General features: G+C 71.4%; 50 protein-coding genes and 4 pseudogenes (2 of these 54 only partly in view). 28 read left to right on the top strand and 26 right to left on the bottom strand.

The features are described from left to right. The 12 genes from ABD811_RS15940 to ABD811_RS15885 form a co-directional block, all read right to left on the bottom strand. Positions 1-468 carry the beginning of a pyridoxal phosphate-dependent aminotransferase gene (locus ABD811_RS15940; RefSeq protein WP_344947452.1) on the bottom strand. The gene continues 678 nt to the left of window position 1, outside the view, so 468 of the gene's 1,146 nt are visible here — the first part of the coding sequence; its start codon is at positions 466-468; its stop codon lies beyond the left edge, outside the window. Then, positions 468-1,376, bottom strand: coding sequence for an amidohydrolase family protein (locus ABD811_RS15935; protein WP_344947449.1), 909 nt, complete (start codon positions 1,374-1,376; stop codon positions 468-470). The genes ABD811_RS15940 and ABD811_RS15935 overlap by 1 nt, the downstream gene beginning before the upstream one ends. Further along, positions 1,373-2,005, bottom strand: coding sequence for a bifunctional 4-hydroxy-2-oxoglutarate aldolase/2-dehydro-3-deoxy-phosphogluconate aldolase (locus ABD811_RS15930; protein ID WP_344947446.1), 633 nt, complete (start codon positions 2,003-2,005; stop codon positions 1,373-1,375). The genes ABD811_RS15935 and ABD811_RS15930 overlap by 4 nt, the downstream gene beginning before the upstream one ends. After that, positions 2,002-2,994, bottom strand: a complete 993-nt coding sequence (locus tag ABD811_RS15925) for a sugar kinase (RefSeq protein WP_344947482.1) — start codon at positions 2,992-2,994, stop codon at positions 2,002-2,004. The genes ABD811_RS15930 and ABD811_RS15925 overlap by 4 nt, the downstream gene beginning before the upstream one ends. Positions 2,995-3,022: 28 nt before the next feature. After that, positions 3,023-4,000: an ABC transporter permease gene (locus ABD811_RS15920; RefSeq protein ID WP_344947443.1), complete on the bottom strand. Its 978-nt coding sequence runs from the start codon at positions 3,998-4,000 to the stop codon at positions 3,023-3,025. Further along, positions 3,997-5,502, bottom strand: coding sequence for a sugar ABC transporter ATP-binding protein (locus ABD811_RS15915; protein WP_344947440.1), 1,506 nt, complete (start codon positions 5,500-5,502; stop codon positions 3,997-3,999). The genes ABD811_RS15920 and ABD811_RS15915 overlap by 4 nt, the downstream gene beginning before the upstream one ends. 43 nt (positions 5,503-5,545) lie before the next feature. After that, a complete protein-coding gene (locus ABD811_RS15910; protein ID WP_344947438.1) occupies positions 5,546-6,730 on the bottom strand; it encodes a substrate-binding domain-containing protein in 1,185 nt (394 codons plus the stop codon). Positions 6,731-6,801: 71 nt separating this feature from the next. After that, positions 6,802-7,764 carry an ABC transporter permease gene (locus ABD811_RS15905; RefSeq protein ID WP_344947435.1) on the bottom strand — a complete coding sequence of 321 codons (963 nt, stop codon included), beginning with the start codon at positions 7,762-7,764 and terminating at the stop codon, positions 6,802-6,804. After that, on the bottom strand, positions 7,761-8,987 hold the full coding sequence (locus ABD811_RS15900) for a M20 family metallopeptidase (protein ID WP_344947432.1): 1,227 nt from the start codon (positions 8,985-8,987) through the stop codon (positions 7,761-7,763). The genes ABD811_RS15905 and ABD811_RS15900 overlap by 4 nt, the downstream gene beginning before the upstream one ends. Continuing rightward, complete coding sequence (locus tag ABD811_RS15895) at positions 8,984-9,466, bottom strand: pyridoxamine 5'-phosphate oxidase family protein (RefSeq protein WP_344947429.1); 483 nt, start codon at positions 9,464-9,466, stop codon at positions 8,984-8,986. Before ABD811_RS15895 ends, ABD811_RS15900 begins: the two co-directional genes overlap by 4 nt. Continuing rightward, a complete protein-coding gene (locus ABD811_RS15890; protein WP_344947426.1) occupies positions 9,463-10,344 on the bottom strand; it encodes an IclR family transcriptional regulator in 882 nt (293 codons plus the stop codon). The genes ABD811_RS15895 and ABD811_RS15890 overlap by 4 nt, the downstream gene beginning before the upstream one ends. A 251-nt stretch (positions 10,345-10,595) precedes the next feature. Beyond that, positions 10,596-12,698, bottom strand: a complete 2,103-nt coding sequence (locus ABD811_RS15885; RefSeq protein ID WP_344947423.1) for an ATP-dependent DNA helicase — start codon at positions 12,696-12,698, stop codon at positions 10,596-10,598. 98 nt (positions 12,699-12,796) lie between these two features. Here ABD811_RS15885 and ABD811_RS15880 point away from each other — a divergent pair, with 98 nt between their 5' ends. From ABD811_RS15880 to ABD811_RS15870, 3 genes are all read left to right on the top strand, one after another. Further along, positions 12,797-13,294: a phosphoribosyltransferase gene (locus tag ABD811_RS15880; RefSeq protein ID WP_344947420.1), complete on the top strand. Its 498-nt coding sequence runs from the start codon at positions 12,797-12,799 to the stop codon at positions 13,292-13,294. Positions 13,295-13,363: 69 nt separating this feature from the next. Beyond that, on the top strand, positions 13,364-14,386 hold the full coding sequence (locus tag ABD811_RS15875; protein ID WP_344947417.1) for a DUF4192 domain-containing protein: 1,023 nt from the start codon (positions 13,364-13,366) through the stop codon (positions 14,384-14,386). A gap of 288 nt (positions 14,387-14,674) precedes the next feature. Then, positions 14,675-15,079 carry a nuclear transport factor 2-like protein gene (locus ABD811_RS15870; RefSeq protein ID WP_344947415.1) on the top strand — a complete coding sequence of 135 codons (405 nt, stop codon included), beginning with the start codon at positions 14,675-14,677 and terminating at the stop codon, positions 15,077-15,079. Between the two features lie 378 nt (positions 15,080-15,457). On the opposite strand, the gene ABD811_RS15865 is transcribed toward ABD811_RS15870, so the two are convergent. Further along, positions 15,458-16,288 (bottom strand): helix-turn-helix transcriptional regulator, encoded by an 831-nt coding sequence (locus ABD811_RS15865; protein ID WP_344947412.1) that lies wholly within the window; start codon positions 16,286-16,288, stop codon positions 15,458-15,460. Positions 16,289-16,390: 102 nt separating this feature from the next. On the opposite strand from ABD811_RS15865, the gene ABD811_RS15860 reads away from it, so the two are divergent. The 3 genes from ABD811_RS15860 to ABD811_RS15850 all read left to right on the top strand — a co-directional run bounded on the left by ABD811_RS15860 (position 16,391) and on the right by ABD811_RS15850 (position 18,710). Continuing rightward, positions 16,391-17,161, top strand: coding sequence for an SDR family oxidoreductase (locus ABD811_RS15860; protein WP_344947409.1), 771 nt, complete (start codon positions 16,391-16,393; stop codon positions 17,159-17,161). A gap of 27 nt (positions 17,162-17,188) precedes the next feature. Then, positions 17,189-17,968, top strand: coding sequence for an SDR family NAD(P)-dependent oxidoreductase (locus ABD811_RS15855; RefSeq protein WP_344947406.1), 780 nt, complete (start codon positions 17,189-17,191; stop codon positions 17,966-17,968). Positions 17,969-18,428: 460 nt separating this feature from the next. Beyond that, a complete protein-coding gene (locus ABD811_RS15850; RefSeq protein ID WP_344947403.1) occupies positions 18,429-18,710 on the top strand; it encodes a GlsB/YeaQ/YmgE family stress response membrane protein in 282 nt (93 codons plus the stop codon). A 982-nt stretch (positions 18,711-19,692) separates the two neighbouring features. On the opposite strand, the gene ABD811_RS15845 is transcribed toward ABD811_RS15850, so the two are convergent. Next, positions 19,693-20,550: a hypothetical protein gene (locus tag ABD811_RS15845; protein ID WP_344947400.1), complete on the bottom strand. Its 858-nt coding sequence runs from the start codon at positions 20,548-20,550 to the stop codon at positions 19,693-19,695. A 269-nt stretch (positions 20,551-20,819) separates the two neighbouring features. Here ABD811_RS15845 and ABD811_RS15840 point away from each other — a divergent pair. The 3 genes and pseudogenes from ABD811_RS15840 to ABD811_RS15830 all read left to right on the top strand — a co-directional run. Beyond that, positions 20,820-21,065, top strand: a pseudogene (locus ABD811_RS15840) (ArsR/SmtB family transcription factor); the annotation flags it as partial. Positions 21,066-21,090: 25 nt separating this feature from the next. Then, positions 21,091-21,336: pseudogene (locus ABD811_RS15835) on the top strand (SRPBCC domain-containing protein); the annotation flags it as partial. A 5-nt stretch (positions 21,337-21,341) separates the two neighbouring features. After that, positions 21,342-21,725, top strand: coding sequence for a DoxX family protein (locus tag ABD811_RS15830; protein WP_344947397.1), 384 nt, complete (start codon positions 21,342-21,344; stop codon positions 21,723-21,725). Between the two features lie 38 nt (positions 21,726-21,763). Here the strand turns inward: ABD811_RS15830 and ABD811_RS15825 are convergent, their stop codons facing one another. After that, positions 21,764-22,132 (bottom strand): hypothetical protein, encoded by a 369-nt coding sequence (locus ABD811_RS15825; RefSeq protein WP_344947394.1) that lies wholly within the window; start codon positions 22,130-22,132, stop codon positions 21,764-21,766. Between the two features lie 175 nt (positions 22,133-22,307). Here ABD811_RS15825 and ABD811_RS15820 point away from each other — a divergent pair, with 175 nt between their 5' ends. Both ABD811_RS15820 and ABD811_RS15815 read left to right on the top strand, forming a co-directional pair. Further along, the gene (locus tag ABD811_RS15820; protein ID WP_344947391.1) at positions 22,308-23,138 is read left to right on the top strand and encodes a polysaccharide deacetylase family protein; all 831 of its coding nucleotides are present in this window, start codon (positions 22,308-22,310) and stop codon (positions 23,136-23,138) included. Between the two features lie 93 nt (positions 23,139-23,231). Further along, the gene (locus tag ABD811_RS15815; protein WP_344947387.1) at positions 23,232-23,744 is read left to right on the top strand and encodes a DUF1707 and DUF4870 domain-containing protein; all 513 of its coding nucleotides are present in this window, start codon (positions 23,232-23,234) and stop codon (positions 23,742-23,744) included. On the opposite strand, the gene ABD811_RS15810 is transcribed toward ABD811_RS15815, so the two are convergent. Beyond that, positions 23,737-24,297 (bottom strand): pyridoxamine 5'-phosphate oxidase family protein, encoded by a 561-nt coding sequence (locus ABD811_RS15810; RefSeq protein WP_344947386.1) that lies wholly within the window; start codon positions 24,295-24,297, stop codon positions 23,737-23,739. The two genes, ABD811_RS15815 and ABD811_RS15810, sit on opposite strands and share 8 nt — an antisense overlap. Before the next feature lie 91 nt (positions 24,298-24,388). Between ABD811_RS15810 and ABD811_RS15805 the strand changes: the two genes are divergently transcribed. The 5 genes from ABD811_RS15805 (at position 24,389) to ABD811_RS15785 (ending at position 31,653) form a co-directional block, all read left to right on the top strand. Beyond that, a complete protein-coding gene (locus ABD811_RS15805; protein ID WP_344947384.1) occupies positions 24,389-25,756 on the top strand; it encodes an FAD-binding oxidoreductase in 1,368 nt (455 codons plus the stop codon). Positions 25,757-25,831: 75 nt separating this feature from the next. Beyond that, positions 25,832-27,097, top strand: a complete 1,266-nt coding sequence (locus ABD811_RS15800) for a class I SAM-dependent methyltransferase (protein WP_344947382.1) — start codon at positions 25,832-25,834, stop codon at positions 27,095-27,097. A gap of 187 nt (positions 27,098-27,284) precedes the next feature. Continuing rightward, entirely contained in the window at positions 27,285-28,202 is a 918-nt protein-coding gene (locus ABD811_RS15795) for an alpha/beta fold hydrolase (RefSeq protein WP_344947381.1), read from the top strand. A gap of 97 nt (positions 28,203-28,299) precedes the next feature. Beyond that, entirely contained in the window at positions 28,300-29,547 is a 1,248-nt protein-coding gene (locus ABD811_RS15790; protein ID WP_344947379.1) for a cytochrome P450, read from the top strand. Between the two features lie 114 nt (positions 29,548-29,661). Beyond that, a complete protein-coding gene (locus ABD811_RS15785; protein WP_344947377.1) occupies positions 29,662-31,653 on the top strand; it encodes a glycosyltransferase in 1,992 nt (663 codons plus the stop codon). Between the two features lie 151 nt (positions 31,654-31,804). On the opposite strand, the gene ABD811_RS15780 is transcribed toward ABD811_RS15785, so the two are convergent. Together ABD811_RS15780 and ABD811_RS15775 are read right to left on the bottom strand one after the other, a co-directional pair. Beyond that, positions 31,805-33,346: a long-chain-fatty-acid--CoA ligase gene (locus ABD811_RS15780; RefSeq protein ID WP_344947376.1), complete on the bottom strand. Its 1,542-nt coding sequence runs from the start codon at positions 33,344-33,346 to the stop codon at positions 31,805-31,807. Positions 33,347-33,572: 226 nt separating this feature from the next. Further along, a complete protein-coding gene (locus ABD811_RS15775) occupies positions 33,573-34,163 on the bottom strand; it encodes a lytic polysaccharide monooxygenase auxiliary activity family 9 protein (RefSeq protein ID WP_344947375.1) in 591 nt (196 codons plus the stop codon). Positions 34,164-34,629: 466 nt separating this feature from the next. On the opposite strand from ABD811_RS15775, the gene leuS reads away from it, so the two are divergent. Then, positions 34,630-37,092, top strand: a complete 2,463-nt coding sequence (gene leuS, locus ABD811_RS15770; protein WP_344947479.1) for a leucine--tRNA ligase — start codon at positions 34,630-34,632, stop codon at positions 37,090-37,092. Then, positions 37,089-37,430, top strand: a complete 342-nt coding sequence (locus ABD811_RS15765) for a YciI family protein (protein ID WP_344947374.1) — start codon at positions 37,089-37,091, stop codon at positions 37,428-37,430. Before leuS ends, ABD811_RS15765 begins: the two co-directional genes overlap by 4 nt. Positions 37,431-37,739: 309 nt before the next feature. Here the strand turns inward: ABD811_RS15765 and lexA are convergent, their stop codons facing one another. After that, positions 37,740-38,441: a transcriptional repressor LexA gene (gene lexA / locus ABD811_RS15760; RefSeq protein WP_344947372.1), complete on the bottom strand. Its 702-nt coding sequence runs from the start codon at positions 38,439-38,441 to the stop codon at positions 37,740-37,742. Positions 38,442-38,626: 185 nt separating this feature from the next. Between lexA and ABD811_RS15755 the strand changes: the two genes are divergently transcribed. The 3 genes from ABD811_RS15755 to ABD811_RS15745 all read left to right on the top strand — a co-directional run bounded on the left by ABD811_RS15755 (position 38,627) and on the right by ABD811_RS15745 (position 43,364). After that, on the top strand, positions 38,627-39,043 hold the full coding sequence (locus tag ABD811_RS15755) for a LysM peptidoglycan-binding domain-containing protein (RefSeq protein ID WP_344947370.1): 417 nt from the start codon (positions 38,627-38,629) through the stop codon (positions 39,041-39,043). 915 nt (positions 39,044-39,958) lie between these two features. Then, positions 39,959-40,435, top strand: a complete 477-nt coding sequence (nrdR, locus tag ABD811_RS15750) for a transcriptional regulator NrdR (protein ID WP_344947368.1) — start codon at positions 39,959-39,961, stop codon at positions 40,433-40,435. Positions 40,436-40,544: 109 nt separating this feature from the next. Next, positions 40,545-43,364 carry a vitamin B12-dependent ribonucleotide reductase gene (locus ABD811_RS15745; protein WP_344947365.1) on the top strand — a complete coding sequence of 940 codons (2,820 nt, stop codon included), beginning with the start codon at positions 40,545-40,547 and terminating at the stop codon, positions 43,362-43,364. Between the two features lie 154 nt (positions 43,365-43,518). Here the strand turns inward: ABD811_RS15745 and ABD811_RS15740 are convergent, their stop codons facing one another. Next, on the bottom strand, positions 43,519-44,232 hold the full coding sequence (locus tag ABD811_RS15740; protein WP_344947363.1) for a hypothetical protein: 714 nt from the start codon (positions 44,230-44,232) through the stop codon (positions 43,519-43,521). Positions 44,233-44,699: 467 nt separating this feature from the next. Here ABD811_RS15740 and ABD811_RS15735 point away from each other — a divergent pair, with 467 nt between their 5' ends. Beyond that, entirely contained in the window at positions 44,700-45,338 is a 639-nt protein-coding gene (locus ABD811_RS15735; RefSeq protein WP_344947360.1) for a hypothetical protein, read from the top strand. 241 nt (positions 45,339-45,579) lie between these two features. Here ABD811_RS15735 and ABD811_RS15730 read toward each other — a convergent pair whose 3' ends face one another. Next, on the bottom strand, positions 45,580-45,933 hold the full coding sequence (locus ABD811_RS15730; protein ID WP_344947357.1) for a hypothetical protein: 354 nt from the start codon (positions 45,931-45,933) through the stop codon (positions 45,580-45,582). Positions 45,934-46,116: 183 nt separating this feature from the next. Here ABD811_RS15730 and ABD811_RS44000 point away from each other — a divergent pair. From ABD811_RS44000 to ABD811_RS15720, 3 genes and pseudogenes are all read left to right on the top strand, one after another. Next, positions 46,117-46,359, top strand: a pseudogene (locus ABD811_RS44000) (IS5/IS1182 family transposase); the annotation flags it as partial. A 114-nt stretch (positions 46,360-46,473) separates the two neighbouring features. Beyond that, entirely contained in the window at positions 46,474-47,325 is an 852-nt protein-coding gene (locus ABD811_RS15725) for a phosphotransferase enzyme family protein (protein ID WP_344947355.1), read from the top strand. A gap of 95 nt (positions 47,326-47,420) precedes the next feature. After that, positions 47,421-47,813, top strand: coding sequence for a VOC family protein (locus ABD811_RS15720; RefSeq protein WP_344947352.1), 393 nt, complete (start codon positions 47,421-47,423; stop codon positions 47,811-47,813). A gap of 460 nt (positions 47,814-48,273) precedes the next feature. Here ABD811_RS15720 and ABD811_RS15715 read toward each other — a convergent pair whose 3' ends face one another. Together ABD811_RS15715 and ABD811_RS15710 are read right to left on the bottom strand one after the other, a co-directional pair. Next, positions 48,274-48,666 carry a nuclear transport factor 2 family protein gene (locus ABD811_RS15715; protein WP_344947351.1) on the bottom strand — a complete coding sequence of 131 codons (393 nt, stop codon included), beginning with the start codon at positions 48,664-48,666 and terminating at the stop codon, positions 48,274-48,276. A gap of 649 nt (positions 48,667-49,315) precedes the next feature. Continuing rightward, positions 49,316-50,449: a Gfo/Idh/MocA family protein gene (locus ABD811_RS15710; RefSeq protein WP_344947348.1), complete on the bottom strand. Its 1,134-nt coding sequence runs from the start codon at positions 50,447-50,449 to the stop codon at positions 49,316-49,318. A gap of 128 nt (positions 50,450-50,577) precedes the next feature. Here ABD811_RS15710 and ABD811_RS15705 point away from each other — a divergent pair, with 128 nt between their 5' ends. Continuing rightward, on the top strand, positions 50,578-51,195 hold the full coding sequence (locus tag ABD811_RS15705) for a TetR/AcrR family transcriptional regulator (RefSeq protein WP_344947347.1): 618 nt from the start codon (positions 50,578-50,580) through the stop codon (positions 51,193-51,195). Positions 51,196-51,277: 82 nt separating this feature from the next. Then, positions 51,278-52,327, top strand: a complete 1,050-nt coding sequence (gene lplAB / locus ABD811_RS15700) for a lipoate-protein ligase LplAB (RefSeq protein ID WP_344947476.1) — start codon at positions 51,278-51,280, stop codon at positions 52,325-52,327. Positions 52,328-52,531: 204 nt separating this feature from the next. Here the strand turns inward: lplAB and ABD811_RS15695 are convergent. Continuing rightward, positions 52,532-53,316, bottom strand: a pseudogene (locus tag ABD811_RS15695) (IS5 family transposase). 505 nt (positions 53,317-53,821) lie between these two features. Between ABD811_RS15695 and ABD811_RS15690 the strand changes: the two are divergent. Then, positions 53,822-55,108 (top strand): TerD family protein, encoded by a 1,287-nt coding sequence (locus ABD811_RS15690; RefSeq protein ID WP_344947344.1) that lies wholly within the window; start codon positions 53,822-53,824, stop codon positions 55,106-55,108. A 643-nt stretch (positions 55,109-55,751) separates the two neighbouring features. On the opposite strand, the gene ABD811_RS15685 is transcribed toward ABD811_RS15690, so the two are convergent. Then, a complete protein-coding gene (locus ABD811_RS15685) occupies positions 55,752-56,390 on the bottom strand; it encodes an HhH-GDP family DNA glycosylase (RefSeq protein ID WP_344947342.1) in 639 nt (212 codons plus the stop codon). Positions 56,391-56,563: 173 nt separating this feature from the next. Beyond that, position 56,564: a 1-nt sliver of a ribonuclease HII gene (locus ABD811_RS15680; protein WP_344947473.1), read on the bottom strand. Its footprint extends 716 nt past the window's final position; just 1 of its 717 coding nucleotides falls inside the window; its start codon lies beyond the right edge, outside the window; its stop codon straddles the right edge of the window (only 1 of its three bases is visible, at position 56,564).

Below are 56,564 nucleotides of genomic sequence, written 5' to 3'. Positions count from 1 at the left end.
CGGCGCCAGGTCGGCCACGTCGGGCTGGAACCCGTGCTCGGCGCGCAGCGCGTAGCGGACGGGCCGGGCCTGCAGCAGCTCGGTCAGCATGGCGAAGTTGGGCCAGCCCGGGTCGGGGATCAGCACCTCGTCGCCCGCGCGCAGCACCGCGGACGCCGCCAGGTGCAGCGCCTGCATGCCGCCCTGCGTCACGATGACCTGCGAGGTTTCGACGTGGATGCCGTTGCGGTCGGCGAGCTTGGCGACCAGGCGTTCGCGCAGCTCGGGGATTCCGGCGTTGGGCACGTACCGGGTTAGGCCCCGGGCGTAGGCGTCGCGGGCGGCGTCCAGGACGTGCGGCGGGGTGGCGAAGCTGGGCTCGCCGACGTGCAGGCCGATGACCGGGCCCGGCAGCTGCCACGCCAGGTCCATGATGGCGCGGATGCCGGAGCGGGGCATGCCCTCGGCGTGCGGGGCGATGGACGGCATCAGACCTCCTTGTACGGGGAGTCGACGTGCTGGGAGTCGACGGGGCGCAGGTTCGGGAACAGGGTGCGGGCGGTGCCGCCGAGCAGGGCGGCGCGCTCGCCGGGCGACAGGCCGGGCAGCATGGCGTCGGGAAGCGCGAGCAGCTCGGCGTGGCCGGGCACGTCGCGGGTCCACGGATAGTCCGAGGCCCACAGCATGCGGCCGGGGCCGTAGGCGTCGGCGAGCGACCGCACGACGCCGGTGAGGTCGTCGTACGGAGGGGCCTGCGTCGAAAGGGCGTACTGCCCGGAGAACATCAGGTACACGTGCGGCGCCCGCGCCAGGCCGAGCACCGTCTCGACGACCGGCGCGGGGAACGGGTCGTCGAAGGCGGGACGGCCGTGCGCGTCGACCCGCATGTCGTGCGGGGCGAACCCCAGGTGGTTGAGGACGATCCGCAGGTCGCCCACCACGTCCGGCAGTTCACGCAGCAACGGCAGCTGCTCGGGCGGCAGGTAACTCCACAGCGGCAGGCCGCGCGCGGCCAGCTCGCGCAGCACCGGCAGCATCGGCGACTCGGCCAGCGGCCGTCCAGGCTCGCCGAGCCACTGGGTGCGCAGGCCGCCGAAGCCGCGGCCGAGGCGTTCGCGCAGCGCCGCCACCGGGTCGGCGCCCGGCGTCCGGCCCTGGACGGCGGCGTCGGCGACGGCCACGGCGCCGAACCGTCCCGGGTGCGCGGCGAGCACCTCGGCGACGTAGTCGACCTCGGGGCCCAGCGGCACCAGCACCGCCCCGTCGATGCCGGCGGCCGCCATCACCGCCAGCAGGTCCTCGACGGGGGCGTCCCGTTCGGCGGGCGCCAGCGCGTCGACCGTCCGGGGGTGCACCGCGTGCGGCCGGAACACGTGGACGTGCGCGTCGACGATCATGAGGCCGTCCCCCGGCGGACGGCCGCGATCTGCACCGCCACCCGCGCCGCACGCGCCGCGATGCGGGAGAGGTCGTCCGGCACCGCGGGCACCAGGTCCGAACCGAGGCCGACCGCCGCCGCCCCGGCCTCCAGCCACGTGCCCACGTCCTCGTGCCCGACCCCGCCGGTGGGGACGAACGCCGTCCCGCGGAACGGGCCGAGCAGCGCGCGCATGTACGGCACGCCCAGCGGCCCGGCCGGGAACAGCTTGACCAGCCGCGCCCCCGCGTCGAGCGCCGTCGCGACCTCGGTGGCCGTCCCGGCGCCCGGCAGCGGCTCCAGGCCCGCGTCCAGCACCGCCCTGATCAGCGCGGCGTCGGTGTGCGGGCTGACGCAGTAACGCGCCCCGCAGGCCGCGGCCTGCTCCACCTGCCGCGGCGTGCGGATCGTCCCGGCGCCGAGCAGCGCGTCGCCGGGCAGCGCGGCCCGCAGGCCGCGCAGCGTGCCGGGCGCGTCGGGATGGTCGAAGGTGACCTCCATGGCGCGCAGGCCCGCCTCGTACAGGGCCGTGCCGACCGCCACGCCGTCGCGGTGGTCGGTCATGCGCAGGATCGCGACCGCTCCGGCCGCGCGGATGGCGTCGATCATCGCAGGATCCTCCTCGCCGGGGCGCCCCGCCGCGTCAGGTCGGAGGGGCGGATCAGGCAGACGTCGCCGGGCAGGGTGTGCTGGAACGCGCCCGCCCACGCCGCCTTGTCGACGGTCGTCGCCGGGTCGTCGCCGGCCAGCCGCGACGCCAGCAGCACGCCGAGGGCGGCGTCGCCCGCGCCGAACGCGTCCACCACGTCGGCCTCGTAGGCGCGGCCGGCGTACTCCGCGTCCGCGGTCACCGCGGTCACGGCGGTGGCGACGCGGCGTCCCGGAAGCTGGGACGTCTCCCGCAGGACCACCGTCTCGTGCCCGTACACCTCGATCGCGCGGCGCGCCAGCGTCACCTGGTCGGCGCCGGGGTCGGCGCCGGGCACCAGCCGCAGCAGGTCGTCGCGGCCCGCCAGCAGCAGGTCGACGTGCGGCAGCACCGCGCGCAGCACCGGGACGGCCTGCTCCCACGACCACAGCTTCGCCCGGTGGTTGACGTCGAACACCGTCAGGGACCCCGCGTCGCGTGCCGCGCCGAAGAACGCCGTGACCGCCCGCGCCGGACCCTCGCCCAGCGCGCACGTGATGCCGGTGCTCACCGCCGCCGCGGAACCCGCCACCAGGTCCTTCCAGACGAACGTGTCGGGCGACAGCAGTGTCATCGCCGTGCCGGACCGGTCGTACAGCACCTCGGCCGGACGCGGCGGAACGCCGTGCTCGACGAAGTACAGCGGGGCGCGGGCGCCGGCGTCCCAGTCGACCTGGGGGCGCACCCCGTACGCGGCGGAGTGCGCGGCGATCCGGCGGCCCAGCGGGTTGTCGGCCAGCCGGGTCGCCCAGGTCGCCGGGACGCCCAGCGCGGCGGCGGCGATGAGCGTGTTCAGCTCCGCGCCGCCGACGTGCACGGCCAGGTCGGCCGCCTGTTCCAGGCGTTGGTGGCCGGGCGCGGACAGCCGCAGCAGCGACTCGCCGAGCCCGACGACGTGGCGGGCACCCAGGTCAGTAGGGGCGGGATGGGGGGAAATGTCAGTCTCCTGTGGACCTCGGGACGAACAGGGCCGCCGCGGCGAGGATCACCACGCCGCGGATCAGGTCGGAAGCGGTGGCGGGCAGCTGCAGCAGCGTGAACGAGCTCTCCACCAGCGCCAGCAGCGTCACACCGCCGAGGGTGCCGGCCAGGCTGGCGCGGCCGCCCAGCAGTGAGGCGCCGCCGACGACCACCACGGTGATCGCCGACAGCTCCAGCCCCTGGCCCGCCGTCGGCGACCCGATGGTGGCGCGGGCGGCCAGCATCACCCCGGCCGCCGCAGCCAGCGTGCCCGCGATGGTGAACGCCAGCGTGATCGTACGCCGGACCGGGACGCCCGCCGAGCGGGCCGCGGCCGCGTCGCCGCCGACCGCGTGCACGTGCCGGCCGAACCGGGTGCGGTGCAGCAGCACGCCGACGACCAGGACCGCCGCCGCCAGCACCGCCAGCGCCAGGGGGAACGGCCCGAACCGGCGCATCCCCACCGCCGCCAGCGCCCGTGTGACCTGGCCGGCCGGCGTGGTGCTGACCAGGAACGCCACGCCCTGGATCAGGTAGAACGTCGACAGCGTCACCACGAACGCCGGGATGCGGGTGCGGGACACGATCAGCCCGTGCGCGGCGCCGATCGCCGCGCCCAGCGCCAGCATGGCGAGGATCGCCGGGATCGTCCGGATCGGATACCCGTCGATCAGCATGGCCGTCAGCAGCGCCGACAGCGTGGCGGTCGAGCCCACCGACAGGTCGATGCCGCCGGTCAGCACCACCACGTGCTGGCCGAGCGCCACCAGGCCGAGCACGACGGTCGCGGTCAGCACGTTGGCCAGGTTCGCCGCCGCCCAGAAACCGCCCGGCTCGGCGACGGTCAGCGCGGCGACCAGCAGCGCCACGATCGCCCAGGCGGCCAGGCCGGTGCGGGCCGCGGCCGACAGCGCGCCGGTGAGGTTCGGCCGCGCGGGCGCGGTGACGGCCGTCATGAGGCGGCCCTTCTCGTGCCGAGGGCCAGGTGCATGATGCGCTCCTCGTCGATCTCGTCTCCGGTCAGTTCGCCGCACACCCCGCCGTCCCGGCACACCAGCACGCGGTGCGCCAGGCCGGTCACCTCCGGCAGCTCGCTGGAGGCGAACACCACCGCCAGGCCCTCGGCGGCCAGCCCGGCGACCAGCCGGTAGATCTCCGCCTTGGCGCCCACGTCGATGCCGCGGGTCGGCTCGTCCAGCAGCAGCACCCGCGGCCGGGTGCGCAGCCACTTGGCCAGCACGATCTTCTGCTGGTTGCCGCCGGACAGCTGCCCGGCCCGCTGGTCGGGGCCCGACACCCGGATGCCGAACCGCTCGCGTTCCTCCTCGAACGCCGCCCGTTCGCGCGCCGCCGACAGCCAGCCGCCCGGCGCCACCGTCCGCAGGCTCGACAGCGTGGCGTTGGCGCGCACGGGCAGGTCCAGCACGAGCCCCTCGGTCTTGCGCTCCTCGGGCACCAGCACCATCCCGGCGGACACGGCGGCGTGCAGCGACGGACGCACCGCACGGCCGTCCACCTCCACCGTTCCCGCCGCGCGCGGCCGCACCCCCGCCAGCGTGCGCAGCAGACGGGACCGGCCCGACCCCAGCAGCCCGGCGATGCCGACGATCTCCCCGGCCCGGACGGTCAGGTCGAGCGCGGTGCCGCCCCCGGAGGGCACCAGGCCGCGCACGCGCAGCACCTCCGGCGCGCCGGCGGCGGGCACGGGAATGTCGGGGAACACCGCCTCGACGTCGCGTCCCACCATCTCCCGGACGATCCGGTCGACCGGGTAGTCGCCCACGGGCCCGCTGGACACCAGCGTCCCGTCCCGCAGGATCGTGACGTCGTCGGCCAGCGCCGCGACCTCCTCCAGGCGGTGGGTGATGTAGATGACCGCGACGCCCTCGGCGGTCAGCTCCCGCACCACGGTGTGCAGGGCGTCCAGGCCCTCGCCCGCCAGCAGCGCGGACGGCTCGTCCAGCAGCAGCACCCGGCTGCCGCGCACCAGCGCCCGCGCGATCTCCACCAGCTGCCGCGTCGCCGCCGACAGCGTCCCCGCGCGGGTGCGCGGGTCCAGGTCGCCCAGCCCGGCGCGGCGCAGCGCCGCGCGGGCGGCCGCCTGCTGCCGGTCGCGGCTGAGCAGGCCGCGCCGCGTGTGCTCCTGCCCGAGCATGACGTTGTCCAGCACCGACATGTCGGGCAGGACGGTCAGCTCCTGGTACACGGCCGTGACGCCGTGCGCCAGGGCCCGCCTCGGATCGTCGAACCGCACCGGGCGGCCGTCGATCCGCAGCTCGCCCTCGTCGGGGGGCTGGTTGCCGGTCAGGATGCGCACCAGGGTCGACTTGCCCGCCCCGTTCTCGCCGAGCAGCGCGTGCACCCGGCCCGCGCGGCACACCAGGTCCACCCCCGACAGGGCCGTCACCCCCGGGAACCGCTTGACCAGGCCGCGGGCCTCCAGCGCCGGTGCCGTCATCGCCTCTCCTCCCTGTACGCCGGCCGCCTGTACGCCGGCCGCGTCAGCACAGCTTGAGCCGCTTGAGCAGGTCCGCCGGGAGGGCGGACGGGACGGCCAGGTCGTCGCTGCACTCGGGTCGCGCGTACTGGTCGATCCGCCGGTCGGTGAACACGGCCGAGTCGACGTTGACCTGGCTGGGCACCGGCCTGCCCGCCAGCGCGTCCAGCGCCACGTCCAGGCAGCGCATGCTCTGCTCGGGCGGGAACGCGCTCAGCGCGAACGGCACGTTCTCGCCGCGCACCGCCTTGAGGAACGCGTTGGTGACGTCGCCGGTCACCGGCGGCACCGGCCGGCCCGCCTGGCTGTAGGCCTCGTACACGCCCAGATCCGTGATCGCCGAGTCCGACCAGATCGCCTTCAGGTCGGGGTGGCGGGCCAGCAGCTGCGCCGCCACGGTCTTGGACTTGGTGGCCGACCAGTCGGTGTTCTGCTTGGCGACGACCTGGATGCCCGGGTACTTGGTCGCGAAGATCTTCTCCGCCTGCGCCTTGGGCAGCTCTGCGGTCGGCACCCCGGCGATGCCGGACAGCATCGCGATCTTGCCCTGGCCGCCGATGCGCCGGGCGATCCACTCGGCCCACAGCGTGCCCTGCAGCTCGTAGTCGCGGGTCACCGTGCTCACCGCGCCCGAGCCCTCGCCCAGGCGGCCCGCGCACACCACGACCGGGATGCCCTGGCCGGCCGCCGCCCGCACCTGCCCGGTGATCGCGTCGCCCATCGGCACCACGACCAGCGCGTCCGGACGCTGCGCCACGAGCTGCTGGACGTTGTCGACCTGCCGGTTGACGTCGCCGTTGGCCGAGGCGTACAGCACCTTGGCGCCGCGCTGCCGGGCCCGGTACTTGAACGCCTCCTCGTTGGTCAGCGCCCAGGCGTTGGTCGGCCCCTGCGCGGCGAACGCGATGCGGTAGCCGCCGCCGGGCCGCTTCTTGGCGAACCGGGCGGTGTCGATCTCGCACACCTGCGACCGCCCGGGGGACAGGCCCTGCAGGCCGATCGCCTCACCGGCCTTGCGCCAGGTGTCGGCGTACTGCCGCCGCAGCGCCTGCGCCTGCGGGCCGTCGCAGTCGGCGGCGGCGCCCAGGCCGGTGCCCGGCGACTCGCGTTCGGTGCTGCACGCGGTCGCCGCGCCCAGTGTCAACGCACCGGCGGCGGTCACCGCGAGAAAGCGTCTGGTGAAATGCACGGCTCCTGCCTTCCTCGTCCACGCGCCCACGGATCACCCGAGTCGCCTGTGGGGGAACCCACACCCCGGGCTCAGTTGTCAGAGCCGCGTTGCCGCAGCCAGGTCGCCAGCAGGATCGCCGCGCCCTGCACGGCCAGTTGCCCGCCCGTCCCCGCGCCGAGCTGGATCATCCAGACGGTCAGCACGGCCAGCAGCGCCACACCGACCACCGTGTGGCCGACGTGACCGCGTCCGCCCGTCAGGGCGACGCCGCCGATCACGGACGCGGCCAGGGAGTTCAGGTCCAGGCTGCGCGACAGCTGCGCGTCCACGTGCCCGGCGTACCCGGCGCTGATCAGCCCGGCCAGCACCGCCAGCAACGCGCTGACCAGGTAGCCCGCCGCCAGCACCCGTCCGGTGCGGATGCCCGACAGGCGGGCCGCGCGCGGATTGGACCCGGTCGCGTACAGCCGTCGCCCGGCGCTCGTGCACGCCAGCACGACCGCCGCCACGGCCGCGATCGCCGCGAACAGCCACAGCGGCACCGGCACGCCGAGCCACCGGCCCGAACCCAGCGGCTGCAGCGCCTTCGGGATGTCCCCGGCGGCGGCACCCCGCGTCCACGCCGTGATCGCGCCCTGGACGAGCACGAACACCGCGAACGTCGCGACGAACGGCGGCACCCCGCGCAGCACGACCAGCCCCGCGTTCACCGCGCCGATCACCAGCCCGGCCAGCACCGCCAGCGCGATCGCGCCGGGCAGGCGGCCGCCGTCGCCGTTGGCGTTCAGCGCGACGATCACGGTCGTCAGGCCCATCACCGCGCCCACCGACAGGTCGATGCCGCGTCCCAGCAGCACCACCGTCTGGCCCACCGCCGTGACACCGATCAGCCCCGCCTGGAACAGCACCAGCCGCAGGTTGGCCTCGGAGTAGAAGCCGGGGGTCGCCACGGCCGCCGCGACCAGCACCAGCAGCAGGCCGCTCAGCGGCATCAGCGTCGCGGCCATCGCCATCGGCCGCGCCCGCCCGGCCGCGATCGTCTCGCTCGTCATGGACGCACCTCCACGGGTGTCGTGCAGAAGGCGGCGGCGATGCCCGCGTACAGGTCGACGGCCTGCCGCAGCGCGGTCACCGAGACCCACTCGTCGGCGGCGTGCGCGCGCCGGAGCAGACCGGGTCCGAACGCGGGCAGCACCGGAACGTTCCACGCCGGTTGCAGGAAGCTGGCGTCGGTCGTCCCCGGGAACATCGCGTCCGGCGGGACGTGTCCCAGCACCGCGCGGGCGGCCTCGCGGACGGCGGCGGGCAGCGGCCCGGACGGGTCCGCCACCGTGCCCGGCAGAAAGCCCTGCTCGTCGAACTCCACCCGCAGGTCGGCGCCCGTGCGCTCGGCCACGTCGGCGGCCAGCGCCTCGATCGGCCCGCGGACGTCGTCGCGCTCCATGCCCGGCAGCAGCCGCACCTCGGTGTCCACGCCCATCTGCCCGGGCAGCACGCCGTAGCCCACGCCGCCGCGGAAGGCCAGGCCGGTGTTGACCGTGGTCGTCCAGCCCTGGATGCCGTGCGGGTCCGGGGGAGAGGGCAGCGTCAGCCGCTCGGCCAGGGCGAGCGCGGCGTGCGCGGCGTCCACCCCCGCGTTGCGCGTTCCGGGCCGGCCGGACAGGCTCGAATGCCCCTGGCGGGCGTACGCGGTGACGCGCAGGCGGGCGATGCCCCGGCTGCCCAGATGCAGCAGGTCGTAGTCGGACTCCAGCCCGCCCGGCTCGCCGATCAGCACCGCGTCGGCCGGGGCGTCCCCGCCATCTCCTGGCAGGGCTTCGGCCAGGTACTGCGCGCCGTACCGGGCGCCGTCCTCCTCGTCGGCGGTGAACAGCAGCGACAGCCGGCCGGCCGCCGGGGCGCCGTCCCTGACCAGCCGGCCGGCCGCCACGATCATCGCGGCCAGGGCGCCCTTCATGTCCGCCGACCCCAGCCCGTACAGGCGGTCGCCGTCCAGGTCGGCGCCCAGCGGGTCCACCGACCACACCGCGTCCCCGACGGGCTTGGTGTCCATGTGGCCGCACAGCGCCAGATGCCGCCCGCCCGGGCCGAAGTCCAGCGTGAACAGCAGGTTGGGACGCCGCGGGTCGCGCGCCAGGACGCGCGGCGCGGGCAGCCCGTGCTCGGCCGCGAGCTCGGTGACCCTCTCGGCGACTCCGCCCTCGCCGCCCGGCGGGTTGGGGCTCGGCACCCGGATCAGCTCGCGGGCCAGCGCGACGACGTCCCCGCCGTTCACTTGTAGCGCTCCGCCCAGTCGTTGCCCTGCCAGGTCGTGATGGTCACCGGCTCCAGCCGGAACAGCCAGCGCCGCTTGTCCAGCGTCGGCTTCAGGTAGCGGGGGCCGTTCTCGCCCAGGTAACGCACGCTCATCCGCTCCGCGATCGGCAGCCAGCGGCCGTCCAGGCACGGCTCCTCCACCAGCTCCGCCCGGCACTGCGCGATGACCTTGCGCTGCGTGCCGGCCTCGTCCACGGTGATCGCGCACCGGCCGTCGCGTGCCAGGTGCCGCGCCCACGCCGACCGTTCGCGCGGCACCACCCAGAACGCCGAGCCGTCCCACTCGTGCCAGCACGGCACCACGTACGGCCAGCCGTTCTCGTCCAGGCACGCCAGCCGTGCGATGTGCCCCTCGGCCAGGAACGCGCTCACCTCGTCCTCGCCGAGCCTGCCGACCTTGCCGCGCCAGGCCTCTTCTCCGGGGTTCGGCTCGCTCATGAGATCTCCTCTGTCTGCTGCGGAGCCCGGTGTCCCAGCCGGGCCGAGAGCGTCGCGGCGGCGGCCAGCAGCCGCCGCGCCACGCCGGGCATCTCCTCGCGCGGGAACCGGTAGGCCGGCGCCGACACCGACAGCGCCGCCACCACCCTCCCGCCGTGGTCGCGGACGGGGGCGGCCACGCACCGCACCCCCTCCTCGTTCTCGATCTCGTCGATCGCGTAGCCGCGTTCGCGCACTTCCGCCAGCTCGGCGGCCAGCGCCTGCGCATCGATGATCGTGTTGGGGGTGCGACGCTCCAGCGGCCCCGCCAGGTAGTCCCGGACGACCTCATCGTCGGCGTGCGCGAGCAGCGCCTTTCCTATTCCGGTGCAGTGCAGCGGGTTCACGCTGCCCTCCACCGCCGCGGGCCGCACCGCCTGCGGGCTGTCGGTCTTGGCGATGTAGAGCACCTGCGCGCCGCGGCGCACGCCCAGGAAGCAGGTCTCCCGGGTCTGCTCGGTCAGCTCGCGCATCAGGTCCGCGGCCTGGGCGCGCACGTCCAGGCGGCCGAGGAAGCCCTGCCCCCACACCGCCAGCTGCGGGCCGAGGTCGTAGTGGCCGGACGCGTCGGCGCGCAGCACCTCGTGCGCCACCAGCACCTCCAGCAGCCGCACCACGGTGCCGCGCGGCACCCCCGTCGCCGTCACCAGGTCGGTGAGCCGGCGCGGCCCGCCGGTCGCGATCAGGTCGACCAGGGCCAGCCCCTTGACCAGAGCCTTGGCCGTCCCGGTCGCCTCGCGCGGTGTCCCGGCCGCCCCCGCCGGCGCGGCCGTGCCGGCGTGCGCGGGAAGCGCCTCGGAGACGGGTTTGGACGCCACGTCCATTTCAGGTCTGGACATGGCGTCCATTCCTACCAGAGCCGTTTTGACCTGCACAAGAGGCAGATTTGGGGCGGACATGTCACGCCCGCCGGGCGGCGCCCGTCTTCAGTGACGGCCGAAGCGACGGAAAGGAGAGATCGTGAACGTCGCGCTGTGGCTCGACCGCCCACAGGCGAGCGCGACCAGGTGCGGGCGCAGGGAGCGGCGCGACGTCCGGGGGCGGGCGGGATCGCCCGCCCACTGGACGGGCTTCCTGGCCGCGAACCGGGTCAGGCGCTGGTCACGGCGGCGTCCAGGCGCCGCAGGGCGTTGCGGACGACGTCCGGATCGGTCGTGGGCCAGAACGGCGGCAGCGACGCCTTGAGGAAGGTCCCGTAACGGGCCGTCGCCAGCCGCGGGTCGAGGATCGCCACCACCCCGCGGTCGCTCATCGACCGCAGCAGACGGCCCGCGCCCTGGGCGAGCAGCAGCGCGGCGTGCGTGGCGGCCACGGCCATGAACCCGTTGCCGCCCCGCGCCGCCACCGCCCGCTGCCGCGCCGACGTCACCGGGTCGTCCGGCCGGGGGAACGGGATCCGGTCCATGATCACCAGTTGCAGGGAGGGGCCGGGGACGTCCACGCCCTGCCACAGCGACAGGGTGCCGAACAGGCACGTCCGCTCGTCCTCGGCGAACCGCTTGACCAGCAGGGACGTGGAGTCCTCCCCCTGGCACAGCAGCGGGTGCGACAGATGGTCCTTCAGCTCGTCGGCGGCCTGCCGGGCGGCCCGCATGGACGAGAACAGCCCGAGCGTCCGCCCGCCCGCCGCCTCGATCAGCTCGGTGATCTCCGTCAGGTACGCGTCGGTCAGCCCGTCACGTCCCGGCTGGGGCAGGTGGCGCGCCACGTAGAGGATCCCGGCCTTGGCGTGATCGAACGGCGACCCCGCGTCCAGCCCGGACCAGGCCATCTTGTCGTCGTCCTTCGCGGCCTCGGCGGCCTTCCCGGCGTCGCCGGCGGCCGGGAGGGGCGCGTCCTTCTCCTCACCGCCGAGCGGAGGCAGCCCCCACTGCCGGGCCAGCGGCTCGAACGAACCGCCCAGCGTGAGCGTCGCCGACGTCAGGATCGCGGTGCGCCGGTCGAACAGCGTGGTGCGCAGCAGCCCGCCCACCCCGATCGGCGCCACGTGCAGGGAAGGCGGACGCCGCGGCCGCCCCTCCTGCGCGAACGGCTTGTCCAGCCACACCACGTCGAACCGCGCCGCGATCTCGGGGGTGAACGCGTCCAGCAGCCGTACGGCCGTGTCGTGCAGGTCTTCCAGCGACGAACGCGCGGCCTTGCGCGCCGCCATGTCCCCGGGGTCGTTCTCCTTGCGCTCAGGGCCCAGCGCCGTGAGGCAGGCGTGCGCGGCGTCCCGTACCGCGACCAGGGTGTTGCCCAGCGCCGGTGACAGGACGTCCATGCGGCCCGGCGGCATCTCCTCCAGCAGCAGGCCGAGCCCTTCGCCCGCCTCCTTGAGCCGGTCGGCGACGCCCTCCTCGACCAGCCGGCCGCAGCGCCGCGCCGCGACCTCGACGGCCGTCGCGCTCAGGTCGTCGGTGGCCACGGAGGTGACCCGGTCCACCAGCTCGTGCGCCTCGTCGACGATCACCACGTCGTGCTCGGGCAGGACCTGGAAGTCCTCCAGCGCGTCGATCGCCAGCAGCGCGTGGTTGGTCACCACGATGTGCGCCTCGCCCGCCTCGGCTCGCGCCTGCTCGGCGAAGCACTCGGTGCCCTGCGGGCAGCGCTGCGCCCCCAGGCACTCGCGCGCGGTCACCGACACCTGGCGCCACGCCTGCTCGCTCACGCCCGGCACCAGCTCGTCGCGGTCACCGGTCGTCGTCTCGTCCGCCCACTCGTTCAGCCGCTTGACCTGGCGTCCCAGCACCGACAGCTGCTGCGGGTCGAACAGCCCGCCCTCCTCCGGCTCCTCGGGCGCGCCGGTCTGCACCCGGTGCAGGCACAGGTAGTTGCGCCGCCCCTTGAGGATCGCGAACTTGGGCTCCACGCCGAGCAGCGGCGTCAGCGCCTCCGCCAGCCGCGGCAGATCCCGGTCGACGAGCTGGCGCTGCAGCGCGATCGTCGCCGTGGACACCACCACCGTCGTGTCCTTGTCGACCGCGTGGCGGATCGCCGGAACCAGGTAGGCCAGCGACTTTCCGGTACCGGTGCCCGCCTGCGCCGCCAGGTGCTCCCCGGACGCGATGGCCTTCTCCACCGCCTCGGCCATCCGCACCTGCCCCGGCCGCTCCGCCCCGCCGACGGCCTCCACGGCCGCGGCCAAGAGCGTGGCGACGTCCGGGAGCGGAGCGTCTCTGACGGCGTCGGACAGCAGATCAGGGGCAGGCACGTCGCCCAACGCTACCGTTCCCGGCGCCCCCTCGGGAGCGGGACGCTCAACGCCCCTGGGTGCACGAGCAGCCGCGGGCATCGGCCAAGATAGGGGTCGTGTCTGCTGAAAGAGAAGTCCTGACCTGGGAGTTGTTCGGGCAGGCGAGCCGTGAGCTGGCGCAGGCGGTCGCCGACAGCGGCTACCGGCCCGACCTGATCCTGTCGATCGCCCGGGGCGGCCTGTTCGTCGCGGGGTCCCTCGGTTACGCGCTGGACGTCAAGAACCTGCACGTCATGAACGTGGAGTTCTACACCGGCGTCGACCAGCGCCTCGACATGCCGGTGATGCTGCCCCCGGTGCCCAACGCCGTCGACCTGTCGGGCGCCCGCGTCCTGGTCGCCGACGACGTCGCCGACACCGGCGCCACCCTCAAGCTGGTCCGGGACTTCTGCGCCGACCACGTGGCCGACGTCCGCTGCGCCGTGATCTACGAGAAGCCCCGCACCATGGTCGAGTGCGAGTACGTGTGGCGCCGGACCGACCGCTGGATCAACTTCCCGTGGTCCACGCTGCCGCCGGTGGTCCAGCACGAACGCCAGGTGCTCGACGCCTGACGCGCGGAGTTATCCACAATCTGTGACGGGTCTGTCGCGGTGGGTGAGCGGGCTGCGAACCTCGATGGCATGACGGACACAACGACGGGGCCGCTGGTCATCCGGTCGCCCCAGGACGCCATCGCCGCCGTTCCCTACCTGCTCGGATTCCACCCCGCCGACAGCCTCGTGGTGGTCGGCTTCGACGGCCCGCACAACACGTGCGCCCTGCGGCTGGACTTACCGACCAGCCGCACGGGCTGCGAACGCACCGCCGGCGTCCTGGCCCGCAACGACTTCCGTCGCGCCCTGGTGCTCGGCTACGGCCCCGCCGACCCGGTCGCCCCCGCGGTCGCGGACGTCTGGGAGACGCTGACCGCCAAGGGCGTGGAGGTCGTCGAGGCGCTGCGCGTCGCCGAGGGGCGCTGGTGGTCCATGACCTGCGTCGACCAGCGCTGCTGCCCGCCCGAAGGCCGCCCCTACGACATCACCGCCAGCGCGGTCGCGGCCCAGGCCACCCTCGCCGGGCACGTCGCCCTCCCGGACCGGGACGAACTCGCCCGCTCGGTCGCCCCGCTGGACGGCCCCGTCCGCGCCGCGATGCGCCAGGCCACCGACCGCGCCGAACGCCGCTTCCTCGCCTGGGCCCGCGAGGGCCTGTCTCCGGCACGCATACGCTCCCGCATGGCCGAGGAAGGCGTCACCCTGCTCGCCGACCTATCGGCCCGCGACTCCCCTCCCAGCGACGACGACGTCGCCTGGCTCGGCGTCCTGCTGACCAGCATGCGCGTCCGCGACGAGGCCTGGGTCCGCATCGACGAGGACGCGGCGGGGGCCGACATCGACTTCTGGCGGTACGTGCTGCGCCGCGTCGAGGAGCCCTACGTACCCGGCCCCGCCTGCCTGCTGGCCTTCGCCGCCTTCACCGTCGGCGACGGCGGCCTGGCCAACGTCTCCCTCGACCGCGCCGCCCGCGCCGACCCCGACTACTCCATGGCCGCCCTGCTCCGCGACATCATCGCCGCGGGCATCCCACCCTCCAAGGCCCGCCTGGGCATGACCCCCGAAGAACTGGCCAGAGCCTACGCCGACCACGACACCCCCGACCCCTGACGCGATGATCGCCCGCGCCCCCGGCGGCCGAGGTCTCTCCGCCCGAATCCGCACGACCTCCGGACCCCTCTGTCCGGCGATTCCCCGCGACATGCCCGTCACGAGGACCCGCCGATCGGCGACCAGGCCGCGGCTCGAGAGGCCGCAGGCGCACCCGCCGGCGCCTGCGGCCTCGCGGCAACAGCATCGCCACGGCTTTCGGTGAACATTCGGGGTGCCGGAACCCTACGGGGGTGTAGTACGTTGGCCGAATCGTAAGCGTATGACGTACTCCTAAAAGGCGGCTTCATGGGCATCAGCTCCGAACACGACCTCGCCGACTTCCTGATCACCTACACCCGGGAGATGGCCGTCTCCGACGAGGACCCCGGCACGATCCTCGACCGCTACTTCGTCCCGGACTTCGAGTACCGCAACGACGGACTGGTGATCGACCGGCAACGGATGATCGACCACGTCCGCCCCGTACGCAGGAACGTCGACGCGGCGCACATGGCATCCGGCGACCGGCCGGCCGTCGAGATCCACGAGGCGTTGCTCTCGGGCGACCGCATAGCCGCGCGGTGGACCCTTCGCACCAGGCTGCGCAAGGGCAAGACCTTCGCCGCGGAGATCTACATGTTCGGCCACCTGGCCCCCGACGGCCGGATCCGGCGCATCGACCAGATCACCAGAGAACTCACCGAAGACTGACCCACTCCGCCAACCGCCGCCCCCCGGTCTCTCCACCACTCCCGACTGAACACCGGCATCAAGCCGACCAGCCAGAGTTCGCGGACCCGCGGCCGCGGTCGGCCGCGCGAGACCCGCCGACACGCTCCCGCCCAGCGCCGAGCCGAGCCGAGGACATCGCGGTTTCAACCGCGCATGCCAAGACGCGACATGACCAACAACCTGGGGCCTGCGACTGGACTTGACCGACCTCGGCTTCGCGGGCGCGGAGCCCGGCGCGGGCGGCGGGGCGGCGGGCACGACCTCGGCGATGCGCACGGCTCGTGAGGGGTGTCTCCAGCGCTGGGCCGGAGCCTCGCCGAACCGCGTGTCACCGGATCGACGGGGAGCCGATGAAGACTAGGTCCGCTGGCGTGAGGTGGCGGCGAGCGAGCCGAGGAGGATGAGGGCCTCACTGCTCGCCGAGGTCGGCTCCGCGTGGTAGACGACGAGTTCCTGGCCGGGGCTCGATCGGACGGCGAAGCTCTGCATGGTCAACGTCAACGCGCCGACCTGGCGGTGGTGGAAACGCTTGCGTTCGAGGGCCTTGCCGCGAGCGTCGTGACGGGCCCAGAGGTCGGCGAACTCGGGGCTCCGTTCGAGCAGCTCGGTGAGCACCTGCCGCACCCGCGGGTCGTCGGGCGCCTCGCCGTAGCCGAGGCGGAAGCCGGCCACGGAGTTGCGGGCGACGTCATGCCAGTCCCGGTAGAAGGCCCGCGCGGCCGGGTCGGTGAACACGATGTGCATCAGGTTGCGCGAGTGCGACCAGTCGTCGAAGAGCGCGTCGGCGATGGCGTTGGACGCGAGGACGTCGTAGGCACGGTTGTAGACGATGGCCGGGTTGTGCGGCCAGGCGTCCATGAGCTGAAGGAGGCTCGGGTCGACGCGGTCGCTGGCGGGGGCGGTCCGGGCGCGCGGGCTGAGCCCGGCCAGGCGGAACAAATGCTGGCGGCCGTCCTCTCCCAGGCGCAGGGCCGCCGCCAGCGCGTCGATCACCTGCGCCGACGGTGAACGTTCACGGCCCTGTTCCAGGCGGATGTAGTAGTCGACGCTGACCCCGGCCAGCGACGCCACCTCCTCGCGCCGCAGCCCCGGCACCCGCCGGTACCCGGTGCTGGGGAGGCCCGCCTCGTCCGGGGTGACCTGTGCCCGCCGGGCCCGCAGATAGGCGCCGAGATCGGAGCGTGTCATGCCCGCCATGGTAGGTCGCGGGGCGCCCGGCTTCCTGGGTGCGCTACTCCCACGAGGACGGCGCCCTCCCATACGCCGCGCGACTCCGCCAACGTCGTGGCCATGGCCACGAACCAACCGACAACACCCGACCCGTCCGACCACAAGGTCGTCCTCGTCACCGGGGCCAGCAGCGGCATCGGCGAGGCCGTCGCCGCCCGCCTCGTACGCGAGGGGCACCATGTGGTCGCGGGCGCGCGACGGACCGCCCGTCTGCGGGAACTCGCCGAACGTACGGCGGAGGCCGCCGCCCGCTCCGGCGGCGGCCTGCACCCGGTGCGGCTCGACGTGACAGACCGCGAGGACTTCGCCGCCTTCGTGGAGTTCGCCAAAGAGCGTTTCGGACGGGTCGACGTCCTGGTCGGCAACGCCGGGGTCATGCCGCTGTCGCGGCTCGACTCCCTCCTGGTCGACGAGTGGGACCGGATGATCGACGTGAACGTCCGCGGGCTGCTGCACGGCATCGCCGCGACCCTGCCCGTCTTCACCGCACAGGGCGGAGGGCACTTCGTCACGATCGCGAGCATCGGCGCACACGAGGTCGTGCCCACCAGCGCCGTCTACTCCGGTACCAAGTACGCCGCCTGGGCGATCACCGAGGGCCTGCGCCAGGAGTCCGACCCCTCGATCCGGGTCACGACCGTCTCGCCCGGGGTGGTCACCTCCGAACTCGCGGACTCCATCACCGAGCCCGGCGCCGCGGAGGCCATGCGCACCTACCGTGCGCATGCCATGGAACCGGACGCCATCGCCAGGGCCGTCTCCTATGCCCTTGCACAGCCGGCCGACGTCGACGTCAACGAGATCGTCGTCCGGCCGGCCCGCCAACGCTGACCGCATCCACCACCGATAAGGGATTCCATGACCATCCCCCAGAACCGCACGCCCCTCCCTGCCTCCTGGGACCTGACCGGACGGGTCGCGGTCGTCACCGGCGCCGCGCGCGGCATCGGCCACGCCACGGCCGTCCTGCTGCGCGACCGCGGCGCCCGGCTGGTCGTCACCGACCGCTCCGAGGCCGTCGAGGAACTCGCCGCCGCCGATCCCGGCAACGTGGCCGCGCTCGTCGGGGACGTCGCCGACGAGGAGGTCGCGCGATCGACCATGCGGCTGGCCACCGACCGGTTCGGTCGGCTCGACATCCTGGTCAACAACGCGGGCCGCACGCTCAACAAGCCGATCACCCAGACCACCGTCGAGGACTTCGAGGGCATCCTGCGTGTCAACGCCCGCGGCAACTTCGTCCAGGCACGCGAGGCCTTCCGCGTCATGGAGGCCGGTGGCGGCGGCGCGATCGTCTCGATCGCCTCCGTCTCCTCGGTGGTCGCCTTCGAGACGCAGACCGCGTACGCCGCGTCCAAGGGCGCCCTGGCCCAGATCACGCGCGTGCTGGCCGTCGAGGGCGGTCCCAAGGGCATCCGCTCGAACGCCGTGCTCCCCGGGGTGATCGACACCGACATCATGGAGGGCGTCGTCGAGAACGGCCGCGAGATGCTCGCCTCGTTCGGCCCGGCTCACCCGATCGGCCGGATCGGCCGCCCCGAGGAGGTCGCCGAGACCGTGGCCTTCCTGGCGTCCGACGCCGCCAGCTTCGTCACCGGCGCCCTCGTCGCCGTCGACGGCGGCTGGACCGCCCGGTGACCAGACCTCTTCCGTCGCCCAGGCGGCCCCGCCCCCCGTTGCCTCCGCCTCCCACGTGAGGCCGGCCGTCAGGACAACCGGCGGGTCCCGCCTCAGGGCAACCCGCAATTCCCCATCTCGACGAGCCAACCGACGCGCGGCGCGCCTGCCATGGCGCCTGTACCCCGTCGCCCCACCGGCAAGTCACCTGCCGCAGCACCGGCCCCAGCGTCAGGGTGTGGTGCAGCTGCGGTGCTCGGTCCACCAGACGAAGGTTCTGGTGCGAGCACCCGAGGCTCTCGGCCACACCTCCGCGTCGGCGACTCAAGCGTGCGCCGAAGGCCCGGCAGGAGGCGGGACGCAGTCCACCGGGCGGAGGTCCAAACCGAGGCCAAGGCGAGCCATTCGGGGCCGCGAATGTGTAAAGCGACAGAGTGGGGCATAGAGGGAGCAGCGATCCCGAATTAAAGGAGGCTGGACTGTGACCGTCACCGGAATCATCACGGCCATTGTGATCGGCGCCATCATCGGTGCGCTCGGTCGACTCGTGCTGCCCGGCCGGCAGCCCATCGGCATGCTGATGACCATCGTCGTGGGGATCGTGGCCGCCCTGGTGGGCACCGCGATCGCCCGTGGCGTCGGCGTGGCCACCACGGCCGGCGTCGACTGGATCGAATTGGTCTTCCAGGTCGGTCTGGCCGTCATCGGTGTCGCCGCCGTCGCCGCCTTCCAGCGGCGCGGCCAGCGCGGCGTCCGTCGCTGACCCGCCGATAAGCGGTCTGTGGAAGCACCCCGGCAACGGTTCGCCGTTTTCACCGCCGACGAACTGAATATCGAGTGAGGTTCGACTCCTCCCGCGAGCAGGTCATGTCGCCTCGTCCCGCCCGTACGCCCCAGCCGAGTACGCGGCCACACGGGAGCCACGCGACCTGATGCTCGCCGCCGGGAGCCACTGGACGCGGCCACGTTCACCGTGGCCGCGTCCAGCCGTGTTGCGGGGAACTGGTGCAGCCCGATGGGTACGGCGTGTCAGCGTCCCAGCTCGGCACCGCCTACCTGCGTGGCTACATACACAGCCCCGTGACCACGAGACACCGCAGCGGCACGCTCGCCCCGAACGAGCGGTGCGCGGACTCCAGAGACGTGCATCAAGACCGATGCGACGCCCCCTCTATGCGCTCGAGCCCGCCGTCTCCCGGCGGCGCGTGAGGTTGAGCTGAAGTCCGCCAGGCACGTAGCGGCCCCGCCGTCAGCCAGAACGTGATCTCACGGGGGATGCTCTACGGCCGTAAACGCTCGAAGAAGCCCTGGTAGCCGCAGGGACGGGCAGAACTGCCCGGCTCAACCCGTTCAGGCTTCTCTGGCTTCTACAGGCTGCCACCCACACCAGACGATTGGACCGCGCGCTCTACGCAAGAGGTCACGCCCCTGGTGTCGAAAAGCGTCAACGGCCGCGCCCCGAACGCTCCCCACATCGGAGAGCGGCCCCGCCGTAGGTTGCTCAGCAGTGCAGCGTCGACTGCCCCGCCGCCGGAGAGCTGGAGCGCAGCGTCCAGCGCGAGATTCGGTGAACCGCGTCTCGCGTCTCGCGGGTCTGGGTGCCGTCACCGAACACCGGGCCCGCCGCAGACGAACTCACCCCGGCCTTGGGTCAGAGGCATGCAGGGTGACCGTGAAGCCGCCGATTCGGGGTGGCTGCAACATCCGGTGGACGAAGGGGACCTGCGCGGAGCGTGGGGGAGCCGTCAGGCGAGGAGCTCTTCGGCGGTGTCGATGGTGGCGGCGCGCTGTACCCAGCGTTCGAGCTGGTCGAGGTCGTTGCAGTTGGTGACGCGGTCGCGGATGTGGTCCGGAACGGCGATGCCACGGGCCTCCAGCACGAGCAGCACCGACCTGGCCTCGCCCTCGGCCCGACCCTCAGCCCGGTGGGTGATGGCGAACTCCGACTTCCACTCGTAGTTGTCGAGCTTCACAGTCTCCTCCAGGAGCTTGCGGGCGGTGTCAGAGAACCGCGACATCACGTAGTCATGGTACAACGCACCGGTGTCACCGGTGAGGGCGTCGAGGGCGGCAGAGAGGCTGCTGACGACGGCTCTGGCGTGCGGGCCGTCGGCATGGGCGGGGGCGCTGAGCACGGCGAGTTCGGGGAGGCGGCAGGCCGTGGCCGGGTCGGTGATGGGAGGCAGGATCTCGGGATAGACGGTCAGGGGCTTGAGCACCCAATCGGGGTGGCCCATGTCGATCGGGGCGGCGCAGCTTCGCGCGGTGGCCTGGTCGGGGCAGAACACCAGCAGCGTCACCGGGCATCTGCGGCGCAGGCGCAGCAGGGCCAGGTAGGCGGGCCAGCTGAACGTCTTCTCCTCCCGGGCCCGCAGCTGTGACTCCACCACGACGCCGAGACTGGGCGTGTCGGGGTCGTTCAGCAGGACGGTGGCGTCGCAGCGCAGCTCGGCCGGATGAGTGTCGGCATAGGTCTCCGACGTCAGGGTGGCCTGGACGTCGCCGGGCACATCGAGGCCGAAGACGCTGCGCAGTAGTTCGGGGACGAGCTGCGGCCGGTTACGGACCATCTCCAACGGCAGCTCGTGATCTGAAGTCGGCACGCGCTGCAAACTATCAGTAATCAATCACTCACAATGTGTTCATGTCGCATCTGGTGGCCAGTCGCGTCGGAAGGGCCTCCTGGCTGGGCTGCGGCCGGCTCTGAGGGGCCTCTGAGCAGGTTGACGCCTGCTGTGGTGATGGGCGGCGGAGTTGTCGCCCTGGTGGTTCGCATGGGGGCGGGGGCGGTGCTGCGGGGATTCGTTCGGATGACGGGGTGCGTGGTGGGCGCTGGTTTCCCAATTGGTTAGTTAACCGGTTGGTGAGGGACATCGATCAATTGAGCGTTACGTTCGCCGCGCTTGCCGACCCGACGCGGCGGGCGATTCTGGCGCGGTTGGCGTAGGGGGAGGCCACGGTCGGTGAGCTGGCCGAACCGTTCGACCTGAGTGCGCCGGCCATCTCCAAGCACCTGAAGGTGCTGCAGAAGGCGGGGCTCGTGGAGCAGGGGCGGCAGGCGCAGTGGCGTCCCTGCCGCTGCGCCCGGAGCCGCTGCGCGAGGTGGCCGAGTCGATGGCGGTGAGGCGCCGTTCAGGGGCGAGTACCTGGAGGTCGTGCTGCCCCGGCGGCTCGTGCGGACGTTGGTCTTCGACGTGGAGCCGGTCAACGGCGGGCCCGCAGCCGTTGAAACGATCACCCTGGAGGAGGTCGGCGCCGGGACGAAGGTCGTCCACCACACCCGCTTCCCGTGGCAGGAGGCGCTGGACGCCGCCCTGTCGCAGGGCATGTCGAAGGGCGTGCTGGAGCAGGTCGACCGGCTCGCCGCGCTGCTGACCGCGACCGCCTGACGACGATGGCGGCCGAGGAACGCACCGCGACGCCGGCCGGGATCGCGGCCTGGGTGCTGCAGATCCTGCTCGGCCTCGCCATCGCGGGGGCCGGAGCGGCCAAGCTCGCCGGCGACTTCGGCATGGTGCGGATGTTCGACGACATCGGTACCGGGCAGTGGCTGCGGTTCGTCGTCGGAGCGCTGGAGGTCGCCGCCGCGGTGGGGCTGATGGTTCCGCGGCTGCGCGCTCTCGCCGCGTTCTGCCTGCTGCTACTGCTGATCGGCGCCACCCTGGTCAACCTGACGGTGCTCGACAGCAATCCGCTCAGCGCCATCGCCTTGGCCGCCCTGGCATCGGGCATCCTGCTGCTGCGGCGCCAGGAACTCCCGTTCAGACCGAAACGCTGATGGGGAGTGGCCCACGCCCAGACGCGCGGGCTGAACGGTCAGGAGACGGCTTGGCCGGGGGTGCCGGGGTCTATGCGGCGGTCGCGGTTGCGTTCGTTCCAGGCGCGCATGCGGTTGGGGTAGCCGACGATCTGGACGTCGTAGACGGGGAGCTTCAGGTCGCGGGCCACCTTGGCGATCACCTTGGGCGAGCCGACGCGGCGGCGGGTCCACTCGCCGTCGTGGGCGACGGCGACCGCGGTGGTGTCGGTGGCGAACGTCTCGGGCTCGACGTAGAACTCCACGCCCTGGCGGCTGCGCGCGAAGGCGATCAGTGCCTCGATGTCGGCGTCGGTGGCCTCACGGTCCAGCCTGGTGACCGATGCGCCGCGGTTTTTGCGGATGCCGAAGCGGTCGCGGAACCTCATCGCCGTCCCCGTCGTCTGGTGCCGCCCCGGAGCGGTTCCGGGACGCATACGCGTAAGACGATAACGCCCCTCCCATCGAACGGGTTCCCGACACAGGCACGTATGTCCGCCTGTGGTGCGGGGACCCCGGCTTACACTGCTGGCCCGGGCAGAAGATCATTTACAGGGGGGTGCGGTGACCGGTCGGCGCTGGACGGCCATGATCCAGAAGTCGGCCGCGGCGGTCGCCGTGCTGGCGTCGTTCGGATGGCTGAGCACGCTGGCCCCGACGGGCACGGGGCCGTCCATCCCCGTCGCGGTTCCGGCGCCGAAGCCCGCGCCCACCCCGACTCCGACGCCTGAGCCGCCTCCGGTGGACTGCGCGCGGGCCAAGTGCGTGGCGTTGACGTTCGACGACGGGCCGATGCCCGGTACCGGGAAGCTGCTGGACATTCTGGCCCAGCAGCGCGTCAAGGTCACGTTCTTCCTCATCGGCAGGAACGCCGCCACCTATCCCGACCTGGTGCGGCGGGAGGCGGCCGAGGGGCACGAGCTGGCCAACCACAGCTGGTCGCACGTCGACCTGGGGCGTGCCTCCAGCGCGAAGGTGGAGAGCGAGCTGTCGCGCACGCAGGACGCGATCCGCAAGGCGAGCGGGGTGACGCCCCTGCTGATGCGTCCGCCCTACGGGTCCACGGATACCACGGTGGCGGGCGTCGCCAAGCGGATGAAGCTGGCGCAGGTGCTGTGGGCCGTCGATCCGCTCGACTGGCAGGTGCGGAACACCGGGACGGTCGAGCGCCGGGTGCTCAAGGGGGTGCGGCCGGGGATGATCGTGCTGATGCACGACATCCATTCGACGACGGTGAAGGCCGTGCCGCGCATCATCGAGCGGCTCCGGGCTGATGGATACACGTTCGTGACGGTGTCCCAGCTGTTCGGGAAGTCGATGACGCCCGGTAAGGAGTACACCGAGCTGGAGCAAGAGACGCCGGAGCAGCCGGGGCAGGTCTCCGACCGGAGGTGACGCCCGTCCCCCTTATGGAGGGGGAGGGAATCAGGGGCGGCTCAGGGGTGTCCCCGATTCCGGGCGAGCGGCGGGGCACCGACGATGAAGGGCATGGAGAGCACTTACGCCACCGGGCACCTGCGGGTGTCGGACGCGGAGCGGGAGCCGGTCATCGCGCGCCTGCAGGACGCCTACGCCGAAGGGCGCCTGGAGCACGCCGAGTTCGACATGCGCATGCACCTGGCCATGACGGCCAAGACCCGGAGCGATCTGGCGGCGGTGACGCGCGACCTGACGCCGGGCCCGGCGCTGCCGGCGGCGGAGGGGGAGCCGACGGGCGAGGAGCGGCTCGCGGCGGCGCTCGCGCACTTCGGCGGATACCTGACGCTGTTCGTGGCGCCGCTGGTGCTGATGCTGGTGTACGGCAGGAAGTCGCCGTACGTGCGGCGGCACGCGGCCGAGGCGGTGAACTTCCAGCTCACCGTGCTGGCGGTGACGATCCTGACGTTCGGCGTCGGGGCGCTGCTCTACACGATCACCTGGGTGGTGGCGGGCGTCGCGGCCGTCCACGCGCTGGTGGGGCAGCCGTTCCGCTACCCGTGGATCCTGCGGCCCGTCAAGTGACCTCGTCCAGGCCGTCCAGCGCGGGCAGGCCGTCGATGCTCGTGGCGTTCTTTTCTGCCTGGTAGGCGCTCAGCTTCTCGGGGGTCTTGCGCGCCGCCCAGTCCTTGAGCATGTCGCGGTCGCCGGCCGGTTCCATGTAGGGGACGCCGTAGCCGCAGGAGTCGGCGATCCGGTCGACGGCGACGACGATGATGGCGCGGCTGCCCGGGGTGTCGACGGGGAAGTGGCGGGCCAGATCCGGCCACTGCGGGGAGCCGGGCGTCACGACGCGTCCGGTGCCGTACAGCCGCAGGATGTTGGGCGTGCGGCCGAACGAGCAGAACATGACCGTGATGCGGCCGTTCTCGCGCAGGTGCGCGATGGTCTCCGCGCCCGAGCCGGTCAGGTCGAGGTATCCGACGGTGCGGTCGTCGAGCACGGCGAAGGTGTCGGCGTAGCCCTTGGGCGAGACGTTCACATGGCCGTCCGCGGGGGCGGTGGCCACGAAGAACATCGGCTGGGCGACGATGAAGGCGCGCAACCGCTCGTCGATGCGGTCGTAGATCTTTCCCATCGTCTCCTCCCTCCTTGTGACGACGCTAACCCCACGGATATGTGGACGATACATGGGATGATCGATTTACTGTGTGCGTGGGGGAGGACTGATGACCGAGCTAGCGATCAGAGACGATCACCAGCGTGCGGTGGAGGCGCTGCGCCGGTCGTACGACGCCATTCCGGCGGGGACGCCGGTGCGGCTGGCGAAGAAGACCTCGAACCTGTTCCGCTGGCGGGACCCGTCGGACGCGCCCGGGCTGGACGTGTCGGGGTTCGACAAGGTGCTGAGCGTCGACCCGGAGGCGCGCACCGCCGACGTGCAGGGCATGACCACCTATGAGGACCTGGTGGACGCGACCCTGCCGTACGGGCTGATGCCCACGGTGGTGCCGCAGCTGAAGACCATCACGCTCGGCGGCGCGGTGACCGGCCTCGGCATCGAGTCGACGTCATTCCGGCTCGGCCTGCCGCACGAGGCGGTGCTGGAGATGCAGGTGCTGACCGGGGACGGCCAGATCGTCACCGCCACCCGCGACAACGAGCACTCCGACCTGTTCTTCGGGTTCCCCAACTCCTACGGGACGCTCGGCTACTCGCTGCGGTTGAAGATCGAGCTGATCCCCGTCAAGCCGTACGTGCGGCTGCGGCACCTGCGGTACGGCTCGGCGGAGGCGTGCGCGAAGGCGATCGCCGAGCTGAGTGAGGCGAAGGAGTACGAGGGCGAGCCGATCGACTTCCTCGACGGCACGGTGTTCGGGCCGGGCGAGGCGTACCTGACGGTCGGGTCGTTCGCCGACAGCGCGCCCTACACCTCCGACTACACCGGCCAGAAGATCTACTACCGGTCCATCCAGGAGCGGTCGGTGGACTTCCTGACGGTGCGCGACTACATCTGGCGCTGGGACACCGACTGGTTCTGGTGCTCGCGTGCGTTCGGCGTCCAGCATCCGCTGGTGCGCCGGGTGTGGCCGGACAAGGCCAAGCGGTCGGACGTCTACCGCAAGCTGGTGGCCTACGACCGGCGGTTCCATGTCGTCGCCCGGATCGACCGGTGGCGGGGGGAGCGTCCCCGCGAGGACGTCATTCAGGACATCGAGGTTCCGGTGGAGCGGCTGCCGGAGTTCCTCGACTTCTTCCACGACAAGGTGGGCATGAGCCCGGTGTGGCTGTGCCCGCTGCGCGCGCGCGACCGCTGGCCGCTGTACCCGCTGGAGCCGGGCCGCACGTACGTCAACGTCGGTTTCTGGGGGACGGTCAGGCTGCCTCCGGGGAAGATACCCGAGTACCACAACCGGCTCATCGAACGTAAGGTCGCCGCGCTTGACGGGCATAAGTCCCTCTACTCGACTGCTTTTTACAGCCGTGACGAGTTCTGGCGGCACTACGACGGGGAGACCTACCGACGGCTCAAGGAGACGTACGACCCCGACAAGCGCCTGCTGGACCTCTACGACAAGTGTGTGCGCGGGCGCTGAGCCGCGCCACCGGGGGGATGCCCCGGCGGAGCCGGGGCTCGGCCCGGCTCGGGGCGGAGAGACAGGAGGAAGAACATGACGCTGGCCAGGGTCTTCGAGGAGCTCGTCGGGCCTGACGCGCCAGTGGAGTTCGTCGCGTACGACGGGTCGCGGGCGGGCAGTCCGGGGGCCGACATCCGCTTCGAGGTGCGTTCCCCGTACGCGGTGTCCTACCTGGTGCACTCGCCGGGTTCTCTTGGGCTGGCTCGGGCGTACGTCAGCGGGCACCTCGACGTGCACGGCGACATGTACACCGCGCTGTCGACGATGCAGCAGGCGCTGGGTGACGTGTCGTGGGGGGACAAGGCCAGGATCCTCGGAGAGGTGGTGCGCAACCCGCTGCTGCGCGCGGCGGTCAGCCGCCGTCTGCCGCCGCCGCCCCAGGAGGCGCCGTTCAGCCGGGTGCCGTCCTGGCTGCGCCACTCCAAGCGGCGCGACGCCAAGGCCATCTCGCATCACTACGACGTGTCCAACACCTTCTACGAGTGGGTGCTGGGGCCGTCGATGGCCTACACGTGCGCGTGCTTCCCCCGGGAGGACGCCACCCTGGAGGAGGCGCAGTTCCACAAGCACGACCTGGTCGCCAAGAAGCTCGGCCTGCGGCCGGGCATGCGGCTGCTGGACGTGGGCTGCGGCTGGGGCGGCATGGTGATGCACGCCGCCAAGGAGTACGGGGTGAAGGCGCTGGGCGTCACCCTGTCCAAGCAGCAGGCCGAGTGGGCGCAGAAGGCCATCGCCGACCGCGGCCTGTCGGAGCTGGCCGAGGTGCGGCACCTGGACTACCGGGACGTGGAGGAGACCGGGTTCGACGCGGTCAGCTCGATCGGACTGACCGAGCACATCGGCAAGGCCAACCTGCCGTCGTACTTCTCCTTCCTGTACGACAAGCTCGTGCCGGGCGGCCGGATGCTGAACCACACCATCACCCGGCCCGACAACCTGGCGCCGGCGATGAAGCCGGGCGGGTTCATCAACCGGTACGTGTTCCCCGACGGTGAGCTGGAGGGCCCGGGGTACATCCAGTCGAAGATGAACGACGCGGGCTTCGAGATCCGTCACCAGGAGAACCTGCGCGAGCACTACGCCCGCACCCTCGCGGGCTGGTGCCGCAACCTGGACGCGCGCTGGGACGACGCCGTCGCCGAGGTCGGCGAGGGCACCGCCCGGGTGTGGCGGGTGTACATGGCCGGCTGCATCATCGGTTTCGAGCGCAACTGGATCCAGCTGCACCAGACGCTTGGCGTCAAGCTCGACGCCAAGGGCAACTCGCACATGCCGCTGCGTCCCGACTGGGGCGTGTGACCCGCACGGGCGTAGAGCCGTCGCAACGGGCGAACAACGGGCTTCCGCGGGCGCGACCCGCGGAAGCCCGTTTCCGTTGCGGCCCGAACAGCCGCTCGGCGTGAGCAGCCCGAGGTCAGACCCTCGGCGGAGGTGACGGACGCCACGGCCTGGGCGCCGGTCGGTCGCTGTTGTAACGTCGCGCTCGGTGGGCGAGGGAGGAGCCGAGGTGGACGACGTGCGCGCGGGGACCGTCACGGCGAACGGGGTGGAGTTCGGCTATCTGGAGGCGGGCCCGGACGGCGGGCCGCTCGCGCTGTGCCTGCACGGCTTCCCCGACTCCGCCCGCACGTGGCGGCACCTGCTGCCCGAACTGGCCGACGCCGGTTACCACGCCGTCGCCCCGTTCATGCGCGGCTACGCGCCCACGGCGGTGCCGGACGACGGCGCGTACCAGACCGGCGCGCTCGTCGCCGACGCCGTGGCGCTGCACGAGGCGTTCGGCGGCGGCTCCGACGCGGTGCTCGTCGGGCACGACTGGGGCGCGTTCGCCACCTACGGCGCCGTCGCCCACGCGCCCGAGCGGTGGCGCCGCGCCGTGACGCTCGCGGTGCCGCCGATGGCGTCGATGATGAGCTCGTTCTTCCAGTACGAGCAGCTCAAGCGGTCGTTCTACATCTTCCTGTTCCAGACGCCCCTGGCCGAGGCCGCGGTGAACGGCGCGTTCGTCGCCGGGCTGTGGCGGGACTGGTCGCCCGGCTACGACGCGACGGACGACGTCGCCCACGTCATGGACTGCCTGGCCGAACCCGCCAACCTCGCCGCCGCCCTCGGCTACTACCGGGCCATGTTCGATCCGTCCCGCCACGTCGACCGGTACGCGGCGCAGCAGGAGGCGGTGTCCGCTCCCGCCGGGCGGCCGCTGCTCTACCTGCACGGAGCCGACGACGGGTGCCTCGGCGCGGACGCGTTCGCGCCGGGCGGGGACGTCTCGGCCGTGCTGGCCCACCTGCCGCCCGGCTCGCGCGCCGAACTCGTCCCCGGCACGGGCCACTTCCTGCACCTGGAACGTCCCGCCGAGGTCAACCGGCTGATCCTGGACTGGCTCGCCGCCGCCCAGGGGTGACTGTGACGGTTGTCACGCGGGAGAGACTCCCGCGCCGGCGGTTTACTTTGCGAGGCTGTTTGTAAACCGAATGGCGTTCTGAAACTCGGGTGGCGCGATGCTCAAGGTCGAGGACATCAACCTGACGGACAGGGACTTCTGGCGGCGTCCGCTGGAACACCGGCACGAGGCGTTCAAGGCGCTGCGCTGGGAGCCCGGCCTGGTCCGCTTCGAGGAGCCGGACGTGCGGATCGTCCCGCGCGGGCCCGGCTACCTCGCCCTCACCCGGCACGCCGAGGTGCTGGAGGCCTCCCGGCGGCCCCAGGACTTCTGCTCCGGACACGGCGCCACCAACATCCCCGACATGCCGGGCGACCTGCACGAGTACTTCGGCTCCATGATCAACATGGACGATCCGCGGCACGCCCGGCTGCGCCGCATCGTGTCACGCGCGTTCTCCCCGCGCATGATCCAGCGGTTCGAGGACCGGGTGCAGCACGTCGCCGCCGACCTGGCGGCGCGGGTGGCGGCCGGCCGCGGCACCGGCGACTTCGTGGCCGACGTCGCCGCCCGGCTCCCGCTGACGATCATCTGCGACATGATGGGCATCGCGCCCGAGCACCACGACACCGTCCTGGACGCCACCAACGTGATCCTGGCGGGCAACGACCCCGAGTTCCTGCCCTCCGACGACCCCGAGGAGGCCGCGCTGGCGCTGATGGGCGCGGGCCAGACGCTCAAGGAGATCGTGGCGGACCTGGCCCGGCGCCGCCGCGCCGAGCCCACCGACGACCTGACCTCCGCGCTGGTGAACGCCAACATCGACGGGGAGTCGCTCACCGACCAGGAGCTGGGCTCGTTCTTCATCCTGCTCGTGGTGGCCGGCAACGAGACGACCCGCAACGCCATCGCGCACGGCTTGGACCTGCTGACCCGGCACCCCGACCAGCGCGCCCTGCTCGTCGCCGACTTCGAGGGACGCGTCGGCGGCGCCGTCGAGGAGATCGTCCGGTACGTGTCGCCGGTCGTGTGGATGCGGCGCACCGCCACCCGCGACACCACCCTCCTCGACCACGACATCAAGGCGGGCGACAAGCTGCTGCTCTACTACTGGTCGGCCAACCGGGACGAGACCGTCTTCACCGCCCCCGAACGCTTCGACATCCTGCGCGACCCCAACCCGCACGTGGGGTTCGGCGGCCCCGGCCCGCACTTCTGCCTGGGCGCCCACCTGGCCCGCCGCGAGATCACCGTGATGTTCCGCGAGCTGCTGCGGAGCCTGCCCGGCATCCGGTCCGACGGCGAGCCCGACCGCCTGGACTCCAGCTTCATCAACGGCATCAAGCGGCTGGCGTACACGTTCTGAACGCCTACGCCTGCTGAACGTTCGAGGAACGCCCGGTGACGCCGCCCGGTGGAACGGTGCGGGCGGCCTAGCGTGGACGGGTTGACCTTAGGACGTCCACCCCGGGAGTGGCCCGTGACGCAGGCCGGCAAGTTCGGCGACGACGCCGCGACGCAACGGGAACGCGCCGACCGGCTGGCCGCGGAGAACGCGGCCGTGCGGGCGCGGCTGGACGAGGTCGAGCACGAAAGGCGCGACCGCGACCGGCACGTCGAGCTGCTCAGGCGGCGGCTGGCCGAGGTCGCCCGGGAGCTCGGCGACACGGGGCGGCGCGCCGCCGAACAGGCGCACCGCGCCGAGCAGGCCGAATGGCAGGCCGAGGCGATGCGGCGACGGCGCCGGTGGCGGCTGGGCGAGGCGCTGACGGCGGTGCGGCGGCGCCCGCTGGCCGCCGCGTCCTACCGGCGGTTCGCCGGGGCGCTGCGCGGCCGCGCGCTGCCCGCGGCACCACCCGACGCGCCGAAGCGGACCCGGCGCCCGGAGATCCGCGTCGCCGACACCGAGCCGCTCGACGCGCCCGCCGCGGCGATCCCCGACGGGCCGGTCAACCGTCCCGGCGTGACCGCCGCCGTCGTCGCGTCCCCGGCCGTCGCGCTCGCGCTGCGGTACGAGTGGCGGCAGCTGGACGGCTTCCGCCCCGGTACCGACGACTGGCGCGACGTCTTCGAGGCCGAACGCCCCGACCTGCTGCTCGTCGCGTCGGCCGCGTCCGGGCTGCCGATCGAGGAGATGGCCGCGTGGTGCCGCGAGCACCGCGTGCCCACCGTGTACTGGGACACCGGCGACGGCCCGCACGAGCACGCCGCCCTGTTCGACCACGTCTTCGCCGTCGACCAGGCCACCGCCGCGCGGCACGCCAACGGCGCGCGCCTCCTGCCCTTCGCGGCGCAGCCGCGGCTGCACAACCCGATCCGCGTCCCCGGCCAGGGGCGGTACCCGCTGCTGTACGAGGGCGACTACGACGAGGAAGACGAGCCGCTCCTCGCCCCCGCCCCCAAGCTCGGCGCGCACTTCCGCGGGCACGGCTTTCCCCACAAGTACCGGCAGCGCGTCGTCGCGCCCCTGCCGTACGAGAAGTCGCTGACGGCGCGCAAGCACTACCAGGTGCTCCTGGCCGCGGACGGCCGGCAGCCCTACGAGGCGGCGGCCGCGGGCGTCCCGGTCGTGCTGCGACGGTCGGCACCCGGGTTCGGGCCCGCGGTCGCGGACGCCGACGAGGGACGGACCGTGCTGCGCGCGCTGCTCGCCGCTCCCGAACTGCGCGACCGGCAGGCCCATCTGGCGTGGCGCGACGTCCACGCCGCGCACACCTACCGGCACCGCGTCGGCACCCTCCTGGAGGCGGTCGGCCTGCGCGACCCCGCCCCCATCGTGCCGCCGCCCGTCTCGCTGGTGCTGTCGACGAACCGTCCCGGCCAGATCGACCACGCCATCGCCCAGACCGCGCGGCAGACCTGGCGTCCCCTGCAGCTGGTCATCGTGCTGCACGGCCTCGACGTGGAGACCGCGGCCGTCGAGAAGCGGGCCCGCGAGGCCGGGCTCGACGACGTCGTGGTGCTGACCGCCGACCGGTCACTGCCGCTCGGCGCCTGCCTGAACCTCGGCCTGGACGCGGCCGGCGGCGCCTACGTCGGCAAGATGGACGACGACGAGCTGTACGGCCCGCACTACGTCGCCGACCTGGTCGCCGCGTTCTCCTACGCCGACGCGGGCGTGGTCGGCAAGCTCGCCCACTACGCCTACCTGGAGTCGGTGGGCGCGACGGTGCTGCGCTGGCCCGACCACGAGCACCGCCACGTCGACCACCTGCGCGGCGGCGCCCTGCTGGCCGAGGCGGACCTGCTGAGGACCTACCGGTTCGCCGACCTGCCGCGCGGCGAGGACACCGACCTGTTCCGGCGGCTGCGCGGTGACGGCGTCCGGTTGTACGCGGCCGACCGGTACTCGTTCGTCACCGTCCGGCACGCCGACCCTTCCAAGCACACCTGGCAGCCCGACGACCGGCGCCTGCTGGCCAACGGCCGCGTCGCCTTCTACGGCTTCGCCGAGGAGCACGTCCTGTTCTAGAACGGGACCGTCGTCCTCTGCGTCGCAGCGCCCGGCACCTCCTCGCACGAGGCGCTCGCGCTGTCGCGCGTCGTCGGCCCACCGGGCATGCGGCCCGCCCACCGCCCCTGACGGCGGCGCGGCCGGGGGCGGTGGGCGGACTCGGCTGGGGTCAGCGCAGCTCGCGCTTGAGGATCTTGCCGGTGGCGGTCATCGGCAGCTCGTCGCGGAACTCCACGATCCGCGGGTACTTGTAGGCGGCGAACTGCTCCCTGCCCCAGGCGACCAGCTCGTCCTCGGTGATCGTGGCGTCCGGGGTGCGGATCACGTACGCCTTGATCTCCTCGCCGTGGCTGTCGTGCGGCACGCCCACCACCGCGGCCAGCGAGACCTGCGGGTGGGTCATCAGGACCTCTTCGATCTCCCGCGGGTACACGTTGAAGCCACCGCGGATGATCATGTCCTTGGAGCGGTCGACGATGAAGTAGAAGCCGTCCTCGTCGCGGCGGGCGATGTCGCCGGTGCGGAACCAGCCGTCCCGGATCGCCTCCTCGGTGGCCTCGGGACGGCCGTGGTAGCCCTTCATGACGTTGTGGCCGCGCACCGCGATCTCGCCCGGCCCCTCGCCCTCGATCGTCTTCCACTCGCCGTCGATCAGCTTCATCTCCACGCCCCAGATGGGGGTGCCGATCGAGCCGGGCTTCAGGCCGACGTCCGCCTGGTTGAACGAGGCCACCGGCGAGGTCTCCGACAGCCCGTACCCTTCGAGGACCTTGACGCCGAACTTGGCCTCGAAGCCCTTGAGCACCTCCAGCGGCAGGGACGCCCCGCCCGACACGCAGGTGTGCAGGTGCCGCGTCACGTCCTCGGTCGGGACCGTGCCCTGGTCGGACAGCAGCGCCCAGTACATCGTCGGGACGCCCGCGAAGATGGTGACCTTCTCCCTGGCCATCAGCCGCAGCGCCTCGGCGGGCTCGAACCGGGGCTGCAGCACCAGCGTGGCGCGGCGCCGGATGCCCACGTTCATCACGCAGGACTGCCCGAAGGCGTGGAACATCGGCAGGGTCATCAGCGACACGTCGTGGTCGGTGCGGTGGAACATGGCGTCCGACACGAACGCGTTCATCAGCATGTTCATGTGGGACAGCTCGGCGCCCTTGGGCTGCCCGGTGGTGCCGCTGGTGTAGAGGATCACCGCGGTGTCCTCGGCGGACGTCTGCGCGGGCTCGCAGGTGCCCGGCTGCGCCCCGACCGCGGGCCAGAACAGCTCGGCGTCCTCGTACGGCGACTCGGCGGCCCCCGGGTCGGCCGTCATGAGGAACAGGTGCTCGCACCCGGCGGCCTGCTGGAACCCGGCGCGCCCCATCTCACCGAGCGGCAGCTCGGGGGTGCCCTCGAACGCGAACAGCGCCCTGGCGCCGGAGTCGTCCAGGTGGTAGGCGATCTCGCGCGGCTTGAGGAGCACGTTCAGCGGGACGACCGCCGCGCCCGCCTTGAGGATCCCGAAGTACACCATCGGGAAGTACGGCACGTTGGGACACGACAGCGCGACCTTGTCCCCCGGTCCGATCCCGCGTGCGCGCAGCAGGTTCGCCACCTGGTTGGCGATGGTGTCGATCGTCGCGTACGACAGCCGCATGTCGCCGAACACGACGGCGTCACGGTCGGGCGACTTGCGAGCGGCGTCCTCCAGCAGGACCGAGAGGTTGAGCATGGCACTCCTCAGCGCGGGGCGTCACCGAGCGGTTGTTACCGGCGAGTCTACGAACGGTTGCGCCCATCCTGCTGGATGGCGCCCCGTCCGCGCACCCCTGTGACGAGCCCTTTTCGCGCGCCCCGGCAAATGTGACCGGGCGGTTATCCAACCGGGCCGGCGGGTGCGCGGCGGCGGCCTGCCGGGGAGGGGACGGCAGGCCGCCGCGGGGAGGAGGCCGGTCGGATCAGCCGAAGTTGACGTCGGCGCACTGGTAGAAGGCGTTGCCCGTGTCGGCGATGTCCCAGACGGCCAGGATGACGTGGCGGCCGGACTTGGCGGGCAGGGTGCCGGTGTGCGACACGTTCGACGGCGGCTGCTTGCCGCCGTAGTTCTGCTGCAGGAACGGTGCCGGGTCCAGGGCGGACCGGGTGAGCCGCTGGGTCGGGTTCCAGCCGTTGCGGGTGATGAAGTAGCGGAACGAGGTGGTGGCGTGCGCGGCGGTGAGGTTCCAGCTGAAGGTGAACGACTGGCCGGACCTGACCTGCGTGGCGGGCCACTGGCCGCCGCGCGGGTCGTCCAGCGGTGCCCAGCGGCTGTCGCCGCCGGCGCAGATCATGCCGTCCGCGGGCCCGGACTGGGGGAAGCCCTTGGGGCCCTCGACGCTCTGCGGCTCCCACTGGATGGGGCCGCAGTTCTGGACGGTGCCCTGCTTGCAGTGCAGGGCACGGCTGACGGGGGAGGTGGTGTAGCCGTGCGCGAACGCGGGCGCGGCGCTGACCAGGGGCAGGCCGACGGCGACGGCCGCGGCGACGGCGAGGGAGCTCTTGCGGGGCATGCGCGTTCCTCCTGGCGGGGTGGGAGACCGGCGCGGCTTCTAATAGGAAACCTTCCTATCGATTTCTGAGATTAGCGGCCGCCGCCGCGCCGTCAAGACCCAATTCCGCCGAGCCCGGGCCTTCCGGCCGCACGCCTCCCTCGGGACGTGTGTCCGGGTGCGTCCCCGCCCCGCCTTGCTTCTGCGCTAGTCTTGGTATATGCGGACAGGAAGGCTGCTTCTCAGCCGGCCGCGCTGACGGACGAACCAGTCGGCGCGGCGACCCCTCCATTGGCGAGGGGTCGTTTCGTGTTTGTCCTTCGGCGGGGCCGCCGGGGGCCGGGGATCGTCTCCCGGAACCGGCAGCGCACCAGCCGAGGCCCCGCAGCCAGAGCCGTTCGGTACCAAGAGGACCAGTGGAGTAGCGACCGTGAGCAGCGACGACACCTCCCGCGCCACGCCGGGAGGTTCAGGGGGGCCCGCCTCCCTGAACGACGGGTACGACCCCCGGGCCATTCAGCAGAAGTGGCAGGCCCGCTGGGCGGAGCTCGACCCGTTCAAGGTGGTCGAGGAGGACGACGGCCGCGAGCGCCGCTACGCGCTGGACATGTTCCCCTACCCCTCGGGCGACCTGCACATGGGGCACGCCGAGGCCTACGCCATCGGCGACGTGGCCGCCCGCTACTGGACGCAGCGCGGCTACAACGTCCTGCACCCCATGGGCTGGGACTCCTTCGGCCTGCCCGCCGAGAACGCCGCGATCAAGCACAACGCGGACCCGGTGCGGTGGACCTACGACAACATCGCGACCCAGGAGGCGTCGTTCCGGCGGTACGCCCCGTCCTTCGACTGGTCGCGGCGGCTGCACACCTCCGACCCCGAGTACTACCGGTGGACGCAGTGGCTGTTCCTGCGCTTCTACGAGCGCGGGCTGGCCTACCGGCGCGGCGGCCGGGTCAACTGGTGTCCCAAGGACCAGACCGTGCTGGCCAACGAGCAGGTCATCGGCGGCCACTGCGAGCGCTGCGGCACGCTGGTCGAGCGGCGCGTGCTGACCCAGTGGTACTTCAAGATCACCGATTACGCGGACCGGCTGCTGGACGACATGGCCGCCCTGGAGGGCAAGTGGCCCGACCGGGTGCTGCTGATGCAGCGCAACTGGATCGGCCGCTCCACCGGCGCCGACGTCGACTTCGTCATCGAGGGCCGCGACCAGCCGGTCACCGTCTACACCACCCGCCCCGACACCCTGCACGGGGCCACCTTCATGGTGGTGGCCGCCGACGCCGAGCTGGCCGAGGAGATCTGCGCCCCCGAGCAGCGCGCCGCGTTCGAGGCCTACCGCGAGCAGGTCTCCCACGAGAGCGAGATCGAGCGGCTGTCCACCGAGCGCGAGAAGACCGGCGTGTTCCTGGGCCGGTACGCGATCAATCCGGTCAACGGCGAGCGCATCCCGATCTGGGCGTCCGACTACGTGCTGGCCGAGTACGGCCACGGCGCGATCATGGCCGTTCCCGCGCACGACCAGCGCGACCTGGACTTCGCGCTGAAGTTCGGGCTGCCGGTGCGCGTGGTGGTCGAGACCGGCCAGCCCGACCCGGCCGAGACCGGCGTGGCCACCACGGGCGATGGGCGCATCGTCAACTCCGGCCCCATCGACGGGCTGAACAAGGCCGACGCGATCACCCGGATCATCGAGATCCTGGAGGAGAAGGGCCTGGGCAAGGCCGCGGTCAACTTCCGGCTGCGCGACTGGCTGGTGTCCCGGCAGCGGTTCTGGGGCTGCCCGATCCCGATCGTGCACTGCCCGTCCTGCGGCGAGGTCCCGGTGCCGGACGACCAGCTGCCGGTGCGGCTGCCCGACGACCTGCGCGGCGCCGACCTGAGGCCCAAGGGCACCTCGCCGCTGGCCGCCGCCGAGAACTGGGTCAACGTCGAGTGCCCCAAGTGCGGCGGCGCGGCCAAGCGCGACAGCGACACCATGGACACCTTCGTCGACTCGTCCTGGTACTACTTCCGGTACTGCTCGCCGACGTACGAGGACGGGCCGTTCGACGTCGAGCAGGTCCGCAAGTGGATGCCGGTCGACCAGTACACCGGCGGCGTCGAGCACGCCATCCTGCACCTGCTGTACAGCCGGTTCTTCACCAAGGTGCTGTACGACCTGGGCATGATCGACTTCACCGAGCCGTTCACCCGCCTGGTCAACCAGGGCCAGGTGATCCTGAACGGCAAGGCGATGTCCAAGTCGCTGGGCAACATGGTCGACCTGGGCGAGCAGATCGAGCAGTGGGGCGTCGACGTGGTGCGCCTGGCGATGCTGTTCTCCGGGCCGCCCGAGGACGACATCGACTGGGCCGACGTGTCGCAGCCCGGCATGGCCAAGTTCCTGACGCGCGTGCACCGCATCGCCACCGACGTGACGTCCGCACCCGGCACCGACCCCGCGGCCGGCTCGGTCGACCTGCGGCGCGTCACCCACCGCACCATCGACGAGGCCACCACGCTGATCGAGCAGCACCGCTACAACGTGGCGATCGCCCGGCTGATGACGCTGGTCAGCGCCACCCGCCGCGCCATCGACGAGGGCCCCGGCCCCGCCGACCCGGCCGTCCGGGAGGCCGCCGAGACGATCGCGGTGCTGCTGTCGCTGTTCGCCCCCTACACCGCCGAGGAGGCGTGGGAGCGGCTGGGCCGTGAGCCGTCGGTGGCGACCGCGGGCTGGCCGGCGGCCGACCCGTCCCTGCTGGTGCGCGAGTCGGTGACCTGCGTGGTGCAGGTCGCGGGCAAGGTCCGCGACCGCCTGGAGGTGCCGCCCGACATCGCCGAGGACGAGCTGGAGCGGCTGGCGCTGGCCTCCGCCAAGGTCAACGAGGCCCTGGCCGGCGCACGGATCCAGCGCGTCATCGTCCGTCCGCCCAAGATCGTGAACATCGTGCCCGCCAAATGAGCACGCTGCACCTCCTGCTGCTGCGCTACCGCGGCACCGAGGACGAGGTCGAGCCGCACGTGCCCGCCCACGTGGCGTACCTGGAACGCCACCACCGGGCGGGCACGTTCCTGGCCTCGGGCCAGACGGTGCCGTCCGAGCACGGCGGCGCGATCATCGCGCGCGGGACCGACCGCGCCGAGATCGAAAAGATCGCCGAGAATGACCCGTTCGTCTGCGCGGGCGTGGCCGAGTACGAGATCATTACAGTCGATGTGGGCCGGGTCCATCCGGCCCTGGCGGGACTGGCCGGCGTCGGCCCGTCCCGCGTCCGCGCCCCGGGAGAGCCGCCCGGCTGACGCGGCGCATCGGCCGCGCAGCCCGCGGTCCAGGCACCGGCGGGCCCGAATCCGAGCCTGACGGCCGCGAGCGGAGAACCACCGCCGCGGCCGTGTCTCGGCCTGGCCTGGCAGGCGCGCCTGGGCGCGGGCGCCGAGCGGCGCTCGTGGACGAGCTGGAACTGGAATGGGTGGAGACGAGTGCGTCCGCACGCGGTTGTCGAGATGACGCCTCCTGCGCACAGCGCGGGGCGCATGCGAACGCCCGCCACCGCCCTGGGGGCCGGTGACGGGCGCGCGGGAGTGACCTGGCCGCGCCGGGCCGGGACGTCACATCTTGCGCAGGACGGCGACGACGCGGCCCAGGATGGACGCCTCGTCGCCGGGGATCGGCTCGTAGGCCGGGTTCTGGGGGACCAGCCAGATGTGACCGTCGCGGCGCTTGAATGTCTTGACGGTGGCCTCGCCGTCGATCATCGCGGCGACGATGTCGCCCTGCTCGGCCACCGGCTGCTGGCGCACCACGACCCAGTCGCCGTCGGCGATCGCCGCGTCGATCATCGAGTCGCCGGTGACCTTCAGCAGGAAGTGGGTGCCCTCGCCGACGAGCTGCTTGGGCAGGGTGAACACGTCCTCGACGGCCTCCTCGGCCAGGATCGGCCCACCGGCGGCGATCCGTCCCACCAGCGGCACGTAGGCGGGGGCGGGACGCGGCGCGGTGTCCTGGCCGGCGCCGGGCGCGTCGAAGTTCTCGGTGTCGGTGCGCACCGGCGTGGCGCCCGGGACCCGCACCTCGACGGCGCGCGGCCGGTTGGGGTCGCGGCGCAGGTATCCCTTGCGCTGCAGCGCGCGCAGCTGGTGCGACACGCTGGAGGTGCTGGTCAGGCCGACGGCCTCGCCGATCTCGCGCATCGAGGGCGGGTAGCCGCGACGCTGCACCGAGTCGCGGATCACCTCCAGCACCATGCGCTGCCGCTGGGTCAGGCCCGCCTCGTCCATGGGGCCGTCGGGCAGCTCCCGGACCTTGGTCATCGCTCGTCGCCTCCCGACGCTCGCTCCGTCACTCCTTGCCGAACGTTATCGCGTCCGGCTGCAATGATCAAACAATTGTTCGAAGAATGTACTCGCGTTTCTCGGGGGGCTGCGGTACAACATCGTACAGACGTTCGATCGAATATGCATTCGAAGATCGGCTGTCGGTCACGAAGGGGACCGAGATGGCGGGTTCGCTCCACCCACACTGCATAACGGCCGAAGCTCCGGCCCTCACCACACACATCCAGCACGCACCGCCGCCCCTGGGGGCTCCGGCGGAGGGCGCGTGGGACGATCTGCGGCTGACGCGGCGCGGCCGCATCGTGATGATCGGCCTGCTGGCGGTGCCGCTCCTGGTCGCGTTGTGGCTGACCGCGACGGCCCGCGCGGGCGCCGGCGGCCCCGACGCGTCCGACCCCGGCGTGCGCCCGGGCAAGACGGTCGTCGTCGGCAACGGCGACTCCCTGTGGACGATCGCCCGACGGGAACGCCCCCGCGACGACACCCACCTGCTGGTCCGCCGCATCATGGACCTCAACAACCTGTCCACGACAATCGTCCGCCCAGGCCAGCGCCTGCGCCTCCCCGCCAACGACTAACCTCCGCTTTCACGCCGTAGCGGCTGTCGCGCTCCTGCGGCGGCAGCCGCCTCACTCTCCCCACCAAGCCGGAGCGGTACGCCCTGCTCTGCCGACGGGGCGCGAGGCGAACACCGATGGCTCGGCCCCACCAGCCTGAGGGGCCGAGCCGCTACTGCCCAGACCCGGGCGGCGTAGTGCACGCGGTCACGACCACGACAGCCGCCGCCCGCCGGGTCTGGGCCAGGGCGTCGCCCCAGCTCGCGCGGCGTAGTGCGCTCGGTCACGGCCATGGCAGCCGCTGCCCGCCGGGTGTGAGGCCAGGGCGTCGGCCCGCCTCGCGCAGCGTATTGCACGCGGTCACGGCCATGGCGGCCGCTGCCCCGCCGGGTCTGGGCCAGGGCGTCGGCCCAGCTCGCGCGGCGTCGCGCTGGACACGGCCAGGGCTCCCACGGCCAGATCTGCCGCCGCCGTGCTCGTTCACCGTTTTCACGGTCGCCTCCATCCATCCGTATCCGCCGCTCGCACCCGCTTCGCTGGAGTACGGTCGCTCCCGGCCCGCCGTCATCCATCGCGGCGGGCTGGCTGTAGTGATGTGGCGATTTTTGGGGACTTGTGGGTTGGCCTCACCGTGCGAGGCGACCTCCCGCCCGAAGGCTTCGGCGGGGGATGCGAGAAGCCTTACGGCAAAGGGGGTTTGGGTGGTTTGTGGGGGTTCTTGGGGGTCGGTGGAAGCGACACGCCGAGGCGGGGTTCGCGGGCCCGGTGTGACGAGGGTCTACTGACGGGGGTCGTGATCCAGGTTGCGTTGCCCCTCCGGGCGTCCTACGGTTGACCACAACATCTAGTAGTTACACGGGTGTCATTAACCACAAGTTGTGTCTTGTGGGTGACGATTTCTCGTGTGGCTTGATCTGTCAGGGGAGGAGGGAACGCGTGCACTGCCCGTTCTGCCGCAACCCTGACACCAAGGTGATCGACAGCCGCTCCACCGACGACGGATCGGCCATCCGGCGCCGCCGGTCGTGCCCGGAATGCGGCAAGCGGTTCACCACACAGGAGAACGTGCTCCTCATGGTGGCCAAGCGCAGCGGCGTCACCGAGCCGTTCTCCCGGGAGAAGATCATCGCCGGCGTGCGCCGCGCCTGCCAGGGCCGTCCCGTCGACGAGGACGCGCTGGCCAAGCTCGGGCAGCGGGTGGAGGAGGCGATCCGGGCGACGGGGGTGGCAGAGATCCCCTCGCACGAGATCGGACTGGCCATCCTCGGCCCGCTCGGCGAGCTCGACGAGGTCGCCTACCTGCGGTTCGCCTCGGTGTACCGGGGTTTCGAGACGCTGGACGACTTCGCCAGAGAGATCGAGTCACTGCGTACCAAGGCCGGTTCCTCGGGGGAGCCTGGCCGGCCCCTGTGAGGGGCGGGCTTCACGACTGTTGAGAGCGCCCGCGGCCGGGAGCAAACGGCCGGCGGGCGGGGTTATTCCTGGACAGGGCCCGGCGGGAGGGCCCGAGAGGGGGAAGGTCATGACGGAGACGGTGAGCGGCTCGGCGGCCCGGCGCGGCAGGGGGAGCCGCAAGGGGCTCAAGGTCGAGCGGATCTTCACCACGCCCGGCGTGCATCCGTACGACACGATCCGCTGGGAACGTCGTGACGTGGTCATGACCAACTGGCGGGACGGCTCCGTCAACTTCGAGCAGCGCGGGGTGGAGTTCCCCGACTTCTGGTCGGTGAACGCCGTCAACATCGTGACGTCGAAGTACTTCCGCGGCGCCCTCGGCACCCCCCAGCGCGAGCACAGTCTCAAGCAACTGGTCGACCGGGTGGTCAAGGTGTACGTTGACACCGGCCTGGCCGAGGGCTACTTCGCCTCGGAGGAGGACGCCCAGATCTTCGACCACGAGCTGAAGCACGCCCTGGTCCACCAGATGTTCAGCTTCAACTCCCCCGTCTGGTTCAACGTCGGCACCAAGTCCCCGCAGCAGGTCAGCGCCTGTTTCATCCTCTCGGTGGACGACTCGATGGAGTCGATCCTGGACTGGTACAAGGAAGAGGGGATCATCTTCAAGGGCGGCTCCGGCGCCGGTGTCAACCTCTCCCGCATCCGCTCCAGCAAGGAACTGCTGTCGTCCGGCGGCACCGCCAGCGGACCGGTGTCGTTCATGCGTGGCGCCGACGCGTCCGCCGGGACGATCAAGTCGGGCGGCGCCACCCGCCGGGCCGCCAAGATGGTCGTGCTGGACGTCGACCACCCCGACATCGCCGAGTTCATCGAGACCAAGGCCCGCGAGGAGAACAAGATCCGGGCCCTGCGCGACGCCGGGTTCGACATGGACCTGGGCGGCAAGGACATCGTCAGCGTCCAGTACCAGAACGCCAACAACTCGGTGCGCGTGTCGGACGAGTTCATGCGCGCCGTGGAGAGCGACGGCGAGTTCGCGCTGCGCGCCCGCCTGAACGGCGAGGTCGTGGACACCGTCAAGGCCCGCGACCTGTTCCGGCAGATGGCCAAGGCCGCCTGGGAGTGCGCCGACCCGGGCATCCAGTACGACGACACGATCAACGACTGGCACACCAACCCCGAGTCGGGCCGCATCACCGCCAGCAACCCGTGCTCGGAGTACATGAGCCTGGACAACTCCTCCTGCAACCTCGCCAGCATCAACCTGCTGAAGTTCCTGCGCCAGGACGACACCTTCGACGTCGAGAGCTTCGTCAAGCTCACCGAGCTGATCATCACGGCGATGGACATCTCCATCACCTTCGCCGACTTCCCGACCGAGAAGATCGCCGAGACCACCCGCGACTACCGCCAGCTCGGCATCGGCTACGCCAACCTCGGCGCCCTGCTGATGGCCACCGGGCACGCCTACGACTCCGAGGGCGGCCGCTCCCTCGCCGCCGCGATCACCTCGCTGATGACCGGCGTCGCCTACCGCCGCTCCGCCGAGCTGGCCGGGGTGGTCGGCCCGTACGTCGGATACGCCCGCAACGCCGAGGCGCACAAGCGCGTGATGCGCAAGCACGCCGCCGCCAACGACGAGATCCGCACGCTGGACGAGATGGACCGGGCCGTCCACGCCGCCGCGACCAAGCAGTGGCAGCAGTGCCTGAAGACCGGTGAGAAGAACGGCTACCGCAACGCCCAGGCGTCGCTGCTGGCCCCCACCGGCACCATCGGCCTGATGATGGACTGCGACACCACCGGCATCGAGCCCGACCTGGCCCTGATGAAGTTCAAGAAGCTGGTCGGCGGCGGCTCGATGCAGATCGTCAACCACACCGTCCCGCGCGCTCTGAAGAAGCTGGGCTACCAGCAGGAGCAGATCGAGGCGGTCGTCGAGTACATCGCCGAGCACGGCCACGTCGTGGACGCGCCGGGCCTGCGTCCCGAGCACTACGAGGTGTTCGACTGCGCGATGGGCGAGCGGGCGATCAGCCCGATGGGCCACGTGCGGATGATGGCCGCCGTCCAGCCGTTCCTGTCCGGGGCGATCTCCAAGACCGTCAACATGCCCGAGCAGGCCACCGTCGAGGACATCGAGAAGGTCTACTTCGAGGGCTGGCGGCTCGGCCTGAAGGCCCTGGCGATCTATCGCGACAACTGCAAGGTCGGGCAGCCGCTGTCGGCGGCCAAGAAGACCGAGCAGGCCGAGGAGGCCCCGGCGCCGGTGGAGGTCGCGCGTCCGGTCCGCAAGCGCCTGCCCAAGCAGCGTCCCGCGACCGTCACCCGCTTCTCCGTCGCCGGTGCCGAGGGCTACATGACCGCCTCGTCCTACCCCGACGACGGCCTCGGCGAGGTGTTCCTCAAGCTCGGCAAGCAGGGTTCCACCCTGGCCGGCGTGATGGACGCGTTCTCCATGGCGATCTCCATCAGCCTCCAGTACGGGGTGCCGCTGGAGACCTGGGTGGAGAAGTTCACCAACATGCGGTTCGAGCCCGCCGGCATGACCGACGACCCCGACATCCGCATGGCGACCTCGGTGATGGACTACATCTTCCGCCGCCTGGCGCTGGACCACCTGCCCTACGAGACCCGCGCCGAGCTGGGCATCCTCACCGCCGAGGAACGGGCGATGCAGGCCAACGGCGAGGACCCGGCCACCCTGCACGCCGAGACCGAGGTCGACCGCGAGATCCTGGCCCAGTCCGCCGAGATCACCAAGCCCGCCGAGCCGCGCCGTCCGGCCGTCGAGTCCGAGCCGCACTCCTCGATGGAGGTCATCGAAAGCCGCCAGGGCCGCACCGCCGACGCGCCTCTGTGCCTGACCTGCGGCACCAAGATGCGCCCGGCCGGCAGCTGCTACGTCTGCGAGGGCTGCGGCTCCACCAGCGGCTGCAGCTGACCACGGGACGCAAGCGCTCTTGAAGCGGCGTCCGACCTGATCGGCCACGATTGAAGTCGCGGGGGAACCGGCCAGCGCCGGTTCCCCCGCAGACGTTTTCGGCCGGGGCGGCTACGGCACGAGCGTCTTCTCAGGAGTCGGTGGGCGGTTCTCCTCAGGTCTCCAAGGCGGATATGACGGAGAAGACCGCGCCACAGGTGCCGCATTCCGCGTCGCCGAACACGTGCCTCAGGCCCCAGGCGAGCCTCGGCTGCCCGTCTCGCACCGCTGCCTGGTGCAGTCGGCCCTCGACGCCCTGCAGGTCATCCGGGGCGGCCGGGCGCAGTGGGATGGGGTGCACGTCACCGAGGTCCCAGTCGCGAATCGACGAGTAGCGGCCGAAGTCTCCGATCACGATGCTGACCTTGTCGGAACATCGGGGGCAGAGAACTTCGGTGCAGAAGTCGAGGAAGTCGTCGAGGATGTCGCTCAGCACTGGGAAGCCGTCCAACGCGAGCTTCGCTCGGAAGTAAGTCCGGTAGTCGGCCGGCCGTTCCGACAGCCGTCCGTCGGCGGAGGCGCTGAGCATGGCCAGCGGCTGCTGGAGCTCCTTCATCTCGTCCAGAGGCCTGCCCTCACGAAGAGCAGCCCCGACGATCTCGCCCGCAAGCTCGATCGCAGGGAACTTCACCGCTCGGTTCGTGTGCTGGGCGAGGGAGGCCAGTGCCGGCAAGGCCGCGATGCCCGCTTCGCAGGTGCTCCCCTGGTGCCAGAGCTGGGTCCACAACTCTTCCCAGGCGTCCTCGGCGCCGGTCTCCGCTGCCTGGAGAGCGGAGGGGACGGTGTGCGCCGGCCCGTACACACCCTGCAAACGCGCCCAGTCGATCACAGCCTGAGTCAAGCACGGCCACTGGGGTGCTCGGCGATGTCCGCAGGGGAATACCGCACCCTCCGAATAGGTGCTCTGCCCCAGTACCACGAGGACGCGCCCGTGACGCGTCGTCCGACCTGATCGGCTGAGACCGAAGCACCGGGCCGAGGGGGAACCGACTCCAGTCGGTTCCCCCTTCGGCGCATCAGGCGCCTTCGATCCCGAACCGGAAACGCTGCCGGCATCTCTAACGCGACATCAGCGTTCCGCCGGATGCCAGAACAGCCAACGCGCTGATCGCCTACCTGCCGCCGAATCGCCGCTGGAGCCGCGGTGCTCGCCGGCGCCGTGCTGAGCTGACCAGGACGACGCCTTGCAGCGACGGCCCGGACGGCCCGCTGTCCACGGCGAATTCGGAAATCCCCGATCCCACAAATCTTTCTTTAGACTCAGTCTGCCCGTTTTGTCCCTCTAGGGAGGCCTGCGTGGGACTTGCTCGTTCCGCCCTGTTGCGTGGCGGCCTCTTGCTCGGCGGAACGCTGCTGGGTCTGGTGCTGTCCTCCGCCGTTCATCTGTGGTGGGGGACGACGGGCTCGGTGCTCCTGACCGTGATCGCGATGATCGGAAACGCCACGGCGCTGGGGTTCGTCTACGCGAGCGGGCGATCGTTCCGGTTCGCGAACGTGCCGCTCATCTGCGGCATGCTGGCGTTGTTCCTCCTGTACATGGTCGGCGCCATCGCGGTGCGGGACATCGCGCTGACCCTGGTCGGAGCCGATGCCGAAGCGGTCGTGGACCGGACCTGGACGACGAGTCACCGTGGTTCCGAAACACAGCACTGCACGCTGCGCCACACCGACGGCACCCCGATCAGGCGCGAACTGGAAAGCAACTGCGAGGGCCACGACCGCGGCGACGTCATCCCGGTCGTGCTCGATCCGGAGGAAAGGTTCGCTCCGGTGGCAGGTCCGAAGTCGGACCTGTCCGCGCTGGGAGAGCTCCAGGCGATGGCGGGTGCCGGTCTCGTGCTTCTGGTGTCGGTCGCGATCGGCAGCGTGCCCGCCCGGCACGCGCCCGCGCCCAGGACTTCGAACCGTGGTGCGCCCACCTCTGGGGCGCCGTGACCGGCGAACACTCCATGAGCAGGCGAAACGGACGGTTCATAGGGAACGGCGAGCGGCGCGTCTTGGGCGGCGGGTCGGCACGAGAGCCGGGCACCCAGCGCACAGCCGGCCTGAAATAATGATCAGCGTTGAGGCCCACCCGCGGCCGGGTGGGCGGCCTGGCGCCCGCCCCGTAGGGCCTTCTCGCGTGATCACGCTACGCAGCGCCCCGGCTCAACGCCAACGCCATGACCTCAAACAGCTAGCGCAGCCACCGCAGAGCCGCGTCGGCGCTGTCCTCGGGGCTGCTGTTGAAGGCGATGGCTGCGTCGGGCGCGTGCTGCCGAACCAGGTTGACCACCTTCTCGAAGAATTCGAGCAACGGCTCCTGCTTGCGGATGCCGCCCCCGATCACCACGCAGATGTAGTCATTGCGAGTCAGTGCCTCCACGATCGTTTCTTCGGGGTTCTCCTCGAGTGCCACCAGGCACAAGTCGGCCTGGATGCCATAATCGTCGAAACGGGCCTGACCGCGTGCTACCGCCGCCTGGACCGGCTCCGGGTCCCAACCCTGGATCTTGGCGGGATCGAGACCGATCACCAGTACTCGCGCCATTGTCACGCGTCCTCCTTCGCGCGGAACGTTTCCACGCCAGCGCGGTGGTCGAAGGTGGTACTTGGGGTCACCAACATTATCGATCTCCTCTGCAGGGCGCCACGTTACCCCGACTTTGCCCACGCGCGAGAACACGCCGCTCAGAGGTGATCTAATTTGATGGCTAGGCGGTAGCGTGCGCTTGTGGCGATGGTCGAACGTTTGGCGCCGGACGAGTTTCGGGGAATTGCTCCACGCGTTGTTCCGCCCGCCCCGACGCGGCCGCAGGACGGTGACCGGTGACGGTATGGGGGAGTGAAGTACTGGGGGCTCATCTTCCTGGAAGCGGCTGCCACCGGTGTTCGACCCGTCCAGCCCCACCGCGCACCGCCGCTCCACCAAGTCGACCCTGCCCGGGTCTGGGCCAAGCTGCACCGGCTGATCCTGGTCGGGACCCCTCTCGCGCGCCACCGGCGTAAACGCCATCTGGTCGGCGGGATCATCCTTCCCATGGTTTCGCCAGGGATGCGGAACGAGCACGCGTCCGGGAGACTGGGAGCGATGCGCGATGACGAAGGCATGCCCCTCGTCGGGGACGGGGTGACACCGGGCATTGTTCGCATCGGTGACACGGTACGGCGCCCCGTCCGGCCGTTCACCGCCACGATCCAGGCTTTCCTCGCCCATCTCCATTCCGCCGGATTCACCGCCGCGCCGATGCCCCTGGGGGTGGACGAGCAGGGCCGTGAAGTGCTGAGCTTCGTACCCGGTGACGTCCCGCGCGAGCCGCTGCCCGCCGAGGCCACGAGCGAGGCCGTTCTCGTCGCGCTGGCCCGCCTCGTGCGTCGGCTTCACGACGCGGCGCAGGGTTGGAGCCCTCCCTCGGACGCGGTGTGGGCGGAACTGCCGGGCACGGCGGGCATCCCCTATGTCGACGACGACGGGGAACTCGTCTCGCATCGTGACTACTGCCCGGGCAATGTGGTCTTCCGTGACGGGCTGCCCGCGGCGCTCATCGACTTCGACCTGGCGAGGCCGACCACCCGGCTGTACGACATCGCCAACGCGCTCTACTGGTGGGCGCCACTGCTGCATCCCGCGGACCGTCCGCCCGCCCTCACCGACGCCGACATTCCTCATCGGATCGCGGTCTTCGCCGACGCCTATGGAATGACGCCGCGTCAGCGTGAAGACCTGATGCCTCTCGCCCGGCGCATGCTCCATCGCTTTCACCGCACTGCCCGTGCCGCCGCCCAGGCCGATCCCGTCTTCCGCCGATTCTGGGACGAGGGAGTCAAAGACCGCCTGCCACGGGCTGAAGCCTGGTTGGTTCAGCAGGCTCCCGCCATCGCGGCGGCAATCAGCAGCGGCGCGTCCGTTTCCGACAAGAGGCCCGAGGGACCCGCGGCCTAGCATGACCACCACGCCGGTTCCTCGACGGGCTGGCCGTCACCTGATCCCCCGCGCCGCGTCCATGCTCGGGCGCTCCTTCTGGAGGAGACACTGACATGCGAGCTCGATTCGACATGATCGGCCTGGTCGTTGAGGACATGGCCCGTTCCCTGGCCTTCTACCGCCGTCTCGGCCTGGACATTCCCGCCGAGGCCGACGCGCAGCCGCATGTGGAGGCCGAACTGCCCGGCGGCCTGCGGCTGGCCTGGGACACCGTGGAGATAATCCGCTCTTTCGACCCCGACTGGCGACCTCCGGTGGGAGGGCACCGGATCGCCCTGGCGTTCCGCTTGGCGACCCCGTCCGACGTCGACGCGGCCTACGACGAACTCCTCGCGGAAGGGCACAAGGGCCACAAGGCACCGTGGGACGCGCCCTGGAGCCAGCGGTACGCCATCGTCCACGACCCGGACGGCAACGCCGTCGACCTGTTCAGCCCAAACTCCTGAGCCAGAACTGCGGCCCACCAAGGGCATGCTCCGCTCGGCCTACGAGGCGATCACCAACTCCCGCTTCGGCGTCTTGGACGTCCGCGAGGGCCCGCACACCCACCCCCTCGGATGGCGCCGAATCGCCGACGCCCTCACCATGGTGGCCGTCCGCGTCACGTCGGTCTCCGAGGACGGCCTCTACCTGTCCGGGAGCCGAAGTCTGCTTGGCCGCAAGGTTTACTGGCACCACGCCGGGGTCGCCGACAACAGTCTCCGGCTCCTGCCGTCACGGAGTCCCCGACTTGCTCCTGACCGTCGCAACACCGCCTCCTCGGGCGAAAGCAGGAGCGGACAAGGCGTCTCGCCATCGATCACGGCGACCGCGCGAGCATGAGGGGGCGGTGGACGTCCGAAAGGCGGCGGCGTCCTGGTGCGCGCCGCAGTGTCGGACAAACACGCAGCGCCCCCGCCATCGACGTCAGAACATGCCGTTCGGCGTCTCGTCGGGATGAGGGACGGGCTGGAGAACGTCCCAGTGTTCGGCGATCAGCCCGTCCTCGATCCGGCAGATGTCGACGACCGCGATGCCGCGTTCGTTGCCGGGAGGAACCATGTGGTAGTGCACGACCACGTGTTCCTCGTCCGCGATCACACGCTTCAGTTCCAGCTTCGAGCTTGCCAGCGGGGCCTTGGCGATGAACTCCACGAACGCGTCACGACCGGAGGGGTTGCCCGGGCTGTGCTCGATGAAGTCCTCTCGCAGAACCGTGCGGAAGATGTCGATGTTGCCCTTGGCGACCTCCGTGAAGGTGTGCTCCAAGAGTCGACGGTTGGCCTCGGCGCGTGGCATTTCAGTGGTCTTTTCCGTCATGCCTCAGATGATCACATTCTGCGGTCCGCCACGTCGATTACCTGTCTCGTAAAGCGGATTGGCCCTTCCTGTGCCGGCGATAGGTCGTAGTGGTGCTGTGGCGTAGTGGTACGCGTCGGTGTTGAAGCCTCCAGTGGGGCTGCGGACAAGTGGTCCGCCGTGGAAGAGCTCCGATCCACTGCCTCGGGGCACACGCCGAGACGCCCAGGTTGAGTGACATGTCAGGGGTGACAGTGCGCACGCCGACCGTGTGCGGCACCTGGTTCAGGGGAGTGCCCGGGACCGGGATTGGTGCCCTGGTGGGGCGTTGGGATTGGCGGTGTTCGTGTGGGGATGGCGGTGTGTTTGTGCTGGGGGGTGCGGTTTTGGGGCGAGACTTCGACTTGTTTGGCCGGTTGGGGAGCGGCGTGTGTTGAGGCACTGGGGTGCGTGAGTTGCAGGCCGTGCTCGGGGCGGGCGGCGCAGGGTGGTGGCGTCGGCGCTGTTCCTGGTCGGCGTGCGCATCTCTGCTCTGCGCGATGATGTCAGCGCGAATCGGTAGGGCAGCCGGCGTCTATTTGCTTTCCCCACTCCGGGCAGAGACTGGCGACTGTTGGGAGTGGCTTTGTTGGGGCAGGGGTTCTGGCCATCAGTGTCCTTGGTGCTTGGGTCATCGGGGTTGGGAAGGGGTGACCGGTTGTCGTGTGCCGGTGTCGGCGGACAGGCGTATGGCGTCGAGTAGGCGGTGCAGGCGGACGGCATGGTCGAAACCGGGCACGGTGCGACGGTCTTCGATGATGTCCTCGGCGAGCCGTGCGTACAGTTGGGCGACGTTGAGCACGGCCAAGTCGGGGATGGCGGCATCCACAACGCGGTGACGGGCGGGTACAGGAAGCTCCTGCCAGGAGCCATGGCCGCGGGCAGCCAGAACACGGGGCGTGCCGATCTGGATCTGGGAAGCCTGCAGATGGTCGGTGCCATCGGTGCTGACGACCAGGTCGCCCTCGGTCCCCGCGAACTCCAGGCGGGTGCGGGAGTTGGTGACCTTGGCATCGTGCAGGTGGACGGACGCGACCGCGCCGGTCGCCAGGACGGCGTTGAGCAGGACGTGATCGGGACTGGTCGCCTCGACGGTCTGGCCGGTCTCGGCGACGGTGTACCGCGAGTGCCACAGGGACAGCTGCCCCGCGACCTCGGTGATCTCTCCGGCGAGATGTTCCAGGATGTCGAGGGTGTGGCCGCCGGCGACCTCGAACACCCCGGCACCGTTGGCGCGATCGGCCGTGTAGGCGTGCTCGGCGCTGATGCGGCCGCCCGCGCCCTTGGGGCGGGCCGCGTACACGTTCACCGAGGTGACCTGACCTATATATCCGTCGGCCAGAAGTTCGCGGGCGTAGGCGATGGCGGGGGACTGCCGGGCCTGCAGGCCGATCGCGTGGTGCACGCCGGCCCGATCGGTCTCCTTGGCCAGTGATTCGGCCTCGGCGGTGGTCAGTGCCAGCGGCCATTCGCTGAGCACGTGCTTGCCCGCGTCCAGGGCCGCCCGGATCAGTTCTGCGTGGTGCGGCACCTTGACGGTGACGGCCACCATGTCGACGTCCGGATGAGCGGCCAGTTCGCGGGGGGCGGTGAACGCATGTGATGCGCCGAACAGCCGGGCCGCCTCACGGGCGCTCTCCTCGCGGGTGGTGCCCACCGCGCTGATCTCGTACTGCGGCAGCGCGCGCAGAGCGGGCACATGCGCCGTGCGCGCCCAGCCGCGTTCCGGGTTGGCGCCGATGACGCCGACCTTGATCGTCTTCATGCTCCCTCGCCTCTCTCTCGACGGCTAAGTGGACGTCTGGCGTCCGGTTGTGCGACCATAGCTCAAGTGGACGCCAGTTGTCCACTTAATCCGGAGGGGGGAGGTCCGCTTATTGGTAGAATCGCTGTATGAGCGCGGTGGACCGGCTGTTGGACGACGGATCCGGGCGGCGGCCCCGGGCCGACGCGCGGCGCAACGTGGAGCGGCTGGTGGCCGCCGCCCGGGAGGCCGTCCGTGAGATCGGCGGCGAGGTCACCGCGCATGAGATCGCTCGTCGCGCGGGCGTGGGCATCGGCACGTTCTATCGCCGCGTCGGCTCCCTGGAAGCGCTGCTGGAGGCGGTCCTGGAGGAGGTGCTCGGCGAGATCGTGGCACGGGCCGACCAGGCGCTCGCCCATCCCGACCCCTGGACGGGCTTCCGTGAGTTCGCGCAGGGCTACATCCATCTGCGCAACGAACTGTGCGACATCAACGACGCGCTGGGCGGATCCCTCGACCACGCCCGCGCGGACCTGCGCGAACGGATGCGCCTCCTGGTCGAGCGCGTCCAGCGGGCCGGCGTGGTGCGGCCGGACGTCACCTGGCCCGACGTGGCGTTCCTGCTCGTGTCGGTCTCCACCGGCGACCACACCCTCGGTGTACGCGCGGGCGGCCACCAGTGGGAACGCAACCTGCAGATCGTCCTGGACGGGCTGCGCACCACCCGCCCCGAGGAGCTGCCGGGCCCACCGCCCTCCGTGCCGTGAACCGCCTTTAACGCCGAGGCGGCCGGCGACCTTCGGCGGAACGCGGAATCCACGCCGAGACGCCGGGGTTGGTACGTACGTGATGCACGGTGAGTACAAGGCGCCCGGCGGCAAGCTCGTCGTCGTGGATCTGGACGTGACGGACGGCAGGCTGCGCGACGTACGGGTGAGCGGCGACTTCTTCCTGGAACCCGACGAGGCCCTGGAAGAGATCAACAGGGCGATCGACGGTCTGCCCGCGGCCGCCGAGGCCCGCGATATCGCCGCCCGTGTCCAGGCGCGGCTGCCCGAGGGCACGGTGATGCTGGGGCTGTCCGCCGAGGCGGTGGCCATCGCCGTACGGCGCGCCCTCACCAATGCGTCCGACTGGCACGACCACGACTGGCGGCTGGTCCACGAGGGTCCGCAGGAACCCGCGCTGCACATGGCGCTCGACGAGGTGCTGGCCATGGAGGTCGGCGCCGGACGGCGTCCGCCGACGCTGCGTGTCTGGGAGTGGGCCTCGCCAGCAGTGATCATCGGCAGCTTCCAGTCGCTGCGCAACGAGGTGGACGCCGCCGCGGCCGAACGCTACGGCGTCACGGTGGTGCGCCGCATCAGCGGCGGTGGTGCGATGTTCGTCGAGCCGGGCAACACCATCACCTACTCGCTGTACGCGCCCGAGTCGCTGGTGGCGGGCATGTCGTTCGCCGAGAGCTACGCCTTCCTCGACGACTGGGTACTGGGCGCGCTCGGTGAACTGGGCGTCGGGGCGTGGTACCAGCCGCTCAACGACATCGCCTCCGACCAGGGCAAGATCGGCGGAGCGGCGCAGAAACGCCTGGTGGCCGGCGCGGTCCTGCACCACGTGACCATGGCCTACGACATCGACGCCGACAAGCTCACCCGGGTGCTGCGCATCGGCCGCGAGAAGATCTCCGACAAGGGCATCGCCAGCGCCAACAAGCGCGTCGACCCACTACGGCGGCAGACCGGTCTGCCCCGCGAGCAGATCATCGAACGGATGATCGCCCACTTCCGAGGCCGCTACGGGCTGACCGACGACCGGCTCACCGAAGAAGAACTGCGCATGGCCGAGAAACTGGCGGCGGAAAAGTTCACCGACCCGGCCTGGACCGCCCGCGTCCCCTGACCCGCACACTCTCGCAGCACCGCAGTACCGGCCCGCCCACGCGCTCCCGTTCACCAAGCACGCCCACACACCCCTACGAATCAACACCGCACCGAACCGGCGCACCTGGCAGCAGCCGGGCCATGCCGCGTGCGGTGCCGCCGCCGGCCTCGAACAGCTCCCGTGCGGCGCTGCGGGCCCACGGGCTTAGAGGTGCTAACAGAATTAGCGGACGAGGCGTCGCCAGCAGATGATGGCTGCGGCCAGGGTCATGAATGCTTCGTGGATGTCGTCGCGGATCTCCCAGCGGATGCGTAAGCGGCGGAACCAGTGCAGCAGCCCGATGGTGCGTTCGACGACGTAGCGGTGGACGCCCAGGCCCGAGCCGTGAGCGGTGCCGCGCCGGGCGATGCGTGGCTTGATGCCCTTGGCCTGCACCAGGCGGCGGTACTTGTCGTGGTCATAGCCGCGGTCGGCCAGCAGGCACTTCGGTCTGCGGCGCGGGCGCCCCACCCGGCCCCGCACCGGCGGGATCGCCTCCAGCAGGGGCATCAGCTGGGTGACGTCGTTGCGGTTGCCCCCGGTCAACGCCAGAGCGAGCGGGATCCCGTGGCCGTCGGTCAGCACGTGGTGTTTCGAGCCCGGCCGGCCGCGGTCGACCGGGCTCGGCCCGGTTTTGGGCCGCCCTTGAGCGCCCGCACGTGCGAGCTGTCGATCACCGCCCTGGACCAGTCAAGTTGCCCGGCTGCGTGCAACTCTTCCAGCAGCAGCCGGTGCAACCTGTCCCACACCCCGGCCTGGTGCCATTCGGCCAGTCGCCGCCAGCAGGTCATCCCCGACCCGAACCCCAGCTCCTGGGGCAGGAACTCCCACCGGATCCCGGTGTGCAGCACGAACAAGATGCCGCACAGCACCTTGCGATCGTCCAGCCGTTTGCGGCCGGGATGGCGTTTGCGGCGCTCGACCTTCGGCAGCAGCGGCTCGATCCGCTCCCACAGGCTGTCGGGCACGATCCACGGGGGTTGCTCGCCCTTACGCACCCGCCCACAACACACCCGACCATCACGACACGTCGCGCTACATACACATTTTGTTATGACCTCTTATGCGCAGCCGGGGCACGACCGCCGCGGCGAACCGATGAGGGGGCTGCAGTCGCTCGCGAGGGCGGGGTGTTGGCGCCCGCCACCCGGACGGCGGAGGCCCACTTCCATCCGGCGGTGACCGAGGCGAACCCGTCGGCTGCTTCGTCGTCTGGCTGTTTCGCGCGCCGTGGCGTGCTGGGCTGGATGACCACGCGTCATGCCTCGTCGGGGACGGGACGGGCATGGCGGCCGACACGGACGCCGTGGTGCCATGGGGGCGTCGGGGCTCTTTGGTGTGGGGGCGCGGTGGTGTTGAGGTCGCTTGGGGACGGGGCTTGGCCGTAGGTTGGACGGCGGGCGGGCTTTGGCGTGCTGCCTGGGCGGGACCAGCTTCAGGACCGGCGGGCCAGTGGAACCGGGAGGAGCGTTCATGACGTTGCAGAAGGGTGCCAACACGCCGGTGCCTGTTCCATCCGTACGTGTCGAACTGGGCTGGCAGGGCGGACCCGGAGTGCCCGATGCCGACGCGTCGGCGTTGCTGCTCACTGATGCCGGCAAGGTGCGTTCGGACGATGACTTCGTCTTCTACAACCAGCCGTCCCACGGGTCGGGGGCGGTTCGGCATGAGGGCAAGCAGCAGGGGCCGACCGTGCGTGACGTGCTGAGCGTCGATCTGGGGCGGGTCGAGCCGGACGTGCAGCGCATCGTGATCGCGGCATCGGCGGACGGTGGGACGTTCGGTCAGTTCCAGGGCTTGTACGTGCGGCTGCTGGACGCGGCGTCCGGTTCCGAGGTGACTCGCTTCGACAACCCGGGCGCGTCCACCGAGACCGCGTTCGTCCTGGGTGAGCTCTACCGGCGGCAGGGTGCCTGGAAGTTCCGGGCGGTCGGGCAGGGGTACGACACCGGACTCGCCGGGCTGGCCACCGATTTCGGGATCACCGTGGACGATCCGGGGCAGGGTGCTTCGCCGCCTCCGGCGCCACCGGCGCCGCCCGTGCAGTCCGCACCGCCCCAGCAGGCGGCGCCCGCGCCTCAGCAGGCGGCGCCCGCGCCTCAGCAGGCGGCGCCCGCGCCTCAGCAGGGCGGCGTGATCTCGTTGACCAAGAGCGCGCCGTCGGTGTCGCTGACCAAGCACGGGGCCACGTCCGGGCACATGCGGGTCAACCTCAACTGGTCGGCGCGGCCGGGCGCGGCCCGAGGGCTGCTGGGCAAGCTCCGTCGCGGCGTGGACCTGGACCTCGACCTGTGCGCGCTGTGGGAACTCAAGGACGGGCGCAAGGGGATCGTGCACGCCGTCGGTGACTTCGGTGCGCTGGACCGGCCCCCGTACATCCAGCTCGACCGCGACGACCGGGCCGGCACCGTGGAGACGGGCGAGAACCTGACCATCAATCTGGACCACACCGCCGACTTCAGAAGGATCTTGGTGTTCGCCGAGATCTACGACGGCGCCGACGACTTCCGGGGGCTGGACGCGGTGGCCACCCTCTATCCGCGCGGTGCCGCGCCCATCGAGATGCGCACGGACGACTGCGTCGACGCTTCCCGCGACGTTGTGCTCGCCCTCATCGAGAACGTGGGCGGCGAACTGGTGGTACGCCGTGAGGGACGGTACGTCCTGCCGCCGCCCGGTCGTCCGCGCTGGGGGAAGATGGCCGTCGACCAGGCGTACGGCTGGAACCTGGAGTGGGTCGCCTCACGCGGCAAGGACTGAACGGCCTCGCGGACGAGCGGCACTCGCCGTGCTTGGGGGCCGCTTGGCGAGCGTCCTCGCCAGGAGCGGCCTGACCAGGACCGACCTGGGGGAGCGGCGAGGAGCAACCTGGACAGGAGCGGCGTGGCCTGAGTCAGGTTTCCGCTGGCTCAGGTGGAGGAGGGCTCGCTTTCGCCTAGCCCGACGGGCTTTCGAGGCTTCTGGTAAGTGCGTCTCCCCGGGACTGAGGGCGCGGCGTTTCATTGGTGGGTGCACAGGCCCTGCGGGAGGGGACTCCCGCAGGGCGGTTCCCGCGTGCGATCCAGTTCCAGGTGACGCGGCGGAGCAGATTCCGTCGTCGAAGGTGACAGTGCCCGACCCGAGGCCCCGCTTGGACCACCACGGCCGACGGGGCGGTCGTCCACTCGGGGGCTTCTCATGTCGTCCTCGCGCAGGAGGCGGTTAGGGCAGCGCGTTGGCGAGGAAGGGCCCGGCCAGCACCGGGGGCGTCCGCAGCACGCGTCGGTGGACGGCCCGCGGGGCGCATGAGGACTCCGGCGCACCCGGCTGCTGGGGCCGGCGTCTGGCGATTGCACTGGCCGGCCCCCTCTGCGGCGGGTGTGCCCAGGGGCGCGCCGGGGCCCGCCCACTGCGGCGGCGGGAGTTACGTGCCGTTCTTGGTGATGGAGTCGGCCAAGTCCTTGTCGCGGGCCACGCGGACGAGGGCGGCGGCGAAGCGGGCCAAGTCCTTTTCGGGGACTTCGTCGGCGAGGCGCTTGGGGTCCTTGGGCAGGCCCAGGCGTTCGGCCCCCTTGAGGGTCTGCTCGTCGAAGTAGGGGCGCAGCCAGGGCCACATGGCCTGCGCCTCGCGGCAGAAGATGTCGACGCCTGTCGGGCCGATGCCGGGGAACTCGCGGAGCAGCTGGCCGGCGCGTTCCCTGTCGCGTTCCGACTCGATCGCCAGCCGCCGCAGGTCGCCGTTGTACTTGTCCTGGACGATGTCGGCCATGTCGCCCAGGCGGCCGGCGGTGCTCTCGTCGTAGCGGACGTAGTGGCCGCGGCCGAGCGCGTCCACCCGCTGCTGCCAGGTCAGCCGGGCCATGCCGCGTGCGGTGCCGCCGCCGGCCTCGAACAGCTCCCGGGCGGCCGCCATCGCGATCTCGGAGGAGATCCGGGCGCTGAGGAGGTTGGACAGGACCAGCAGCTTCCACAGGGCGGCGGGTTGGTCCTTGAGCGGGACACCGGCCTCCTCGGCGTAGGTCTCGCCCGCCTCGCGCAGCAGCCTCTTCACGACAGCGTCCATGACACGCACCTCCCGTCACTCGGCGCTCTACCCAGGCAGGCGCGGATGACTCCAGCGGGCGCGGCGCCGGACGCGGCCACGCGCCCGGATATATGCGATATGTCAGATATGCCGGTTTGGAGCGTTCGTATCGCGGCGGGCGGCCCGGCGTCGGCCGCAAGTCCAAGAGACGGT

The sequence above is a fragment of the Actinomadura miaoliensis genome (assembly GCF_039536785.1).
Lineage (GTDB): Bacteria > Actinomycetota > Actinomycetes > Streptosporangiales > Streptosporangiaceae > Spirillospora > Spirillospora miaoliensis.
This window is presented reverse-complemented; position numbering and strand designations above follow the sequence as displayed.

Excerpts from the sequence above, each read along its gene's own strand:
- lexA (WP_344947372.1), bottom strand. The coding sequence starts at position 38,441 with ATGACCAAGGTCCGGGAGCTGCCCGACGGCCCCATGGACGAGGCGGGC.
- ABD811_RS15710 (WP_344947348.1), bottom strand. The coding sequence starts at position 50,449 with ATGAAGACGATCAAGGTCGGCGTCATCGGCGCCAACCCGGAACGCGGC.
- ABD811_RS15870 (WP_344947415.1), top strand. The coding sequence starts at position 14,675 with ATGGGCATCAGCTCCGAACACGACCTCGCCGACTTCCTGATCACCTAC.
- ABD811_RS15830 (WP_344947397.1), top strand. The coding sequence starts at position 21,342 with ATGGCGGCCGAGGAACGCACCGCGACGCCGGCCGGGATCGCGGCCTGG.
- ABD811_RS15875 (WP_344947417.1), top strand. The coding sequence starts at position 13,364 with ATGACGGACACAACGACGGGGCCGCTGGTCATCCGGTCGCCCCAGGAC.
- ABD811_RS15915 (WP_344947440.1), bottom strand. The coding sequence starts at position 5,502 with ATGACGGCACCGGCGCTGGAGGCCCGCGGCCTGGTCAAGCGGTTCCCG.
- ABD811_RS15855 (WP_344947406.1), top strand. The coding sequence starts at position 17,189 with ATGACCATCCCCCAGAACCGCACGCCCCTCCCTGCCTCCTGGGACCTG.
- ABD811_RS15930 (WP_344947446.1), bottom strand. The coding sequence starts at position 2,005 with ATGATCGACGCCATCCGCGCGGCCGGAGCGGTCGCGATCCTGCGCATG.
- ABD811_RS15775 (WP_344947375.1), bottom strand. The coding sequence starts at position 34,163 with ATGCCCCGCAAGAGCTCCCTCGCCGTCGCCGCGGCCGTCGCCGTCGGC.
- ABD811_RS15715 (WP_344947351.1), bottom strand. The coding sequence starts at position 48,666 with ATGACGGAAAAGACCACTGAAATGCCACGCGCCGAGGCCAACCGTCGA.
- ABD811_RS15765 (WP_344947374.1), top strand. The coding sequence starts at position 37,089 with ATGAGCACGCTGCACCTCCTGCTGCTGCGCTACCGCGGCACCGAGGAC.
- ABD811_RS15815 (WP_344947387.1), top strand. The coding sequence starts at position 23,232 with ATGGAGAGCACTTACGCCACCGGGCACCTGCGGGTGTCGGACGCGGAG.
- ABD811_RS15745 (WP_344947365.1), top strand. The coding sequence starts at position 40,545 with ATGACGGAGACGGTGAGCGGCTCGGCGGCCCGGCGCGGCAGGGGGAGC.
- ABD811_RS15800 (WP_344947382.1), top strand. The coding sequence starts at position 25,832 with ATGACGCTGGCCAGGGTCTTCGAGGAGCTCGTCGGGCCTGACGCGCCA.
- ABD811_RS15890 (WP_344947426.1), bottom strand. The coding sequence starts at position 10,344 with ATGTCCAGACCTGAAATGGACGTGGCGTCCAAACCCGTCTCCGAGGCG.
- ABD811_RS15780 (WP_344947376.1), bottom strand. The coding sequence starts at position 33,346 with ATGCTCAACCTCTCGGTCCTGCTGGAGGACGCCGCTCGCAAGTCGCCC.
- ABD811_RS15895 (WP_344947429.1), bottom strand. The coding sequence starts at position 9,466 with ATGAGCGAGCCGAACCCCGGAGAAGAGGCCTGGCGCGGCAAGGTCGGC.
- ABD811_RS15790 (WP_344947379.1), top strand. The coding sequence starts at position 28,300 with ATGCTCAAGGTCGAGGACATCAACCTGACGGACAGGGACTTCTGGCGG.
- ABD811_RS15825 (WP_344947394.1), bottom strand. The coding sequence starts at position 22,132 with ATGAGGTTCCGCGACCGCTTCGGCATCCGCAAAAACCGCGGCGCATCG.
- ABD811_RS15720 (WP_344947352.1), top strand. The coding sequence starts at position 47,421 with ATGCGAGCTCGATTCGACATGATCGGCCTGGTCGTTGAGGACATGGCC.
- ABD811_RS15730 (WP_344947357.1), bottom strand. The coding sequence starts at position 45,933 with ATGGCGCGAGTACTGGTGATCGGTCTCGATCCCGCCAAGATCCAGGGT.
- ABD811_RS15685 (WP_344947342.1), bottom strand. The coding sequence starts at position 56,390 with ATGGACGCTGTCGTGAAGAGGCTGCTGCGCGAGGCGGGCGAGACCTAC.
- ABD811_RS15755 (WP_344947370.1), top strand. The coding sequence starts at position 38,627 with ATGGCGGGTTCGCTCCACCCACACTGCATAACGGCCGAAGCTCCGGCC.
- ABD811_RS15705 (WP_344947347.1), top strand. The coding sequence starts at position 50,578 with ATGAGCGCGGTGGACCGGCTGTTGGACGACGGATCCGGGCGGCGGCCC.
- ABD811_RS15805 (WP_344947384.1), top strand. The coding sequence starts at position 24,389 with ATGACCGAGCTAGCGATCAGAGACGATCACCAGCGTGCGGTGGAGGCG.
- ABD811_RS15860 (WP_344947409.1), top strand. The coding sequence starts at position 16,391 with ATGGCCACGAACCAACCGACAACACCCGACCCGTCCGACCACAAGGTC.
- ABD811_RS15920 (WP_344947443.1), bottom strand. The coding sequence starts at position 4,000 with ATGACGGCCGTCACCGCGCCCGCGCGGCCGAACCTCACCGGCGCGCTG.
- ABD811_RS15690 (WP_344947344.1), top strand. The coding sequence starts at position 53,822 with ATGACGTTGCAGAAGGGTGCCAACACGCCGGTGCCTGTTCCATCCGTA.
- lplAB (WP_344947476.1), top strand. The coding sequence starts at position 51,278 with ATGCACGGTGAGTACAAGGCGCCCGGCGGCAAGCTCGTCGTCGTGGAT.
- ABD811_RS15935 (WP_344947449.1), bottom strand. The coding sequence starts at position 1,376 with ATGATCGTCGACGCGCACGTCCACGTGTTCCGGCCGCACGCGGTGCAC.
- ABD811_RS15725 (WP_344947355.1), top strand. The coding sequence starts at position 46,474 with ATGCGCGATGACGAAGGCATGCCCCTCGTCGGGGACGGGGTGACACCG.
- ABD811_RS15905 (WP_344947435.1), bottom strand. The coding sequence starts at position 7,764 with ATGACGAGCGAGACGATCGCGGCCGGGCGGGCGCGGCCGATGGCGATG.
- ABD811_RS15810 (WP_344947386.1), bottom strand. The coding sequence starts at position 24,297 with ATGGGAAAGATCTACGACCGCATCGACGAGCGGTTGCGCGCCTTCATC.
- ABD811_RS15865 (WP_344947412.1), bottom strand. The coding sequence starts at position 16,288 with ATGACACGCTCCGATCTCGGCGCCTATCTGCGGGCCCGGCGGGCACAG.